General features: G+C 40.3%; 63 protein-coding genes, 1 pseudogene and 1 riboswitch (2 of these 65 running past the window's edge). Of the genes and pseudogenes, 16 read left to right on the forward strand and 48 right to left on the reverse strand.

Annotated elements, in window-relative coordinates; all coding sequences use genetic code 11:
- The 7 genes and pseudogenes from ACLNCS_RS02190 to ACLNCS_RS02220 all read right to left on the reverse strand — a co-directional run.
- Positions 1 to 1327: the 5' portion of an acetolactate synthase large subunit gene (locus ACLNCS_RS02190; RefSeq protein WP_424847025.1), read on the reverse strand. The gene continues 374 nt to the left of window position 1, outside the view; 1327 of the gene's 1701 nt are visible here — the first part of the coding sequence; the start codon lies at positions 1325 to 1327; its stop codon lies off the left edge, out of view.
- 205 nt (positions 1328 to 1532) lie between these two features.
- On the reverse strand, positions 1533 to 2222 hold the full coding sequence (gene rplA, locus ACLNCS_RS02195) for a 50S ribosomal protein L1 (RefSeq protein WP_254733615.1): 690 nt from the start codon (positions 2220 to 2222) through the stop codon (positions 1533 to 1535).
- 96 nt (positions 2223 to 2318) lie between these two features.
- On the reverse strand, positions 2319 to 2744 hold the full coding sequence (gene rplK, locus ACLNCS_RS02200) for a 50S ribosomal protein L11 (protein ID WP_001085808.1): 426 nt from the start codon (positions 2742 to 2744) through the stop codon (positions 2319 to 2321).
- A gap of 341 nt (positions 2745 to 3085) precedes the next feature.
- Positions 3086 to 3505, reverse strand: a pseudogene (locus ACLNCS_RS02205) (chromosome partitioning protein ParB).
- A 27-nt stretch (positions 3506 to 3532) separates the two neighbouring features.
- The gene (locus ACLNCS_RS02210; protein ID WP_414265146.1) at positions 3533 to 4183 is read right to left on the reverse strand and encodes a phosphatase PAP2 family protein; all 651 of its coding nucleotides are present in this window, start codon (positions 4181 to 4183) and stop codon (positions 3533 to 3535) included.
- Complete coding sequence (locus ACLNCS_RS02215) at positions 4173 to 4736, reverse strand: ECF transporter S component (RefSeq protein ID WP_070677069.1); 564 nt, start codon at positions 4734 to 4736, stop codon at positions 4173 to 4175. The genes ACLNCS_RS02210 and ACLNCS_RS02215 overlap by 11 nt, the downstream gene beginning before the upstream one ends.
- Positions 4737 to 4884: 148 nt before the next feature.
- Positions 4885 to 5119: riboswitch (FMN riboswitch) on the reverse strand.
- 53 nt (positions 5120 to 5172) lie between these two features.
- Entirely contained in the window at positions 5173 to 5676 is a 504-nt protein-coding gene (locus ACLNCS_RS02220; RefSeq protein ID WP_006147955.1) for a tRNA (cytidine(34)-2'-O)-methyltransferase, read from the reverse strand.
- 462 nt (positions 5677 to 6138) lie between these two features.
- On the opposite strand from ACLNCS_RS02220, the gene trkA reads away from it, so the two are divergent.
- The 4 genes from trkA to ACLNCS_RS02240 all read left to right on the forward strand — a co-directional run bounded on the left by trkA (position 6139) and on the right by ACLNCS_RS02240 (position 10487).
- Complete coding sequence (gene trkA / locus ACLNCS_RS02225) at positions 6139 to 7488, forward strand: Trk system potassium transporter TrkA (protein WP_004251938.1); 1350 nt, start codon at positions 6139 to 6141, stop codon at positions 7486 to 7488.
- A gap of 3 nt (positions 7489 to 7491) precedes the next feature.
- Positions 7492 to 8931 (forward strand): TrkH family potassium uptake protein, encoded by a 1440-nt coding sequence (locus tag ACLNCS_RS02230; protein ID WP_004251936.1) that lies wholly within the window; start codon positions 7492 to 7494, stop codon positions 8929 to 8931.
- A 164-nt stretch (positions 8932 to 9095) separates the two neighbouring features.
- Positions 9096 to 9722 (forward strand): hypothetical protein, encoded by a 627-nt coding sequence (locus ACLNCS_RS02235; protein WP_004251934.1) that lies wholly within the window; start codon positions 9096 to 9098, stop codon positions 9720 to 9722.
- A gap of 60 nt (positions 9723 to 9782) precedes the next feature.
- The gene (locus tag ACLNCS_RS02240) at positions 9783 to 10487 is read left to right on the forward strand and encodes a CPBP family intramembrane glutamic endopeptidase (RefSeq protein WP_004251933.1); all 705 of its coding nucleotides are present in this window, start codon (positions 9783 to 9785) and stop codon (positions 10485 to 10487) included.
- Between the two features lie 275 nt (positions 10488 to 10762).
- Here the strand turns inward: ACLNCS_RS02240 and ACLNCS_RS02245 are convergent, their stop codons facing one another.
- The 3 genes from ACLNCS_RS02245 to ACLNCS_RS02255 form a co-directional block, all read right to left on the reverse strand.
- Positions 10763 to 12307 (reverse strand): peptide chain release factor 3, encoded by a 1545-nt coding sequence (locus ACLNCS_RS02245; RefSeq protein WP_006147949.1) that lies wholly within the window; start codon positions 12305 to 12307, stop codon positions 10763 to 10765.
- 209 nt (positions 12308 to 12516) lie between these two features.
- Entirely contained in the window at positions 12517 to 13209 is a 693-nt protein-coding gene (locus ACLNCS_RS02250; RefSeq protein ID WP_424847031.1) for a TMEM164-related integral membrane acyltransferase, read from the reverse strand.
- A 34-nt stretch (positions 13210 to 13243) separates the two neighbouring features.
- Positions 13244 to 13918, reverse strand: coding sequence for a TMEM164-related integral membrane acyltransferase (locus ACLNCS_RS02255; protein WP_424847033.1), 675 nt, complete (start codon positions 13916 to 13918; stop codon positions 13244 to 13246).
- A 212-nt stretch (positions 13919 to 14130) separates the two neighbouring features.
- Between ACLNCS_RS02255 and gatC the strand changes: the two genes are divergently transcribed.
- From gatC to nusB, 9 genes are all read left to right on the forward strand, one after another.
- On the forward strand, positions 14131 to 14433 hold the full coding sequence (gene gatC / locus ACLNCS_RS02260; RefSeq protein ID WP_006147946.1) for an Asp-tRNA(Asn)/Glu-tRNA(Gln) amidotransferase subunit GatC: 303 nt from the start codon (positions 14131 to 14133) through the stop codon (positions 14431 to 14433).
- Entirely contained in the window at positions 14433 to 15899 is a 1467-nt protein-coding gene (gene gatA, locus ACLNCS_RS02265) for an Asp-tRNA(Asn)/Glu-tRNA(Gln) amidotransferase subunit GatA (RefSeq protein WP_006147945.1), read from the forward strand. The genes gatC and gatA overlap by 1 nt, the downstream gene beginning before the upstream one ends.
- The gene (gene gatB / locus ACLNCS_RS02270) at positions 15899 to 17344 is read left to right on the forward strand and encodes an Asp-tRNA(Asn)/Glu-tRNA(Gln) amidotransferase subunit GatB (RefSeq protein ID WP_004251921.1); all 1446 of its coding nucleotides are present in this window, start codon (positions 15899 to 15901) and stop codon (positions 17342 to 17344) included. Before gatA ends, gatB begins: the two co-directional genes overlap by 1 nt.
- 50 nt (positions 17345 to 17394) lie before the next feature.
- Entirely contained in the window at positions 17395 to 17787 is a 393-nt protein-coding gene (locus ACLNCS_RS02275; protein WP_004251919.1) for a hypothetical protein, read from the forward strand.
- A gap of 49 nt (positions 17788 to 17836) precedes the next feature.
- Positions 17837 to 18832, forward strand: a complete 996-nt coding sequence (locus ACLNCS_RS02280; RefSeq protein WP_424847036.1) for a zinc-ribbon domain-containing transport protein — start codon at positions 17837 to 17839, stop codon at positions 18830 to 18832.
- 9 nt (positions 18833 to 18841) lie between these two features.
- Positions 18842 to 20191, forward strand: coding sequence for an SPFH domain-containing protein (locus ACLNCS_RS02285; RefSeq protein WP_424847038.1), 1350 nt, complete (start codon positions 18842 to 18844; stop codon positions 20189 to 20191).
- 80 nt (positions 20192 to 20271) lie between these two features.
- Positions 20272 to 20832: an elongation factor P gene (gene efp, locus ACLNCS_RS02290; protein ID WP_004251910.1), complete on the forward strand. Its 561-nt coding sequence runs from the start codon at positions 20272 to 20274 to the stop codon at positions 20830 to 20832.
- 21 nt (positions 20833 to 20853) lie between these two features.
- On the forward strand, positions 20854 to 21243 hold the full coding sequence (locus ACLNCS_RS02295; RefSeq protein WP_004251907.1) for an Asp23/Gls24 family envelope stress response protein: 390 nt from the start codon (positions 20854 to 20856) through the stop codon (positions 21241 to 21243).
- The gene (nusB, locus tag ACLNCS_RS02300; RefSeq protein ID WP_004251901.1) at positions 21236 to 21658 is read left to right on the forward strand and encodes a transcription antitermination factor NusB; all 423 of its coding nucleotides are present in this window, start codon (positions 21236 to 21238) and stop codon (positions 21656 to 21658) included. Before ACLNCS_RS02295 ends, nusB begins: the two co-directional genes overlap by 8 nt.
- Before the next feature lie 53 nt (positions 21659 to 21711).
- Here the strand turns inward: nusB and ACLNCS_RS02305 are convergent, their stop codons facing one another.
- The 14 genes from ACLNCS_RS02305 to ACLNCS_RS02370 all read right to left on the reverse strand — a co-directional run bounded on the left by ACLNCS_RS02305 (position 21712) and on the right by ACLNCS_RS02370 (position 33133).
- Complete coding sequence (locus ACLNCS_RS02305; protein ID WP_004251898.1) at positions 21712 to 22437, reverse strand: CPBP family intramembrane glutamic endopeptidase; 726 nt, start codon at positions 22435 to 22437, stop codon at positions 21712 to 21714.
- A gap of 153 nt (positions 22438 to 22590) precedes the next feature.
- The gene (locus ACLNCS_RS02310; protein WP_004251895.1) at positions 22591 to 23358 is read right to left on the reverse strand and encodes an acetyl-CoA carboxylase carboxyl transferase subunit alpha; all 768 of its coding nucleotides are present in this window, start codon (positions 23356 to 23358) and stop codon (positions 22591 to 22593) included.
- A complete protein-coding gene (gene accD, locus ACLNCS_RS02315) occupies positions 23358 to 24221 on the reverse strand; it encodes an acetyl-CoA carboxylase, carboxyltransferase subunit beta (RefSeq protein WP_004251892.1) in 864 nt (287 codons plus the stop codon). The genes ACLNCS_RS02310 and accD overlap by 1 nt, the downstream gene beginning before the upstream one ends.
- Positions 24222 to 24253: 32 nt before the next feature.
- Positions 24254 to 25621, reverse strand: a complete 1368-nt coding sequence (gene accC, locus ACLNCS_RS02320; protein WP_004251889.1) for an acetyl-CoA carboxylase biotin carboxylase subunit — start codon at positions 25619 to 25621, stop codon at positions 24254 to 24256.
- A gap of 11 nt (positions 25622 to 25632) precedes the next feature.
- Positions 25633 to 26055, reverse strand: coding sequence for a 3-hydroxyacyl-ACP dehydratase FabZ (gene fabZ / locus ACLNCS_RS02325; protein ID WP_006147939.1), 423 nt, complete (start codon positions 26053 to 26055; stop codon positions 25633 to 25635).
- Positions 26052 to 26534: an acetyl-CoA carboxylase biotin carboxyl carrier protein gene (accB, locus tag ACLNCS_RS02330; RefSeq protein ID WP_006147938.1), complete on the reverse strand. Its 483-nt coding sequence runs from the start codon at positions 26532 to 26534 to the stop codon at positions 26052 to 26054. The genes fabZ and accB overlap by 4 nt, the downstream gene beginning before the upstream one ends.
- A 2-nt stretch (positions 26535 to 26536) precedes the next feature.
- Complete coding sequence (gene fabF, locus ACLNCS_RS02335; RefSeq protein WP_049494242.1) at positions 26537 to 27772, reverse strand: beta-ketoacyl-ACP synthase II; 1236 nt, start codon at positions 27770 to 27772, stop codon at positions 26537 to 26539.
- A 22-nt stretch (positions 27773 to 27794) separates the two neighbouring features.
- Entirely contained in the window at positions 27795 to 28529 is a 735-nt protein-coding gene (gene fabG / locus ACLNCS_RS02340) for a 3-oxoacyl-[acyl-carrier-protein] reductase (RefSeq protein WP_049494243.1), read from the reverse strand.
- Positions 28530 to 28560: 31 nt separating this feature from the next.
- Positions 28561 to 29481, reverse strand: coding sequence for an ACP S-malonyltransferase (gene fabD, locus ACLNCS_RS02345; protein ID WP_424847044.1), 921 nt, complete (start codon positions 29479 to 29481; stop codon positions 28561 to 28563).
- Positions 29474 to 30448 carry an enoyl-[acyl-carrier-protein] reductase FabK gene (gene fabK / locus ACLNCS_RS02350; protein WP_004251880.1) on the reverse strand — a complete coding sequence of 325 codons (975 nt, stop codon included), beginning with the start codon at positions 30446 to 30448 and terminating at the stop codon, positions 29474 to 29476. The genes fabD and fabK overlap by 8 nt, the downstream gene beginning before the upstream one ends.
- A gap of 116 nt (positions 30449 to 30564) precedes the next feature.
- On the reverse strand, positions 30565 to 30789 hold the full coding sequence (locus ACLNCS_RS02355) for an acyl carrier protein (protein WP_000257840.1): 225 nt from the start codon (positions 30787 to 30789) through the stop codon (positions 30565 to 30567).
- 58 nt (positions 30790 to 30847) lie between these two features.
- Entirely contained in the window at positions 30848 to 31822 is a 975-nt protein-coding gene (locus ACLNCS_RS02360) for a beta-ketoacyl-ACP synthase III (RefSeq protein ID WP_049494246.1), read from the reverse strand.
- On the reverse strand, positions 31822 to 32256 hold the full coding sequence (gene fabT, locus ACLNCS_RS02365) for a fatty acid biosynthesis transcriptional regulator FabT (RefSeq protein WP_004251873.1): 435 nt from the start codon (positions 32254 to 32256) through the stop codon (positions 31822 to 31824). Before fabT ends, ACLNCS_RS02360 begins: the two co-directional genes overlap by 1 nt.
- A gap of 91 nt (positions 32257 to 32347) precedes the next feature.
- A complete protein-coding gene (locus tag ACLNCS_RS02370) occupies positions 32348 to 33133 on the reverse strand; it encodes an enoyl-CoA hydratase (protein WP_004251871.1) in 786 nt (261 codons plus the stop codon).
- A 253-nt stretch (positions 33134 to 33386) separates the two neighbouring features.
- Between ACLNCS_RS02370 and ACLNCS_RS02375 the strand changes: the two genes are divergently transcribed.
- The 3 genes from ACLNCS_RS02375 to serS all read left to right on the forward strand — a co-directional run bounded on the left by ACLNCS_RS02375 (position 33387) and on the right by serS (position 36612).
- The gene (locus ACLNCS_RS02375; protein WP_004251870.1) at positions 33387 to 34751 is read left to right on the forward strand and encodes an aspartate kinase; all 1365 of its coding nucleotides are present in this window, start codon (positions 33387 to 33389) and stop codon (positions 34749 to 34751) included.
- 2 nt (positions 34752 to 34753) lie between these two features.
- Positions 34754 to 35125 carry a DUF956 family protein gene (locus ACLNCS_RS02380; RefSeq protein ID WP_424847048.1) on the forward strand — a complete coding sequence of 124 codons (372 nt, stop codon included), beginning with the start codon at positions 34754 to 34756 and terminating at the stop codon, positions 35123 to 35125.
- 212 nt (positions 35126 to 35337) lie between these two features.
- Positions 35338 to 36612 (forward strand): serine--tRNA ligase, encoded by a 1275-nt coding sequence (serS, locus tag ACLNCS_RS02385; protein WP_000884217.1) that lies wholly within the window; start codon positions 35338 to 35340, stop codon positions 36610 to 36612.
- Between the two features lie 92 nt (positions 36613 to 36704).
- Here the strand turns inward: serS and groL are convergent, their stop codons facing one another.
- From groL to rnpM, 24 genes are all read right to left on the reverse strand, one after another.
- Positions 36705 to 38324: a chaperonin GroEL gene (gene groL, locus ACLNCS_RS02390; RefSeq protein ID WP_049494251.1), complete on the reverse strand. Its 1620-nt coding sequence runs from the start codon at positions 38322 to 38324 to the stop codon at positions 36705 to 36707.
- Between the two features lie 15 nt (positions 38325 to 38339).
- A complete protein-coding gene (groES, locus tag ACLNCS_RS02395) occupies positions 38340 to 38624 on the reverse strand; it encodes a co-chaperone GroES (RefSeq protein ID WP_049494252.1) in 285 nt (94 codons plus the stop codon).
- Positions 38625 to 38760: 136 nt separating this feature from the next.
- The gene (locus ACLNCS_RS02400) at positions 38761 to 39054 is read right to left on the reverse strand and encodes a hypothetical protein (protein ID WP_000256768.1); all 294 of its coding nucleotides are present in this window, start codon (positions 39052 to 39054) and stop codon (positions 38761 to 38763) included.
- Between the two features lie 101 nt (positions 39055 to 39155).
- Positions 39156 to 40010: a PTS system mannose/fructose/sorbose family transporter subunit IID gene (locus tag ACLNCS_RS02405; protein ID WP_029689583.1), complete on the reverse strand. Its 855-nt coding sequence runs from the start codon at positions 40008 to 40010 to the stop codon at positions 39156 to 39158.
- Complete coding sequence (locus ACLNCS_RS02410) at positions 39994 to 40836, reverse strand: PTS mannose/fructose/sorbose/N-acetylgalactosamine transporter subunit IIC (protein WP_000156207.1); 843 nt, start codon at positions 40834 to 40836, stop codon at positions 39994 to 39996. Before ACLNCS_RS02410 ends, ACLNCS_RS02405 begins: the two co-directional genes overlap by 17 nt.
- Before the next feature lie 57 nt (positions 40837 to 40893).
- On the reverse strand, positions 40894 to 41388 hold the full coding sequence (locus ACLNCS_RS02415; protein WP_000261775.1) for a PTS system mannose/fructose/N-acetylgalactosamine-transporter subunit IIB: 495 nt from the start codon (positions 41386 to 41388) through the stop codon (positions 40894 to 40896).
- 14 nt (positions 41389 to 41402) lie between these two features.
- Entirely contained in the window at positions 41403 to 41840 is a 438-nt protein-coding gene (locus ACLNCS_RS02420; RefSeq protein ID WP_424847054.1) for a PTS sugar transporter subunit IIA, read from the reverse strand.
- A gap of 139 nt (positions 41841 to 41979) precedes the next feature.
- Positions 41980 to 43278: an ABC transporter substrate-binding protein gene (locus tag ACLNCS_RS02425; protein ID WP_006150426.1), complete on the reverse strand. Its 1299-nt coding sequence runs from the start codon at positions 43276 to 43278 to the stop codon at positions 41980 to 41982.
- Positions 43275 to 43958: a response regulator transcription factor gene (locus ACLNCS_RS02430; RefSeq protein ID WP_004251853.1), complete on the reverse strand. Its 684-nt coding sequence runs from the start codon at positions 43956 to 43958 to the stop codon at positions 43275 to 43277. Before ACLNCS_RS02430 ends, ACLNCS_RS02425 begins: the two co-directional genes overlap by 4 nt.
- 6 nt (positions 43959 to 43964) lie before the next feature.
- Complete coding sequence (locus ACLNCS_RS02435) at positions 43965 to 45281, reverse strand: sensor histidine kinase (protein WP_004251849.1); 1317 nt, start codon at positions 45279 to 45281, stop codon at positions 43965 to 43967.
- Positions 45281 to 46225, reverse strand: coding sequence for a substrate-binding domain-containing protein (locus ACLNCS_RS02440; RefSeq protein ID WP_398577643.1), 945 nt, complete (start codon positions 46223 to 46225; stop codon positions 45281 to 45283). The genes ACLNCS_RS02435 and ACLNCS_RS02440 overlap by 1 nt, the downstream gene beginning before the upstream one ends.
- Before the next feature lie 229 nt (positions 46226 to 46454).
- Positions 46455 to 46850, reverse strand: coding sequence for a single-stranded DNA-binding protein (locus tag ACLNCS_RS02445; protein ID WP_006144984.1), 396 nt, complete (start codon positions 46848 to 46850; stop codon positions 46455 to 46457).
- Between the two features lie 75 nt (positions 46851 to 46925).
- The gene (locus tag ACLNCS_RS02450; protein ID WP_070677048.1) at positions 46926 to 47687 is read right to left on the reverse strand and encodes an SDR family NAD(P)-dependent oxidoreductase; all 762 of its coding nucleotides are present in this window, start codon (positions 47685 to 47687) and stop codon (positions 46926 to 46928) included.
- Positions 47688 to 47728: 41 nt separating this feature from the next.
- Positions 47729 to 48355 (reverse strand): YtpR family tRNA-binding protein, encoded by a 627-nt coding sequence (gene ytpR, locus ACLNCS_RS02455; RefSeq protein ID WP_254733626.1) that lies wholly within the window; start codon positions 48353 to 48355, stop codon positions 47729 to 47731.
- Positions 48356 to 48364: 9 nt separating this feature from the next.
- The gene (locus tag ACLNCS_RS02460) at positions 48365 to 48682 is read right to left on the reverse strand and encodes a thioredoxin family protein (RefSeq protein WP_254724527.1); all 318 of its coding nucleotides are present in this window, start codon (positions 48680 to 48682) and stop codon (positions 48365 to 48367) included.
- Positions 48679 to 48969 (reverse strand): DUF4651 domain-containing protein, encoded by a 291-nt coding sequence (locus ACLNCS_RS02465; protein ID WP_024053819.1) that lies wholly within the window; start codon positions 48967 to 48969, stop codon positions 48679 to 48681. The genes ACLNCS_RS02460 and ACLNCS_RS02465 overlap by 4 nt, the downstream gene beginning before the upstream one ends.
- Before the next feature lie 235 nt (positions 48970 to 49204).
- Complete coding sequence (locus ACLNCS_RS02470; protein ID WP_070677046.1) at positions 49205 to 49459, reverse strand: DUF1912 family protein; 255 nt, start codon at positions 49457 to 49459, stop codon at positions 49205 to 49207.
- 9 nt (positions 49460 to 49468) lie between these two features.
- On the reverse strand, positions 49469 to 50803 hold the full coding sequence (locus tag ACLNCS_RS02475) for a DUF438 domain-containing protein (RefSeq protein WP_254733627.1): 1335 nt from the start codon (positions 50801 to 50803) through the stop codon (positions 49469 to 49471).
- Positions 50803 to 51036 (reverse strand): DUF1858 domain-containing protein, encoded by a 234-nt coding sequence (locus tag ACLNCS_RS02480; RefSeq protein ID WP_000368732.1) that lies wholly within the window; start codon positions 51034 to 51036, stop codon positions 50803 to 50805. The genes ACLNCS_RS02475 and ACLNCS_RS02480 overlap by 1 nt, the downstream gene beginning before the upstream one ends.
- A gap of 101 nt (positions 51037 to 51137) precedes the next feature.
- The gene (locus ACLNCS_RS02485) at positions 51138 to 51917 is read right to left on the reverse strand and encodes a hypothetical protein (protein ID WP_070677044.1); all 780 of its coding nucleotides are present in this window, start codon (positions 51915 to 51917) and stop codon (positions 51138 to 51140) included.
- A gap of 153 nt (positions 51918 to 52070) precedes the next feature.
- Positions 52071 to 52421, reverse strand: a complete 351-nt coding sequence (gene rbfA, locus ACLNCS_RS02490) for a 30S ribosome-binding factor RbfA (RefSeq protein ID WP_004251823.1) — start codon at positions 52419 to 52421, stop codon at positions 52071 to 52073.
- 250 nt (positions 52422 to 52671) lie between these two features.
- Entirely contained in the window at positions 52672 to 55440 is a 2769-nt protein-coding gene (infB, locus tag ACLNCS_RS02495; protein WP_070460204.1) for a translation initiation factor IF-2, read from the reverse strand.
- Positions 55441 to 55456: 16 nt separating this feature from the next.
- Complete coding sequence (locus ACLNCS_RS02500; RefSeq protein ID WP_004251819.1) at positions 55457 to 55756, reverse strand: YlxQ-related RNA-binding protein; 300 nt, start codon at positions 55754 to 55756, stop codon at positions 55457 to 55459.
- Positions 55749 to 55855, reverse strand: the end of a protein-coding gene (gene rnpM / locus ACLNCS_RS02505) for an RNase P modulator RnpM (protein ID WP_004251817.1). 187 nt of this gene lie beyond the right edge of the window; the window shows 107 of its 294 coding nt (coding positions 188–294); its start codon lies off the right edge, out of view; its stop codon occupies positions 55749 to 55751. The genes ACLNCS_RS02500 and rnpM overlap by 8 nt, the downstream gene beginning before the upstream one ends.

Here is a 55855-nt window from a genome sequence, read left to right on the forward strand (position 1 = left end):
CAAAGAGCACGATCTCCTTATCTGGATTAGCAATTTTTGCCCCAATGGCTGCAGGAACTCCAAATCCCATGGTTCCTAGTCCACCTGAAGTTACGAGTTGACGCTCGTTTTGGTATGGATAGTATTGAGCTGTCCACATTTGGTGTTGTCCGACGTCAGTTACGACAATGGCATCACCCTTAGTCAATTCACCAATTCGTTCAATAACTGCTTGTGGTTGGACAACACGTTCCTTCTTATCATAAGAACGAACACGATTCTTATCTTTGGTAACTTTTTCAATCCATTTTTCAGTATTGTTACGAACGATTGGCTCCGCTAGCAACTGCTGCAAGGCCTTTTTCGCATCACCAACAACTGGGATATCAACAGCGATAATCTTACCAATCTCTGCTGGATCGATATCAATATGCGCTACTTTGGCATTCTTCGCAAATGTCTTAGGATTACCAGTCAAACGGTCATCAAAACGACAACCAATCGAAATCATAAAATCAGCTTCTGTCATAGCAATATTAGCTGCAAAGGAACCATGCATCCCACCCATTCCTAAAAATAGCGGATGACTGGTTGCGATTGTTCCCTGTCCCAAAAGACTGGTCACAACCGGAATTTGATAACGTTCTGCAAATTCATTCAACTCTGTTGCAGCCTCTGCATAGCTAATCCCACCACCAGCTAACAAAACTGGCTTCTTAGCCTTAGAGAGTTGCTTCAAGATCTTCTTGATTTGCATCTCATTAGGTTCTAGAGTTGGTTGATAACTTGGTAAATCTATCTCTGATGAATAGACAAAGTCCGTTTCAAGAGCAGAAACATCTTTTGGCAAGTCAATAACAACTGGTCCTGGACGACCGGTAGTCGCAATGTGCACAGCCTCTGTAATCACACGTGGAATATCTGCCGTCTCTCGAACCTGGTAGTTGTACTTGGTAATTGGCATGGTAATACCAACAATATCTGCTTCTTGGAAAGCATCCTTACCGATTCCCGCTCTTGCCACCTGACCCGTGAAGACCAAAAGGGGAACACTGTCACTCATAGCATCTGCAATACCAGTAATGGCATTGGTAGCTCCTGGTCCACTTGTGACGACTGCGACACCAAGTTTCCCTGTTGACTTAGCATAACCTTCTGCTTCATGAAGACAACCTTGTTCATGTCGACCTAGAATATGGCGAATGCCTTTAAAATTATAAATAGCATCATATAAAGGCAATACCGCGCCGCCTGGATAACCAAAAATCGTATCGATTCCTAGGTCACGGAGCGTTTCCAAAACGAGTTCCGAACCTGACTTTGGTGAGTCTAAAATGATTTTCTCCATCGTTCCCCTTTCTCTTCTCAATAAAATGACTTGTTTCTATAATACCATTTTTTCAAAAATTTTCAAGACAAAAGAAACAATTTTCTGAATTTTCTATCTAGATACTTTACAATATCAAATAGATTAGAAAGTTTATACGTATTTTTACTTTTTATATAGAAAAAAGGTTGAGACAAAATGTCCCAACCTTTCGATTATTTACTGATTAAAGCGAGTTAACGTCAACCTTGATACCAACACCTTGAGTAGTTGTGATTGTCAAGCTTGTTACGTAAGTTCCTTTTGCTGTAGCTGGTTTAGATTTTTGGATTGTTTCGTTGAATGCTTTGAAGTTTTCAACTAACTTGTCAGCTTCAAATGAAACTTTACCGATGATAGCTTGTACGATACCTGCACGGTCAGCACGGTAAGTGATTTTACCACCTTTAGACTCTTCAACTGCTTTTGCAACATCCATTGTTACAGTACCAGTTTTAGGGTTTGGCATCAAGTTACGTGGTCCAAGGACACGTCCAAGACGTCCAACAAGAGCCATCATGTCAGGTGTAGCGATAACTACATCGAAGTCCAACCAACCGTCGTTGATTTTAGCAACAAGGTCGTCTTCACCAACGAAGTCTGCACCAGCAGCTTTAGCTTCTTCAGCTTTTGCACCACGTGCAAATACAAGAACGCGAGCTGTTTTACCAGTACCGTTTGGCAATACCATTGCTCCACGGATTTGTTGGTCAGCTTTTTTCACGTCGATATTCAAGTTGTATGCAACTTCTACAGTTGCGTCAAATTTTGCAAAGTTAGTTTCTTTTGCAAGAGCTACAGCTTCTTCTACGCTGTATGCTTTTGTGCTGTCGATCTTCTCAAGAGCAGCACGAAGTTGTTTGCTTTTTTTAGCCATTTTCTATTCTCCTTGTAAGTGGTTCAATCGATTTTCATCTCCCACGTCACTTCTCGAAATGATGAAGTCTTGCGGGTTATATAGGGAAGTTATTGATTAGTCAACAACAGTGAATCCCATAGAACGAGCAGTACCTTCGATCATACGCATTGCAGACTCAATGTTTGCAGCGTTCAAATCTGGCATCTTAGTTTCTGCAATTTCTTGTACTTGTGCACGAGTAACTGTAGCAACTTTAGTTTTGTTAGGTGTACCTGATCCTTTTTCAACACCTGCAGCTTTTTTCAAAAGAACAGCAGCTGGTGGTGTTTTAGTAACGAAAGTAAATGATTTATCTTCGTATACTGAGATAACAACTGGAATGATCATACCAGCTTGATCAGCTGTACGAGCGTTGAACTCTTTTGTGAATCCCATGATGTTGATACCAGCTTGACCAAGAGCAGGTCCAACCGGTGGAGCTGGTGTAGCTTTACCAGCAGGGATTTGCAATTTTACAAGTTTTTCGACTTTTTTAGCCATTTTTAAATCCTCCTTTGTGGTTTTGGCGGTAATTTAGAGATTTTTACCTCCCACAAGTATGTTTTACACACACCCTACTATTATACACTAATCTATCTCAAATGCAAGAGAAAAATCCTATTTTTAGAGAAATTTTATTACTGAATTTTGCTATCATTTCTTTCGTGAAAGAGTCCTGAACTACAAATAAAAAACCGCCCTGTTTTGAGCGATTATAAGAAATAATAAAGTTTAGCAGGAATCCAGTTTTAAGAGCAGGCTTTTCCCTTTTTCAGCACTTCCACTTTCTACAAATCCAAGGGTTCAAAACATTGTCTGGAGGCGTGATTGAAATCAAAGAACTATCTATTTGAATGATTTGTTTCACTTTAACTTCCTTTTCAATAAGAGAGTTACTGCTTGATTAAAACCATTACACCAGTTGTACCATTTTGCTTCATACTCATCTTCAGGCAAGATATGATTTTTTAAATCCAGAATAGAATAAATCTTTCTTTCCTCGCAAGCTTGCATATAGAGATGATATAGTTCATCACCACCATCTTTATCCCACTCAGCAAAATCGTATTTTGACCTGCTAACAAAGCTTGGTAAGCTCTGTGATGCCCATCTGTAATCAGCAAACAATCTCCAGATGCAAGAACACTAATTGGGTTTATATTTGGCCTCTCTACCGAGTGATAAAGCATCTGGATATAATGCAACTTCTTTTCTGATAAGTATAGTTGAGTCGGATGAAGATCTGTAATATTGACTTTCATTTTTATCTCCTCAAGAAGAGTTAATAACTACTTTTGCTTGCCTGTAAAGCGCCATTGAAAGCGAAGTTTGTCATAAAATGGGAATTCAATGAATAGAATTCCAAGACCCAGACAGAGACTGGCAAGAACATCTGATGGGTAATGAACTCCCAGATAGACTCTGGAAATGATTACGCTTACTAGATAGATTCCCAGTAAAATCTGGAGAATGAGCTTTACAGTCCTATCTTTCACTCTCTGTCCCACAATGATAATTAGAGAACCGATTAGGAGGGTTACTGCTAGCGAGTGACCACTAGGGAAAGAAAATCCTTTTTCTTCGACCAAGTGTAAAATTTCAGGTCGCGGACGTTGATAGAGGTGTTTTAAGGACACAATTAAAATTCCAGCCAAACTAAGATTGCCAGCTACTAAAAGGCTTTCTGACTTCCACTTTTTCAGATAAAAAATAACAGTCAATAGAATTGCCCAAGAAATAACGATTGGTAAGTCAATCAGACGAGTAATCCCTCGAAAGATAGTTGTCAATATAGCTGGTAAATCTCCACGGATTGCTGTCTGGATAGACGAATCAAATGGTATCAATTGTTCTGGATAAAACTTAACGACATAACCCAGAATTACAAATAGTAAAAGGGCAAAAGAGCCCTTTGTTAAATATGTTTGTTTATCTTTCATAGTATTTCAAAGTTGGTTTCAAGAGGACAAATAATAACCAGAATGAGATGGCAAAGATGACTCCTTCAATCAAATTAAATGGTAAGACCATTGCCAACAAGTAATTACTAAGTCCTAGAATATTCTCTATATCGAAGTTAGCAAATTTTGCGTACAAAGGTACAGCATAAACGTAGTTTAGAACTAACATGGCTAAAGTAAGACCAATCGTCCCTGCTAATGAAGCTAGGACAAAACGCATGGTTGTACGCTCTTTTTTCCAAATCAGACCAAAAGCAAGAACAAAGACTCCTAAGGCTACGATATTCATCGGCAAACCAATGTAGGTACTAACTCCTTGATTGTTCAAAAGGATTTTCAACAAGGACCGAAGGAATAGTACTCCTAAAGCCGCTGGTAAATCCAAGACTACCAAACCTACAAGAACTGGTAAGATACTGAACTCAACCCTTAAAAAGGGTGCTGCCGGTAGAAGCGGAAAGTCAAAGTACATCAACACAAATGAAAGTGCTGATAAAATTGCAATGGTCGAAAGTCGACGTGTGTTTGTCATAACAGGTTCCTCCAATTTTCTATAAAATCAGAAGAAGTTGGAAAGTTTCTCTCTATCTACTCTCTTAACTATCTCAAAAAACAACCTAAGCTTACAAAGAAACTGGTTTTATTTCTATTATAATGAAGCAGCATAGACAAAGCCATCCTTTCGTCTTCTCCCATCCAGACTATACTGTCGGTTGTGGAATCTCACCACATCAGCTTGCGCTCGCGGACTTCTTTTAGAGTAAGGAAATGGAGATTTTTCTTTTAGACTAGGCGACAAGCTGTAGGCATAACTTTTGGTTAGGCAAAGCTTGGCAACAAAGTATAAAAGGAAAAGAACAGTTCCGAGTAAAAGTCACCGCCGGTCGGGAATCTCACCCAGCCCTGAAGACCCTCTAATGATAACAAAAAAAGCTTGCAAGCGCAAGCATTTTATCTCTTCTCAGTATTTATTTCAACTTATCCGTTTCGTAAGTATGAACCAGTTCGAGACCCGCAAAATTTTGTTGACGAAGGGCCTCATAGACAATCATACATACTGTATTGGATACATTGAGACTACGGACATGTTCATCATTCATAGGAATTCTGAGAGCTTTTTCAGGATGTTCCCGCATAAATTCCTCAGGCAAACCTTTATCTTCACGTCCAAAAAGAAAATAATGGTTTCCTTCTATCGTGAAGTCAGCATCTGAATAGACCTTTTCTGCAAACTTGGAAATCAAGTAGAGTTGACCATCTATTTTTTTCATAAATTCATCTAAACAATCATAAAAATAGATTTCAAGTTTGTCCCAATAGTCTAGCCCGGCTCGCTTCATTTTACGATCATCAATCGGAAAGCCCATCGGTTTGATAATATGAAGGGGCGCATTCGTCGCCGCACAGGTTCGTGCAATATTTCCCGTATTTTGTGGAATTTGTGGTTCAAACAATACAATATGATTGGCCATGCCTTGCTTCCTCTCACTAGTGCAAAAAAATAGCCACACTGCCCGGAGTCAAGCTCAGCAAACAGCGTGGTTAAGGCATCGTTAACTTACCTCACAACAGGTTTGAAGTAAATCAGCGAAACTACTTTTTTAGTATAACACTTTCAGCCTGATTGTCAATAGAAATGACTTGATTTTTTCATTTTTTTTACAAGCATATTTACAAAAGTTAAAATTTCAACTTTCAGCAAGCAATATCATAGAATTTACATAGATTAAGAATTTTCGGAACAAGTTTTTTCATAAACATATGATGTTTAAAGCAAAATATGATGTTTAAAGCAAAATATGATGTTTAAAGCAAAATATTTATTCGAATTCCCCTAATCCCTTTATTAAAGAAGGAAACAGTCAGTTGTTGAGTGCATTTTTTTCTAAAAAAAGGTATGATAGAGACATATTGAAAAAGTAGGTTAACTAACTATGAAGATTATTCTTGTCGGAGGAGGAAAAGTAGGTTCTGCCCTCTGTCGTTCACTGGTTGCTGACAACCATGATGTTGTCTTAATTGAACAGAACGAAACTGTTCTAAAATACTTGACCAGCCGTTTTGATATTATGGGAATCGCAGGTAACGGAGCTGACTTTGCTATGTTAGAAGCAGCCAATGTTCAAGATTGTGATATTTTCATTGCCATGACTCAATACGACGAAGTCAATATGGTTTCGGCTGTTTTAGCCAAAAAAATGGGAGCAAAGGAAACCATTGTTCGTGTACGAAATCCTGAATATTCCAACCCTTACTTTAAAGAAAAAAATATTCTTGGATTTTCACTCATTGTAAACCCTGAACTCCTAGCAGCTCGTGCTATCGCTAATATTATAGACTTCCCCAATGCTCTTTCTGTTGAGCGTTTTGCAGGTGGATTAGTCAGCTTAATGGAATTCAAGGTACGAAATTTCAGTAATATTTGTCAGATGTCTATTGCTGATTTCCGTAAAAAGTTTGGCAATGTTATTGTCTGTGCTATCGAACGCGACCACAAACTCATGATTCCTAGTGGAGATATGATTTTAGAAGATAAAGACCGTATCTTTGTGACAGGACATCGTGTCGATATGATGCTCTTCCACAACTATATTAAGTCCAGAGTTGTTAAGAGTTTACTCATCATAGGAGCTGGGAAAATTGCTTACTATCTCTTAGGTATGTTAAAAGACAGTCGTATCGATACCAAGGTTATTGAGGTCAATCCTGAAAGAGCTGCCTTTTTCAGTCAAAAATATCCAAAACTCTATATTGTACAAGGGGACGGAACTGCAAAAGATATTCTCCTAGAAGAAAGTGCCCAACACTACGATGCGGTCGCAACCCTTACTGGAGTTGACGAAGAAAACATTATTACATCTATGTTCTTGGATAGTGTGGGTGTTCAGAAAAACATCACTAAGGTCAATCGAACTAGTCTCTTAGAGATTATCCATGCGCCTGAGTTTTCTAGTATCATCACACCAAAAACCATCGCTGTTGATACGATTATGCACTTTATCCATGGTCGTGCCAATGCCCAATATTCAGATCTTCAAGCGATGCACCACCTAGCAAATGGACAGGTTGAGACTCTTCAATTCCTTATCAAGGAAGCTAACAAGATGACTGGTAAACCTTTGTCTCAATTGAAACTCAAAAAAGATATTTTAATTGCTGCTATTATTCGCAATGGAAAAACAATCTTCCCCACAGGTGAAGATAGCCTTCAAGTCGGTGATAAGTTAGTTGTCATCACACTATTATCAAATATCACCAAGATCTATGATCTGTTAGAGAGGTAAGCTATGAATAGAAGTATGGTACGATTTCTTCTTGCAAAGCTACTCTTGATCGAGGCTGGTCTACTCTTAGTTCCAGTTAGCATTGCTCTTTATTATCGAGAATCGAGTCAAGTTTTTACAGCTCTTTTCTCTACCATCGGAATCCTTGTTGTTCTAGGTCTTCTGGGAATTATCAGTAAGCCTAAAAAACAGCGAATCTATGCAAAAGAAGGGGTCTTAATTGTAGCTCTCTGTTGGATTCTCTGGTCATTCTTTGGTGCCCTTCCATTTGTCTTTTCAGGACAAATTCCCAATATGATAGACGCCTTCTTTGAGATTAGTTCTGGCTTCACAACAACGGGAGCAACCATTTTAAATGATGTTTCTGTCTTAAGCCGTTCCCTTCTATTTTGGAGGAGTTTTACTCACCTTATCGGAGGGATGGGGGTGCTGGTTTTTGCCCTAGCTATCATGGACAATGCAAAAAACAGTCACTTAGAGGTTATGAAGGCAGAGGTTCCTGGACCAGTATTTGGTAAGGTTGTATCTAAGCTAAAAAATACAGCTCAAATTCTTTATATCCTCTACCTGGCTATGTTTGCCCTCTTTGTAATTATTTATTACCTTGCTGGGATGCCACTCTACGATAGTTTTGTCATCGCTATGGGAACTGCTGGGACTGGTGGTTTCACTGTTTACAATGATGGAATCGCCCACTATAATAGTTCTCTCATTACCTATCTGACGAGTGTTGGGGTCTTGATGTTTGGTGTCAACTTCAACCTCTACTACTATCTCATGCTTCGTCGAGTCAAGGAATTCTTTTTCGATGAGGAGCTTCGTGCTTATCTCTTGATTGTCGTCGTTTCTACCGGCTTAATTACTCTCAATACACTCCACCTTTATAGTGGCGTTTCACAAAGTTTTGAGATGGCCTTCTTCCAAGTTTCTAATATCATCACTACAACTGGTTTCGGTTACGGAAACATAACCAATTGGCCTTTGTTTTCTCAGTATATCCTACTGATGTTGATGGCGATTGGTGGTTCTGCTGGATCTACTGCTGGTGGTCTCAAAGTGATGCGTGGAGTTATTCTAGCTAAAATTGCTAAAAATCAATTTTTGTCTACTATATCCCCTCACCGTGTTTTAACTCTCCATGTTAACCAAACGGTCATTGATAAGGATACCCAGCACAAGATTCTCAAGTACTTTGTAGTTTACGTCATGATTCTACTCAGCTTAATATTCATTATCAGTTTAGATGCTGACAATTTAATGATTGTTACGAGTGCCGTTTTCAGTTGCTTTAACAACATCGGCCCAATTCTCGGAACAACTGCAAGTTTCTCAATTTTTAGTCCATTTTCAAAACTCCTCCTATCCTTTGCAATGATTGCAGGACGTCTTGAAATTTATCCAATCATATTACTCTTTATGAAGCGAACCTGGTCTAAGCGTTAGCAATGTTATTATCAAAAAGCACATCCCTCAAAAAATGAGGGATGTTTTTTTCTGTTGATAAGATTTTTAAAAGACAGTTGAGAGTCAAAAAATAACACTTGAGAAAATGATGATTTTTCATGAATCATTTTAGTTATAATTTTAAAAAAACGTAGGGGTTTTATATGGAAAAAATGAACAAATCAATCCAACTTCTTTTATTGATTTCCTTGGTATATTTAGGCTGCTGTAGTTGCTTAGTTTGGCCTGGTATTGCTTTAACACTCAAACAATCCTGCTTTTACTTTTTACTTCTCTTACTGTTTTTAGCAGGTATCTGTACATTTATCCACTATCTTTCAGGACATGATTATGTGAATAGTCAGCTACACAATCGTAGTCGATCCTTCTTTTTATTGTATAGCAGCATGGTTATCATTAACCTTGCTGGAGTATGTTTTATTTTGTTTGAAAGCATAAGCACTGACACTCTACTACAAAAAGAAATCGTTGACTTGTTACTCATCTCTTTCTTTTTCCTTTTCGGACTTGATATTGCTACCTTTCTGCCGTTAAACAAATGGAGAAAATTACCAACTCATAAAAAGACAGGCAGGCTAACAACCCTTATCTTTCTTAGTTTATTTTTTCTGCACAATCCTTTAACCATATTTTCTGTCAGTTTTTATATCCTTTTGGGAGTCAGCTTTCTAAACTTTTTATTTCCTAAAACCTTAAGACAAGATTTATCCTTCTATAGTCATTTAATTCGAAACATCTTACTTGTTTTATCTACGCTTATGTTCTGGTAGTTAATAGAATTCCTGTCAGAAGTATGCTATAATGAAATAAATTTTTTAGGAGATATATGAATGAATTTTTTTAAAGATTATCGTAAACGATTGATTTGGCTAGGAATCTTTCTTGTCGCTATGTGCCTATCGCAAGTTCCTATCGTGACTTTAATGTTACTTCAAAAAACGCAACTTGGATCTATCTGGTCATCTCTAATAGTGGGACTTGTCTCTACTGCTGTTGTTACACTCTTTTTATATGGTGCTCACAAAAGTAAGTTATTAAATCTAAAATCAAAACTCTTTACTATTAATGACGCCCCTCGAATTGCTCTTAGTTATGTAGCCATTGTCACAGGAAATCTGATTGGTGCGATTTGGTTACAACTTCTGAAGCAAACAACTACTTCGAATCAAGAGGCTATCAATAGCATCATGTCAGAAAGCTCTCTAATTTCCAGCATTTTCGTGGTTGCCCTAGTGGCACCTATTTGTGAGGAAGTTATCTGTCGAGGTATCATCCCTACTAAACTCTTCGAAGGATACGAGAAAATTGGATATATTTTAGGTTGGTTTCTCTTCACTATAGCCCATATCCCAAATAATCTTCCTTCTTTCTTGATCTATGGCTGGATGTCTGCAGTCTTAACTTGGACTGCTTATCGCACCAAACGTCTAGAGATGTCTATCTTACTGCACCTAGTGAATAATGGAGTCAGCATTCTATTGCTTATCCTCCTTACATTCCTTATCAAAGTTGTTGGTATAGATGCTTTTCAATAAATAGAAGTTCCACTACTAATATAATTTAAAATAAAAAGACTAGAAATATATCTAATTTCTAGTCTTTTTGTTTATTCTTTGAGTGATTCCAAACTAAGTTAATGAGGCAGGTAGCTAATCCACTTTTTAACTGTTACCGTTTATTAGATTACGACACAGAGTTTGGCAAATCGATTATATTTGCCAAACGTAGTTAGTAAGGCAGTTAGCTAGTTCGCCGAATAGCGACTAGCGTCCAACAATTAGGAACTTTAGTTCCAATTGTTGGTACTGAGTTACATTTTTTCTTCCAACTCCACATCTGGATACTTGTCCGCAAACCAGCGGAGGGCAAAGTCATTTTCGAAAAGGAAGACAGGTTGGTCAAAGCGGTCCTTTGCCAAGATGTTTCGACTTGAAGACATGCGTTCATCTAAATCTTCTGGTTTAATCCAACGAACTGTCTTTTTACCCATTGGAGTCATGACAACTTCAGCGTTATACTCGCCTTCCATACGGTGTTTAAAGACTTCGAACTGGAGTTGTCCAACAGCACCTAGCATATACTCACCTGTTTGGTAATTCTTATAAAGCTGGATGGCTCCTTCTTGTACCAACTGTTCCATTCCCTTGTGGAAGGATTTTTGTTTCATAACGTTCTTAGGCGAAACTTTCATGAAAATCTCAGGCGTGAAGGTTGGTAGTGGTTCAAACTCAAACTTGTTTTTGCCAACAGTAAGCGTATCTCCAACCTGGTAGGTCCCTGTATCATAAACTCCGATGATATCTCCTGCTACGGCATTGGTCACATTTTCACGACTTTCCGCCATAAATTGGGTGACATTAGAAAGTTTAGCTCCCTTACCAGTACGAGGGAGATTGACACTCATACCGCGCTCAAATTCACCCGATACAATTCGAACAAATGCGATGCGGTCACGGTGTCGAGGGTCCATGTTGGCTTGAATTTTAAAGACAAATCCTGAGAAGTCTTTGTCATAAGGATCAACAATTTCTCCGTCTGTTTTCTTGTGTCCATGAGGTTCTGGAGCAAACTTAAGGAAGGTTTCAAGGAAGGTCTGCACCCCAAAATTAGTCAAGGCCGAGCCAAAGAAGACTGGTGTCAAATCACCTGCAAGAATGGCTTCCTCTGAGAATTCATTTCCTGCTTCATTCAAGAGTTCGATATCCTCTTTCACTTGTTCGTAGAATGGGTTGCTGGCAAAGAGTTTATCGCCATCTTCTAGGCTGGCAAAACGTTCATCCCCTTTGTAGAGTTCCAAACGTTGGTTATAGAGATCATAGAGCCCCTCAAAGGCCTTCCCCATCCCGATTGGCCAGTTCATTGGATAACTTGCAATACCCAAGACTTCTTCCAATTCTTGCAAGAGATCTAGTGGTTCACGACCGTCACGGTCCAGCTTGTTCATAAAGGTAAAGACTGGAATCCCGCGGTGTTTGACAACCTCAAATAATTTTTTGGTTTGGGCCTCGATACCCTTGGCAGAGTCCACTACCATGACCGCAGCATCCACCGCCATCAAGGTACGATAGGTATCTTCTGAAAAGTCCTCGTGTCCTGGAGTGTCTAGGATGTTTACCCGTTTCCCATCGTAGTCAAACTGCATGACAGATGAGGTTACCGAAATCCCACGTTGTTTCTCGATATCCATCCAGTCTGACTTAGCAAAGTTTCCTGTTTTCTTCCCTTTTACAGTACCTGCCTCACGAATCTCTCCCCCAAAATAGAGCAATTGCTCAGTAATGGTTGTTTTCCCCGCGTCCGGGTGAGAGATGATGGCAAAGGTACGGCGTTTCTTAATTTCTTCTTGAATACTCATAAGTTCTCTTTCTTTCTACTTTTTTAATGATTTCAATTTATAATCACTCTTTATTACATCGGACCCTAACATTCCTTTCAACACTCCATTATATCGGATTTTAGAGAGTTTTTCAATTGCTTACACAAGAAAAAGCAGGTCAAGATACTAGACCTGCTTATAAGATTCTTTTATTCAATATTTATTTTGTATCGCTAGTTACAATCTCTTCAAAATTTAATTTTTTCTAGAGCAATTTTCTTTTCCCAACGTTTTTTAAACAAAATATCAAAGAGCACTAAGGCTGAAGAAAGAATGATTGAAACCAGAAGATACTTTATCCATATAGGGGCATCTGGGATAAAAGGCGTGGTATTCAAAAGCCCATAGTTTCCACCTGTCACTTGATTGACTCCAACTAGAAAAAGATTAAGAACAAAAGTATAGGCGATAATTCGATACTTTTTCAGCAAGGTCTTATCGTAGTGATTCATGAGATAGACCAGGGAATTGACCAAGAGGGCATAATGGCCAATCAGGAAAGAAAAGCTGGTAATATGCGGGAAATCATAGGGGTCAAAAACGGGATAACCCAAAGCAAACACTGCTCCGCTGGCTCCCATAAGGGCAAAATACTGCTTGGTTTTCCATTTATCTGGTAAGAATACAACCGCGAACATGGCCAAACGACAATGGTAAAGAGGCAGGCTGTTTGAAAACGGAATCCCAAATCCAATATACCAAGTATAGAGCGCTAGCAGTTGCGCTATTTGAATCCACTTAAACAATCGAACAAATTTGGGATTTTTGTAGTAAGTAAGAGAAGCATAAATAGACAAGGCAAGAAGGCCTATCATGACACCGTACCAAAAAATCGGAATAGGCGGTGGCGTCGTTTGGGTTCTTGTAATAAAATGATGCATAAATTCTCCTTAAGGTAACGAATTCAGTTGTATATTAACTATTCTTATGTTTATATTTAACGAGTTGATTGATAAGGATGAGAATACCTGTCATCAAACTGGTTACTATCAAATAGTTAAGCAAACTACCATGATCCCCAATCACAGGTGGCTTGCTCATAAAGCCATAGTTCCCTCCTGTCAAGAGGTTTGCAAGCAAGATAATGGCATTGACTCCAAAAGTCATCTGGCATATTTTCCAAATATCCCCTTTTTCAACTTTATAATATCTAACAAGATAAATCAAGCAGTTAGCTAAGAGGGCCCAATGTCCGAAAACATTGTTGACAGACGAAACATGAGGGAAAGGAAAAGGATAAAAGACTGGATAAACCAAAGCCATGATAGAACCAAAGACTCCAACCAGGGCAAAATATTGTTTAAAAAAGGTCTTATTAGGGGCAAAAAGAATCACCCACATAGCCATGCGACTATGGTAAAAAGGGAGAGCCTCAGATAGGGGCAGACGTGCAGCAATATACCAAGCGTTGATAATGAGCAACTGAATCAATTGTCCCCAATACCAAAAGTTTCTGTAACCTTTAGATGATGCGAAACGAATCGATAAAACAGCTATGATTACCAAAGAAGTAGGTAATAAAAAGTACCAGGCTCCCAAATGAGGAGGAACTGTCTTTTTACTGGTAAAAAGCAACTCCCAAAGCGTCATATGTCATCCTTAACGTGTTCTAGTTGAGTCAATGCTACATCCTTTTTACCAACTAAAAACGACTGTTATTCTTTCTTCTAATTTCAACCATTATATCGAAATAAAAAGTATTTTTCAATTTCTGTTTCTTTTTAGCTTGGCTTGCCTTATTTATAGGAAAATATGGTAAAATAGAACAGATAAAGAATCATCATTTCACGAAAGGATATCCGATGAAAATTACGCAAGAAGAGGTAACTCACGTTGCCAATCTTTCAAAATTAAAATTCTCAGAAGAAGAAACTGCAGAGTTTGCGACAACACTCTCAAAAATTGTTGATATGGTCGAATTGCTCAGTGAAGTCGACACTACTGGTGTCGCACCTACTACAACGATGGCTGACCGTAAAACTGTTCTCCGACCTGATGTGGCCGAAGAAGGAACAGATCGTGATCGCTTATTTAAAAATGTACCTGAAAAAGATAACTACTATATCAAGGTGCCAGCTATCCTAGATGATGGAGGAGACGCCTAATGACTTTTAACAATAAAACGATTGAAGAGTTGCACAATCTCCTTGTCTCTAAGGAAATTTCTGCAACAGAACTAACACAAGCAACTCTTGAAGATATCAAATCTCGTGAGACAGCACTCAATTCTTTTGTTACAATCGCTGAAGACCAAGCTCTTGCTCAAGCTAAAGCTATTGACGAAACTGGAATTGACGCTGACAATGTTCTTTCTGGGATTCCCCTAGCTGTTAAGGACAACATTTCTACAGATGGTCTCTTAACAACAGCAGCTTCAAAAATGCTCTATAACTACGAACCTATTTTTGATGCCACAGCTGTTGCCAATGCAAAATCTAAGGGCATGATCGTTGTTGGGAAAACCAACATGGACGAATTTGCCATGGGTGGATCAGGTGAGACTTCTTACTACGGTGCAACCAAAAATGCTTGGGACCACAGCAAGGTTCCTGGTGGATCATCAAGTGGTTCAGCTGCAGCTGTAGCTTCAGGGCAAGTCCGTTTATCACTTGGTTCTGATACTGGTGGTTCTATCCGCCAACCTGCTGCCTTTAACGGGATTGTTGGTCTCAAACCAACCTATGGAACAGTTTCACGTTTCGGTCTCATTGCTTTTGGTAGCTCATTAGACCAAATTGGACCTTTTGCACCAACTGTTAAGGAAAATGCTCTCTTGCTCAATGCGATTGCCTGCGAAGATGTCAAAGACTCTACTTCTGCCCCTATTCGCATTGCTGACTTTACTTCAAAAATCGGTCAAGACATCAAGGGAATGAAAATTGCTTTGCCTAAAGAGTATCTTGGCGAAGGGATTGACCCAGAAGTTAAGGAAGTCATTCTGAATGCTGCTAAGCACTTTGAAAAACTTGGTGCTATCGTCGAAGAAGTTAGCCTTCCCCACTCTAAATACGGTGTAGCGGTTTACTACATCATCGCTTCATCAGAAGCTTCATCAAACTTGCAACGCTTTGATGGTATCCGTTATGGCTACCGTGCAGAAGATGCAACTAATCTTGATGAAATCTATGTAAACAGCCGCAGCCAAGGTTTCGGTGAAGAAGTTAAACGTCGTATCATGCTAGGTACTTTCAGCCTTTCATCAGGTTACTATGATGCCTACTACAAGAAGGCTGGACAAGTTCGCACCCTTATCATCCAAGATTTCGAAAACGTCTTTGCGGATTACGACTTGATTTTGGGACCAACTGCTCCTAGCGTTGCCTACGACTTGGATTCACTCAACCACGATCCAGTTGCTATGTACTTAGCTGACCTCTTGACAATTCCTGTCAACTTAGCTGGTCTCCCAGGTATTTCTATTCCTGCTGGATTTGTTCAAGGTCTACCAGTAGGACTCCAATTGATTGGTCCTAAGTATTCAGAAGAAACTATCTACCAAGTTGCTGCTGCTTTTGAAGCAACAACAGACTACCACAAACAACAACCCGTGATTTTTGGAGGTGATAACTAATGAACTTTGAAACAGTCATTGGACTTGAAGTCCACGTAGAGCTCAACACCAATTCAAAAATCTTCTCACCTACTTCTGCCCACTTTGGGAATGACCAAAATGCCAACACTAACGTGATTGACTGGTCTTTCCCAGGCGTACTACCAGTTCTCAATAAAGGTGTTGTCGATGCTGGTATCAAGGCAGCTCTTGCCCTCAACATGGACATCCACAAGAAGATGCACTTTGACCGTAAGAACTACTTCTATCCAGATAATCCTAAAGCCTACCAAATTTCTCAGTTTGATGAACCAATCGGTTACAATGGATGGATTGAAGTGGAGCTAGAAGACGGTACAACTAAGAAAATCGGTATTGAACGTGCTCACTTGGAAGAAGACGCCGGTAAAAACACGCATGGTACAGATGGTTACTCTTATGTTGACCTCAACCGTCAAGGGGTGCCTTTGATTGAGATTGTATCTGAAGCAGACATGCGTTCACCAGAAGAAGCTTATGCTTATCTAACAGCCCTCAAAGAGGTTATCCAATACGCTGGCATTTCTGACGTTAAAATGGAAGAAGGTTCTATGCGTGTGGATGCCAACATCTCGCTTCGTCCTTATGGTCAAGAGAAATTCGGTACCAAGACTGAGTTAAAAAACCTCAATTCCTTCTCAAACGTTCGCAAGGGTCTTGAATATGAAGTCCAACGTCAAGCTGAAATCCTTCGCTCAGGTGGTCAAATCCGCCAAGAAACACGCCGTTATGATGAAGCCAACAAGGCAACTATCCTCATGCGTGTTAAGGAAGGGGCTGCAGACTACCGCTACTTCCCAGAGCCAGATCTACCACTCTTTGAAATCTCAGAAGAGTGGATTGATGAAATGCGCACTGAGTTGCCAGAGTTTCCAAAAGAGCGCCGTGCACGCTATGTCTCTCAACTCGGATTATCAGACTACGATGCTAGCCAGTTGACTGCCAACAAAGTCACTTCTGACTTCTTTGAGAAAGCAGTTTCACTTGGTGGTGATGCTAAGCAAGTCTCTAACTGGCTCCAAGGTGAAGTCGCTCAATTCTTGAACGCTGAAGGCAAGACACTGGAACAAATCGAATTGACACCAGAAAACTTGGTTGAAATGATTGCCATCATCGAAGACGGCACTATCTCATCTAAGATTGCAAAAAAAGTCTTTGTTCACCTAGCTAAAAATGGTGGAGGCGCTCGTGAATACGTGGAAAAAGCTGGTTTGGTTCAAATCTCAGATCCAGATATCTTGATTCCAATTATCCACCAAGTCTTTGCCGATAACGAAGCAGCTGTTGCTGACTTCAAGTCAGGAAAACGTAACGCCGACAAGGCCTTCACAGGATTCCTCATGAAAGCGACTAAAGGACAAGCCAACCCACAAGTAGCCCTCAAACTACTTGCCCAAGAATTGGCTAAGTTGAAAGAGAACGAGTAAATATACTTTCGCTAATAGACTTTTCTACTAAAAAATAGAAAGGAGAATAAATGAACAAATTTTTACGAGTACTATTTATTTTAGTTATCGTCGCCATGTTGGGTGCTTCTATTCTACAAATCTTTCTCCCATCATATATGGGAGAGCATTCTGGTTACGGTGTTTCTGCAGGATGGCAAAGAGAAATTGGAATTTGGAATCTAGCTGTCTTAATTATTATTCTTGCCGTTAATATTAAGTACGATTGGTTTTACCTGAGAATTGCCCTTCTTGCCCTCATTATTGGTGGTATAGGAATAGGAACAAATCATTTGTTAAATTTTATTGAATTTCATTCTCCTGTTAATGCGATTGGTGCTATCGAGAATTATATACTCGTATTTGGTTGGATTATAGGGTGGTTTATTGAAAATAAAACTATAAAACTCCAAAACTCTTTATAGACATAAATTTAGCAAAAACTATTTTTGTACTCACATAGTTAGGAGACATATGAAAAAGTTATATACTCTTATCGCTACTTGCTTGCTTCTTCTATTTGTGACACCCCTACAATCAATCGATGCAGGTGTTGGACATTCTCGAAGTGGTAGCTCTAGCCGCAGTAGCTCACGAAGTAGTAGTTCTAGTCGCAGTAGTTCACGAAGTAGTAGTTCTAGTCGTTCAAGTGGTAGTTCTTCTTCTAGAAGCAGCTATCGTTCTGGCGGTAGTTACTCAAGTTCAGGTGGATTTTTAGGTACCGGGATGACTATTCTTATCATGTTTGGTGTCGGGGCTTTCCTACTCTTCATGCTCATCAAGTACCTTAACGATCAGAACACTCCATCTGAAACACCGTATAGAAGACATACTACTAACTACGAACCAGAGCCAATTAGCCATCGTAGAGTTGAAAATAATAACCAAGCTATCGACCGACTCAGATACTACGATCCAAACTTTGATGCGGATGCTTTCACTACATGGGTTAGAGAAGTCTACATCCAGTTACAATCAGCTTGGACTAAAAAAGATTGGAATTTGGTGCGCTCACTTGAAAGTGCTAGCCTCTATACTCAACACAGTGCTCAACTGGAAGAACATATTCAGGCACAAACAACAAATGTCTTGGAACGAGTTTATGTTGATAATGTACGAATCAAAGATTTCAAGAGTAATCCAGATGGAAATGATACTTTAGTGGTTATCCTTTCATCTACTTTGAGAGACTATGTCATCGACGACAAGACTCGTAAGGTTATCGAAGGAGATCCTAAACAAGATCTATTTACAGTTTATCAAATGAACTTCATCCGCAAACATGGTAGCCAAACTGAAAACAATGTTCAAGATGAAGCTGTTAGCGACCACTGTCCAAACTGTGGTGCTCCACTTAAAATCTCAGCTATTAGCCAATGTGAATACTGCGGAGCTGAGCTCACACGTAGTCCAAATCAATGGGTTCTTGATACCTATGAAGTTGTGGATGAAGACGAACTTTATAATTAGGAGGAAATTATGGGATTTATCCGTGCTGCCCTTTCAGCTGGGCTAAATAGTTTTAATGATAGCAAATTCAAGGAAGCCGTTGTACTTCCAGACCAAGTCTCTGCAGACGTCATGGCCATCAAGGGACAATTGCTTACAAAAGATCCTGACGGTGGTTCAAGACAAAGCAATCAAAATACAGGACTATTAACAGACGGTTCTGTTGTCATTGTCCCTCAAGGATATGTTGCTGTTCTTGTCAATAATGGTACCTTCCTAGGGGATGTACTTGAAGCTGGAAGCCATGAATGGCGTGCAGGTGATAACGCTTGGCTTCTAGAAAAAGGTGGAATAAGAGGAACTTGGGAAAACTTCAAGCACCGCTTTTCATTCGCTGGTCAAGTCGTTACTCAACAAGAAATCATCTTTGTCCGTGTCCAACCGATTGCGGGTAATAAATTTGGTACACAAAACGCTGTAGAATACTTCAGTGAACGTTACCAACAATTGCTCAATATCCGTTTCTATGGTTTGTTTGATATCAAGATTTCTGACCCAGTACTTTTCTACGTTAGCTCGATCAGTCAACAAATTGACGAACATAAACCATTTACACTCCAAGATATTGCTCAAGGAACTCTTCGACAAAATATTTCTCCTAAAATTGCGATCGCAATTGCCAAATTTACTAATGAGTACCGAGTTGATATCTATAGCCTAAATGCTAATCAAGATACCTTCAATGAAATCGCTAAACAAGAAGTCAACAAGGTATGGACTGGTCTTTACGGTATTGAAGCAACCAATATCCTTCTTGAGGATTTGAGCTACGACCAAGAAAGCTTGGAACTTGTTCGTAAACTTGATAGCGAACTCGTTGCTATGAAATACAATACCATCGAAATTGAAGAACGTCGTGCTCGTAACGAAGCTCTTATTGCTGCAGCTAATAACGAAGGTAATGGCAATGGTATGAACATGTTTATGGGTATGAATCTCGGTCAAACTCTCGGTGGCCAACTCACCCAACAAGCTCAACCTGTTAACCCAAATCAAACTGTTCCCCCAGTACAACCCGCTGATCCAAACCAAGCATTTACTCCGGTACAAACTGCAAGTCCTGAGCAAGTTGCTAGCCCAGTAGAGACTGTTAGCCCTGAACAAACCGCTAACTCAGTAGAATCTACTAATCCAGAAATGACAACTCCTGCACAAGAATCTACAACTCAAGAAGCAACAATTTCTGCACAGGAATCTACTAGTCCTGAACAAACTACCAACTCTAAACAAACCGCTAATAAAAACTTCTACATCGAAGTCGATGGTAAGTACGTATTGGTAACCAAAGACGAAGAAGGAAACATCGTTCCTGTCAACTAATTTCACTTCCCTGATATTTGAGAAATCTTACGACTTATGATACAATAAAGAGTAAATTATTTTATTAAAGAGGTAAAAACATGATCGAAGCAAGTAAATTAAAGGCTGGTATGACCTTTGAAACAGCTGACGGAAAATTGATCCGCGTTTTGGAAGCTAGCCACCACAAACCAGGTAAAGGAAACACTATCATGCGTATGAAATTGCGTGATGTCCGTACTGGTTCAACATTTGAAACTAGCTACCGTCCAGAGGAAAAATTTGAACAAGCGATTATCGAAACTGTGCCAGCACAATACTTGTACAAAATGGACGATACAGCTTATTTCATGAACACTGAAACTTACGACCAATACGAAATTCCTGTTGTAAATGTTGAAAACGAATTGCTTTACATCCTTGAAAATTCTGAAGTTAAAATTCAATTTTATGGAACTGAAGTAATCGGTGTAACAGTACCTACAACTGTTGAATTGACAGTTGCTGAAACTCAACCATCTATTAAAGGTGCTACTGTTACCGGTTCTGGTAAACCAGCTACAATGGAAACTGGACTTGTCGTTAACGTTCCAGACTTCATCGAAGCAGGACAAAAACTCGTTATCAACACCGCAGAAGGAACTTACGTTTCTCGTGCCTAATCTCTAGAAAGAGGTCATTCTATGGGAATTGAAGAACAATTAGGCGAAATCGTTATCGCCCCACGTGTACTTGAAAAAATCATTGCAATCGCTACAGCTAAAGTTGATGGTGTCCACTCTTTTTCAAACAAATCAGTGTCTGACACCCTTTCAAAACTTTCACTCGGCCGTGGCGTCTATCTAAAAGAATCTGAAGAAGAACTAATAGCTGATATCTATCTCTATCTTGAGTATGGTGTCAAGGTTCCTAAGGTTGCAATGGCTATTCAAAAAGCTGTCAAAGATGCCGTTCGTAATATGGCTGATGTTGAACTCAATGCTGTGAATATTCACGTTGCTGGTATTGCACCAGATAAAACACCAAAACCAGCATTAAAAGATTTGTTTGATGAGGACTTCCTCAATGACTAGTCCATTATTAGAATCTAGACGCGAACTACGAAAATGTGCTTTCCAAGCACTGATGAGTCTTGAATATGGTTCTGATATTGAAACTGCTTGTCGCTTCGCTTATACTCATGATCGAGAAGACGACGAGGTAAAACTCCCTAGCTTCCTAATCGATCTTGTATCTGGTGTTCAAGCTCAAAAAGAGGAACTAGACAAACAAATCACTCAGCATTTAAAGTCTGGTTGGACGATTGAACGTTTAACCTTAGTTGAAAAGAATTTATTGCGTTTAGGAGTTTTCGAAATCACTTCCTTTGATACTCCTCAACTTGTAGCTGTGAATGAAGCTATTGAACTTGCAAAAAGCTTTTCAGATCAAAAATCAGCCCGTTTCATTAACGGACTGCTCAGTCAATTTGTAACTGAAGAAAATTAAATATAAAAAGTGTTTGATAGATATCAAACACTTTTTATTTGTCTCCTCAAATGCTATCTAAAAAAACGATTATAGATTAAATTAGAAAGCAACAACCAGATGAAATCTGCATGAATGAGAAAGTTAATAAAACTATGGCACAGGATGGTGATTTTTAGATTCTTTGTCCATCGGTAAACTAAAGCAAAGAAAAGACCGGAAAAACTATAAACCATCAAACTGATGGGGTCGCGATGGGACAATACCAAATGACTGAGCCCAAATATAAGAGCTGATAAGATGACATCCAAGTAGTATTTGGACTGGGGAAAGAAGGTGTTCATAAAATATCCCCTATGAACAATCTCCTCCAATATAGGCCCCAAAATGACAACGGAGATAAAAGAGAAGCAAGTCGTTAAAATAGTAGATTGCTCACTGAAGGATAGGACCGAAAGAAGGTCTTCAAAGATATAGTTGTTATTAATGAAGCGACTAAACTGTAAGTAAAAAGCACTTAACAACTGACGGACAAAATAAGTAGCCACTAGACTAACTACAAGGTAAAAGAATCTGGATTTTTTCGAGCCCCTTTTCTCAAAAATATAGAGCATTTTTTTCTTTTTAAGCCAATAGATAAATAGCCCTAAAAGAGCTAGTTGCTCTACTGCTACAATAATAGAATAGCCATCCATACCCCAGACAAACATCTTAGCCAGATAAAGACTACTGAAATCTAGTAGATAAATTGATAGGAATACCAGTAATGTATAGATTCCCAAATGCCCTAGTTTTTTCATACTCACTCCCAAAAATGTTTGTTGACTTATTTTTATAGCACACGCATCCCTTGTTATATTAACAGATATTTTTACAAGAGTCAATTTTTCATACTGAAATGTATTTTATAGAATCGAAAAAGCTAGAACTATATCTTAGTCCTAGCTTACTTTTTAATATTTTCTAAAGCGTTGGTAACGTTCCTCAATGAGCTGCTCTAGTGGCAGTTTACCAAGTTCATCAAGTTCTGCTCGGAGTTGTTCTTTGACTTGCTTGATCAGATCTTTACTTGATAGACCTACCTCAGAGATAACCTTATCAACAATTTTCATATCTAGCAATTCGAATGAAGTAATTTTCATCAACTCAGCAGCTTCCATAGCACGACTGCCATCCTTCCATAGAATAGACGCAAAGCCTTCAGGACTGAGAACTGCATAGATCGAGTTTTCTAACATCCAAACACGGTCAGCTACTGCAAGAGCTAAAGCCCCTCCTGAGCCACCTTCACCGATAATAATGGCAATAATTGGCACCTTAAGATCGCTCATCTCCATGAGGTTACGGGCAATAGCTTCACCTTGCCCACGCTCTTCTGCTCCGACACCAGGATAGGCACCAGCCGTGTTGATAAAAGTTACAACAGGACGGCCAAATTTTTCAGCCTGCTTCATCAAGCGAAGGGCTTTTCGATAACCTTCAGGATGAGGTTGTCCAAAGTTACGGTTAAGATTATCCTGTAAGCTTTTACCTTTTTGAATTCCAACAACAGTTACTGCTTGGTCTCCCAACCAACCGATACCACCAATAACAGCACCATCATCTCGGAAAGAGCGATCACCATGTAGCTCTACAAAGTCATCAAATATTCCTGTTGCGAAGTCCAAGGCAGTTAAGCGGGTTTGTTCACGTGCTTCTCTGACGATTTTTGCAATATTCATCAACAATCCCCCTTATGTAACCTTACTAATCGAGCAATCATATCTGGCAATTCTCTCCGTTTAACAATCGCATCCACAAATCCATGTTCTAACAAAAACTCTGCCTTCTGGAAATCCTCTGGCAAATCTTCCCTTACGGTATTTTCAATGACACGACGTCCAGCAAATCCTACTAAACTTTGAGGCTCTGCCAAGATAATATCCCCTTCCATAGCAAAGGAAGCTGTAACACCACCAGTTGTTGGATCAGTAAGGATTGTTAGGTAAAAGAGACCTGCATTGGAATGACGTTTGACTGCTGCAGAGATTTTAGCCATCTGCATCAAACTCATGATTCCTTCTTGCATACGTGCTCCACCAGATGCTGTAAACAAGACGACTGGTAATTTTTCAGCTGTCGCGTATTCAAACAAACGAGTGATTTTTTCACCAACTACTGTTCCCATAGACGCCATGATAAAGTTAGAATCCATGATTCCAAGAGCAACTTTTTCACCCTTAATCAAAGCAGTTCCTGTAACAACAGCCTCATCAAGACCTGTTTTTTCACGCATAGAGGCTAATTTTTTCTGGTAGCCTGGAAATTCCAATGGATCTTGTGTCTCAATTCCTGTAAACATCTCTAGGAAGCTTCCCATGTCAATGGTTAAAGCAAGACGCTCTTGAGCTGAAATACGGAAGGTATAGCCACAGTGAGGACAAATACGGTCACTCCCCAAATCCTTTTGGTAAATGGTATGTTTACAACCTGGACATTTTGAGAAGAGTTCGTCTGGAACCTCAGGCTTGGCTTGGGGCTTTTCTCTAAGTGAACGATTGGGATTAATTCGTATATATTTATCTTTTTTACTAAATAGAGCCATACATCCCCCTTTTCAGTCTCATACTTTTTATATTATTCTTTTTCTTGATATTGTGGTAAGAAAGTTTCCATCAAGAATGAAGTATCGTAGTCCCCTGCTATCACACGACGATCTGAAATCAAATCGAGTTGAAAATCAGCATTGGTGACGACCCCTTCAATTTCGAGTTCATAAAGAGCTCTTTGCATTTTCATGAGTGCATCAAAACGATTTTCACCATGAACAATAATTTTAGCAATCATACTATCATAGTATGGTGGAATGGTATACCCTGGATAAACTGCAGAGTCAACACGCAAGCCAACACCACCGCTTGGTAGATAAAGATTAGTGATCTTACCTGGACTCGGTGCAAAATTAAAGGCTGGGTTTTCTGCGTTGATACGGCACTCAATAGCATGTCCTTTTAGAACAATGTCTTCTTGCTTCAGAGTCAAAGGTTGACCTGACGCAATACGGATTTGTTCCTTGACAATATCCACACCAGAAACAAATTCGGTTACTGGATGTTCTACTTGGACACGAGTATTCATCTCCATAAAGTAGAATTTCCCAGTTGCTTCATCTAGTAGAAATTCGATGGTCCCAGCATTTTCATAACCAACAGATTCCGCTGCACGGACTGCTGCAGCACCAATTTCATTACGCAGTGTTTTCCCAATAGCAATCGAAGGACTTTCTTCTAAAACCTTTTGGTTATTCCGCTGAAGCGAACAGTCGCGCTCACCTAGGTGAATCACATGTCCCATCTGGTCAGCAAGAATCTGTACCTCAATGTGGCGAGCAGGATAAATCACACGCTCGAGGTACATAGCCCCATTTCCAAAGTTTGCTTTGGCTTCACTAGAGGCTGTTTCAAAGGCTGATACAAGGTCTTCTGCCTTTTCAACCTTACGAATTCCTTTACCACCACCTCCAGCTGAAGCTTTCAGCATAACTGGATAACCAATTTTTTCGGCAATAGCCAGAGCCTCTTCTGCAGTATGGACTTCTCCATCTGATCCTGGAATGACAGGCACATTAGCCTTAATCATTTGAGCACGGGCGTTAATTTTATCTCCCATGACATCCATTACTCGAGCTGATGGCCCGATAAATTTGATACCGACTTCTTCACACATAGTTGCAAATTTGGAATTTTCACTTAAAAAACCAAATCCAGGGTGAATAGCTTCAGCTTCAGTCAAGACCGCAGCTGATAGGATGGCATTGATGTTCAGATAAGATTCTGTAGCCTTCCCAGGGCCGATACAGATAGCCTCATCAGCCAAAAGCGTGTGGAGAGCTTCCTTGTCAGCAGTCGAATAAACAGCAACTGTAGCAATTCCTAACTCTCGTGCCGCACGAATAATACGAACAGCAATTTCACCACGATTGGCAATTAAAATCTTACGAAACATGGAAAACCTCCCTAGTTTCCAATAGCAAAGGTCAAAGTACCGCTTGCTGCAAGCCTACCATCTACTTCTGCCTTCGCTTCTACTACGGCGATTGTGCCACGACGTTTGACAAAAGTTGCTGTCATGACAAGCTGATCACCAGGAACAACTTGTTTCTTAAACTTAACCTTATCCATGCCAGCATAGAAGACAAGTTTCCCTTTGTTTTCAGGTTTAGACAATTCCAAAACACCTGCTGTCTGAGCCAAGGCTTCCATAATGAGGACTCCAGGCATAACTGGGTATTGAGGAAAATGACCATTGAAGAAAGGTTCGTTAATCGTTACATTTTTAATAGCAACAATTGTATCTTCACTAACTTCTAAGACACGATCTACTAAGAGCATGGGATAACGGTGTGGCAAAGCTTCTTTAATTCCTTGAATATCAATCATTTGATACGTACCAAGCCTTTCCCAAACTCAACCATTTCTTCATTTTCAACAAGAATTTCTGTTACAACACCGTCTTTAGGTGCTGGAATTTCATTCATAACTTTCATAGCTTCAATGATGACCAAGGTTTGGCCTTTTTTAACAGTATCACCGACTGAAACAAAATTAGGTTTGTCTGGTCCGGCAGCCAAGTAAGCAACACCGACAAGTGGACTTTCTACAAGGTCCCCCTCAGCTACAGATTCACTAGCACTTGATTCTGGAACTGCTTCTACAACTTGTGTTGTAGTTGGAGCTTGTGGTGCAACTGTAGGTACAGCTGCTGGAACTACAGGTTGAGGTGCTGGACTTGTTTCTGCCACAAGTTTCGCTTCATTCTTACTGAAGACCAACTCGTCCGTTCCATTTTTATAAGAAAATTCTTTCAAGCTTGACTGATCAAATTGTGCCATCAAGTCTTTGATTTCATTTAAATTCATTTTTACTTATTCTCCCAACGTTTGAAAGCAAGAACTGCATTATGCCCACCAAATCCAAAAGTATTTGAAATAGCATAAGGAATTTCATGTTCCAAGCCTTGTCCATAAATAACGTTTGCTTCAATGTAGTCTGACACTTCTGTTGTTCCAGCTGTCATTGGAACATAGTTGTTACGGATTGCTTCAATTGTTGCAATAGCCTCAACTGCACCTGCTGCACCGAGCAAGTGGCCTGTAAATGACTTGGTTGAAGATACAGGTACTTCCTTACCAAGAACCGCTACGATAGCACCACTTTCTCCCTTTTCATTAGCAGGAGTTGATGTACCGTGAGCATTGACATAAGCTACTTGGTCTGGTGTGATTTCAGCTTCATCCAAGGCAAGTTTGATAGCTTTAATAGCACCTTGGCCTTCTGGATGTGGTGAAGTCATATGGTAGGCATCACAAGTGTTCCCGTAACCAACGACTTCCGCTAGGATAGTTGCTCCGCGTTTTTCAGCATGTTCTAAGCTCTCAAGAACCAACATCCCTGAACCTTCACCCATGACAAATCCATTACGGTCTTTATCAAATGGAATAGAAGCACGTGTTGGATCCTCTGTTGTTGAAAGAGCTGTTAAGGCTTGGAAACCAGCGATTGCAAATGGAGTAATTGAAGACTCTGATCCACCAACTAACATGATATCTTGGAAACCAAATTTGATAGAACGGAAGGCATCTCCGATAGCATCATTTGATGAAGCGCAAGCTGTGTTGATAGATTTACAGATACCATTAGCACCAAAGCGCATAGCTACATTTCCTGCAGCCATATTTGGCAAGGCTTTTGGAAGTGTTAATGGTTTAACTCGTTTTGGTCCTTTGTCGTGAAGTCGGAGGACTTGGTCTTCGATTTCTCTGATTCCACCGATACCAGATGCAACGATGACACCAAAGCGGTCTTTATCAAGTGCTTCTACGTCAAGATTAGCATGGTCAACTGCTTCTTGAGCTGCATACAAGGCATATAAAGAATAATCATCGAAACGATTGGTATCTTTTTTTACAAAATATTTGTCAAAAGGAAAATCATTAATCTCTGCTGCATTATGAACGTCAAAAGTACTGTGATCAAACTTGGTGATTTCACCAATCCCAATCTTTCCATTCTTTAAACTGTTCCAAAATTCTTCTGGCGTATTCCCAATTGGAGATGTTAATCCATAACCTGTTACTACTACACGATTTAGTTTCATTTTCATACCTCTATTTTAACTCTTATTGCATGGTAAGTCCACCATCAATTGCAATGACTTGTCCCGTTAGATAATCTTGGCTTGCAAGAAAGGCTGTGACCTCTGCCACTTGCTCAGCTTGACCAAATTGTTTCATCGGAATTTGTGCCAGCATGGCATCTTTTACCTTATCAGATAGGACTGCAGTCATATCTGATTCGATCATTCCTGGTGCAATGGCATTGACACGTACATTACGGTTGGCTACCTCACGTGCTACTGATTTGGTAAATCCAATTAGACCAGCCTTAGAAGCAGCATAGTTTGCTTGACCGATATTTCCCATCAAACCAACGACACTGGACATATTGATAATGGCCCCTTCACGAGCTTTTATCATCTGCTTCAAGACTGCTTGCGTCATATTGAAGGCTCCCGTTAAATTGACTTTCAAGACCTTCTCAAAATCTTCTTCTGTCATCTTCAGCATGAGAGTGTCTTGAGTAATCCCGGCGTTATTCACTAGGACGTCAACTGAACCTAGTCCTTCAATGGCTTGGTCCACCATTCGTTTTGCATCCGTAAAATCAGAAACATCACCAGAAATAGCAAGGACCTTCACCCCGTAAGGTTTAAATTCGTTTAGAAGCTCCTCGGAGATTTCACCACGACTATTCAAGACAACATTGGCTCCCAAGCTGGCAAATTTATGAGCAATGGCAAGACCAATTCCTCGACTTGAGCCTGTAATAAAGACATTTTTCTGTTCTAGTTTCATTTTTCTCCTTTCAGAACTTCTACCATTTTATCTAATTTTCTAAGAGTGCTTGTAAACTTGCTTGATCTTCCACATTTGCAAGTTGAGCAGTTTTATCAATCTTTTTAACAAATCCTGACAAGACTTTCCCAGGACCAATTTCGATAAAACGAGTCACACCAGCTTCTTGCATGACTGAAATGCTTTCATAGAAACGAACAGGTTCCTTGACTTGACGAGTCAAGAGTTCTGCAATTCGTTCTTTTTCCATGACTTTTGCTTCTGTATTACCAACAAGTGGACAAGCAAAGTCGTTAAACTCAACATCTTCTAGGACTTGAGCTAATTTTTGACTAGCAGGTTCCAATAAAGCTGTATGGAAAGGTCCAGAAACATTTAGCGGAATTAAGCGTTTTGCTCCTGCTTCTTGCAAGAGTTCAACTGCACGATCCACAGCAACCACCTCACCACCAATAACAATTTGACTTGGGGTATTGTAGTTAGCTGGAGTCACAACGCCAAGTTGAGAAGCTTCTTGACAAGCTTGTTCAATAACTTCAACTGGAGTATTGAGTACGGCTACCATTTTACCAGATCCAGCAGGTGCCGCTTCTTCCATATAAGCACCACGTTTAGCAACTAGAGCCACCGCATCTTCAAAATCCAAGGCGCCACTAGCTACAAGGGCAGAATATTCACCAAGAGACAGACCTGCCACTATATCTGGTTGGTAACCTTTCTCCTTTAGTAGTCGGTAAATGGCAACGGATGTAGCCAAAATAGCTGGTTGTGTGTAACGAGTCTGATTTAGCTTCGTTTCATCGTTATCAATCAAGTCACGAAGATTATAACCTAAGATTTGGCTAGCTTGGTCGATTGTTTCCTTGACGATAGCATATTGGTCGTATAGTTCACGACCCATTCCAAGGTACTGGGCTCCTTGACCTGCAAATAGAAAGGCTGTTTTAGTCATTTCTTGTAACTCCTGCCCAACGAGCGGCTTCTTTTTGAATTTTCTCAGCTGCACCATAGTAGATATCTTTTAAGATTTCTTCAACAGTTTCTTCTTTAGAAACCAAACCTGCAATCTGGCCGGCCATAACTGAACCACCATCCACATCACCATGGACAACAGCTTTAGCTAGAGCTCCCGCCCCCATTTGCTCAAAGATTTCCAAATCTGGATTTTCTTGTTTGAAGGCATCTTTTTCAGCTTGTTCGAAATCACGAGTCAATTGATTTTTGATGGCACGAACTGCGTGTCCAAAGTGTTGTGCTGAAATCGTTGTATCAATATCACGAGCTTTTAAAATTTTAGCTTTATAGTTTGGATGGGCGTTTGATTCTTTAGCAACTACAAAACGAGTTCCTACTTGCACAGCTTCCGCACCAAGCATAAATCCAGCAGCAGCTCCCTCACCATCTGCAATACCACCAGCAGCGATAACAGGAATTGAAACAGCCGCTGCAACTTGACGAACCAAGGTCATGGTTGTTAATTTACCAATGTGTCCACCGGCTTCCATACCTTCACAAATGACAGCATCTGCACCGATTTTTTCCATACGTTTAGCCAAAGCTACGCTAGGAACTACAGGAATAACGGTGATTCCTGCTTCATGAAATCGCTCCATATATTTACTTGGGTTTCCTGCACCAGTTGTGACTACCTTAACCCCTTCTTCAATCACAAGGTCCACAATATCATCAACAAATGGAGACAAGAGCATGATATTGACACCAAAAGGCTTGTCTGTTAAAGATTTAATCTTATCGATGTTGGCTTTAACCACTTCTTTAGGTGCGTTTCCTCCACCAATGATACCGAGACCACCAGCTTTTGAAACAGCTCCAGCCAAATCGCCATCTGCTACCCAGGCCATTCCACCTTGGAAGATAGGATATTTAATATTTAATAATTCAGTGATACGTGTTTTCATATTGCCTCCATAAGTCTTGCTTACGTAATAGTTCGACTTTATTATAATTTGACGGTCAAACTATTACCTAAACAAGAGGGAGCGGGTCTCCCCTACTCCTTCTTTATTTATTCTAATTATTTAGTTTGCTCTTCAACGTAAGCAACCAAGTCGCCAACTGTTTTCAAGTTGTCTTCAGCTTCGATTTGGATATCAAAAGCGTCTTCGATTTCTGAGATTACTTGGAACAAGTCCAATGAATCTGCATCCAAATCATCAAAAGTAGATTCAAGTGTTACTTCTGATGCATCTTTTCCAAGTTCTTCAACGATAATTTCTTGTACTTTTTCAAATACTGCCATGATAGACTCCTTTAAAATAAATAGTTTTTTTATAACAATGTGATCACCACATGATTACCTAAATTGTAACAATAAGTGTGCCCCATGTCAAACCTCCACCGAAACCTGACAAGAGAATTTTTTGGCTACCATCCAAATGGATGAGCCCTTCTTCTACACACTCAGAAAGTAAAATCGGGATACTTGCCGCACTAGTATTTCCATACTTCATCATATTAGCAGGAAGCTTGTCACGATCGACACCGATTTTTCTAGCCATCTTATCTAAAATTCGAATATTAGCTTGATGAAGCAAGAGATAATCGAGTTCATCTGCTGATATTGGACTTTTTTCGATGGTCTGTTTAATAGATTTAGCCACGTCTCGAATTGCAAAGTCAAAAACTGCTCTCCCATCCATTTTCAAGAAAATATCTGGTTCTTCTTGAATCGAAAATGGTGAAATCAATCCTGTCTGTCCATAAGTGAGACACTCACCACGAGAACCATCGCTATTGAGACTTTCAGCTAAGAAATGTTTTTGGTCACTTGCCTCAAGTAGTACACCACCAGCTCCATCTCCGAACAAGACAGCTGTTGAACGGTCAGACCAATCCAAAGATTTTGACATGGTCTCACTACCGATAACAAGACCCTTTCGATATGTTCCTGAAGAAATGAACTTTTCTGCAGTCGATAGGGCAAAAACAAATCCACTACAAGCAGCTGTTAAATCATAGGCAAAAGCCTTATGAGCGCCAATCTTTGCCTGAACACGAGCTGCGGTTGAAGGCATCATCGAGTCAGGTGTCATCGTCGCTATAATGATGAAGTCTAGCTCTTCAGCAGAAATCCCTGCCTTCTCTATAAGTTGTCTTGCAACCTCTGTAGCCAAATCTCCTGTTGATTTCGTCTTAGAAATATGGCGTTCTTTAATCCCTGTCCGACTTGAGATCCATTCATCACTCGTATCCATGACCTGAGCCAAGTCTTCGTTAGTGATAATCTGCTCTGGAGCATAATGAGCGACCTGGCTTATTTTTGCAAAAGCCATTACTTCAAATCCTCCAAAAAGTGATAAAGATTAGTCAAGCCTTTTCCCATAACTTCAATCTCTTCAGGACTCATGCCCTCGATAATTCTTTCGACCATGGCCTTATGGAAACGTTTATGAAGACGGTGAACGAGACGACCTTTCTTTGTCAAATGCAGATGTACTACACGACGATCTTGATCTGAGCGGATACGTTCGATGTATCCTTTTCTCTCCAAATTATTTAAACTCGTTGTCACAGTCCCTAGAGTTACCATCAACTCTTTGGACACTTGACTTGGAGTCACTTCTGGATACTTACCGATAACATCAATCGTGTGCATTTCTTTGATAGAGATGTCTTTGAAACGACTACCTCGCAAACTTACTTCCTCGATCACTAGGACGTTGTTAAAAATTGATGTTAAATAGTCATTGACTTGTTGGTAGTCCATTTCTCTTCCCTCCTTTATCAAAAAAAGTTTAATAATCAAAACATTTGACAAAAAAAGTATATCAAACTTCAAAGAATAGTGCAAGTATTTTTTATTTCCCGATAAATTTTGGACGTCTTCTTTCAGAATGTGCACGAACACCTTCTTTAAAATCTTCCGTATAGGATAGTGATTTTTGTAGTTCCAATTCAAGTTGAGCATATTCATGCCATTGCTTGAACTCACTTTCCCAAACAAGTTTCTTAATCGCAGCATAGGAATTTGAAGAGCCACGTCTCAACTTCTTCAACAATTGTTCTCTAGTTTTTTCTAATTGTTCACTAGTACATAGACGATATAGAGCTCCTGCCTCCATTGCCTTTTCAGCGGTGAAAGCTTCTCCAGTCATAGCTAATTGAGTTGCTATAGTTGCACCGAGCGATCTTGTCAACAAGAATAAGCCACCTGCGTCAGGAGCCAATCCTACACCTACAAAAGCCTGGATAAATTTAGACTTGTCAGATGCGATACAGAAATCAACTGCCAAGGCCATATTGGCTGCAGCTCCAGCAACTGCTCCATCCACCTCCATGATAACAGGCTTAGGAATCTGTTTAATCTTATAAGAAATAGTATTGACCAATTCAGCAATTCGAGTTAAGGAATCAATATCATCCTCATCGACAGCACGTTTCATTTCAACTAAATCACCACCGACAGAAAACACCTTACCAGCAGCATTGATGAGAATAAATGAAACAGAATCGTCTTTTTCAGCTAATTCCAGTGCTTCTAAAATTTCTTCACACATAGGAATATGGAAACCATTTGCCACCTCGGGACGATTTAAAGTAATCACCGCTAAATCGTCTTGAATTTGAAAGATAATATGATTCATAGCCACTCCTTTAATTTAAAAAGCTGATTAAATTATTTTATCTTCAAAGTATATCTTTTTCTTTTTAGTTATACAAGTAAAAATTGTATAAAAGTGTATCAGCCGATTTTTAAAGAGTCTTTTCTATACTAAAAATAACTAAGTTAAGCTAATCAGGTCCAGACCTCTAATAAGATGTAGCCTTTCCTATTGTAGATTGAAAAAAGCCCTTCTTTCTGCTATAATCGTATAAAATACAAACTGAGGAGTTTTTATGAAGGTTGTAAAATTTGGGGGAAGTTCACTCGCCTCTGCAAGCCAATTGAAAAAGGTTTTAAACATTGTAAAAAGTGACCCTGAACGTCGTTTTGTAGTTGTATCTGCACCAGGAAAGCGCGATGCTAAAGATACCAAGGTTACGGATGCTTTGATTAAATATTATCGTGATTATGTAGCAGGAAATGATATCAGTGCTAGTCAAAATTGGATTATCGATCGTTACGCTGCAATGGTTAGCGAACTAGGACTTAAACCAGCTGTTTTAGAACGAATCTCTAAAAGCATCCGAACTCTCGCTACCCTTCCAATTGAAAACAATGAATTTCTTTACGATACCTTCCTTGCTGCAGGGGAAAATAACAACGCTAAACTCATTGCAGCTTACTTTAACCAAAATGGATTAGAATCTCGCTATGTTCATCCACGAGAGGCTGGTATTGTTGTTACAAGCGAACCTGGAAATGCTCGCATCATTCCTTCAAGTTATGATAAAATCGAAGAGCTCAATAATGGAACGGAAGTCCTGGTTATTCCGGGATTCTTCGGTGTGACTAAAGAGAATCAAATCTGTACCTTCTCACGTGGTGGATCAGATATTACTGGTTCAATTATCGCAGCTGGAGTTAAAGCTGACCTTTATGAGAACTTTACTGATGTTGACGGAATTTTTGCTGCCCACCCTGGTATCATTCACAAGCCACACTCAATCCCTGAATTGACTTACCGTGAAATGCGGGAATTGGCCTATGCAGGTTTCTCTGTACTACATGACGAAGCACTCCTTCCAGCCTACCGCGGAAAAATTCCTCTTGTTATCAAAAATACCAATAATCCTGACCATCCAGGTACTCGCATCGTTCTGAAACACAGTAGTGATGAATTCCCAGTAGTGGGGATTGCTGGTGATTCTGGTTTTGTCAGCATCAATATGTCTAAGTACCTCATGAACCGCGAAGTTGGTTTTGGTCGTAAAGTACTTCAAATTCTAGAAGACCTGAATATTGGTTGGGAACACATGCCTACAGGTATCGATGACCTTTCTATCATCCTTCGAGAGCGCGAGCTTACACCAATCAAAGAGGAAGAAATCCTCCGTCAATTAGTTCAAAAAGCTGAAGTTGACCATGCTGAAATCGAACATGACCTGTCTATCATAATGATAGTTGGCGAAAAAATGAAGCGCCATATCGGGGTAACTGCTACAGCCACTCGTGCCTTATCTGAAAACAATATCAACATTCAAATGATGTCACAAGGTTCTAGTGAAGTTTCTATCATGTTCGTTGTCCACAAAGACCAAGAAAAAGCGGCTCTTAAGGCTCTCTACCAAGCATTTTTCGGCGAAAGTAAGGAAGACTAAACATGGCACAATCTCTCAATAAAGTCGTTGACTTACAAACTACTGGAACTTCTTACCTCTCTATACAAGGAAAAGTTGGAAAATTTCTGGTAGGAGACCAAGCCTTGGAGTTTTACTCGGATCGCAATATTGAGGATTATATTCTAATCCCATGGTCTAGCGTTAATCAAATCGGAGCCAATGTTTCAGGCCGTAAGGTTAGTCGTCATTTTGAAGTTTTTACAGACCAAGGAAAATTCCTCTTTGCCTCAAAAGACTCCGGAAAAATTCTTAAAATTGCTCGGGAAAAAATCGGAAATGAAAAGGTTGTGAAGCTTCCGACCTTACTCCAAATCATCGGTCGTAAAATCAAAAATCTATTTGCAAAAAAATAGAAAGTTTAGTATAATCATAGAAACGGATAAGTAGGTTATCCTCTTCTTCCAGAAAGTCTGCGGATGCTGCGAGCAGATAGGAGAGATAGGTGAAATTCTACCGTTGTTTTAAATCAAATACAGAATCAAGTGCACACCTGTGAAGTTGGATGGAACCGTGGCTCTGCCACTCCAACGCTTTGTCAGGTGTGCTTTTTCATAAAGGAGTTTATATGCTAGATATCAAACGTATTCGTACAGACTTTGATGCTGTCGCAGAAAAATTGGCTACACGTGGTGTAGATGCTGCTATCTTGAACGAGATGAAAGAAATCGATGCTAAACGTCGTGACATCTTGGTTAAGGTTGAAACTCTCAAGGCTGAGCGTAACACTGTCTCTGCTGAAATCGCCCAAGCTAAACGCAACAAGGAAAATGCCGACGACAAGATTGCTGCCATGCAAACCCTATCTGCTGAAGTCAAAGCACTAGATGCGGAATTAGCGGAAATCGATGCTAAATTGACAGAATTTACCACTACTCTTCCAAACATCCCTGCTGATAGCGTTCCAATTGGTGCCGATGAAGATGATAACGTAGAAGTTCGCCGTTGGGGAACTCCTCGTGAGTTTGACTTTGAACCAAAAGCCCACTGGGATCTCGGAGAAGATCTTGGTATTCTTGACTGGGAACGTGGTGGAAAAGTCACTGGAGCTCGTTTCCTCTTCTATAAAGGCCTCGGAGCTCGCTTAGAACGTGCCATCTACAACTTTATGCTAGATGAGCATGGTAAGGAAGGTTATACTGAAGTCATCACCCCTTACATGGTTAACCATGATTCTATGTTTGGTACTGGTCAATATCCAAAATTCAAGGAAGATACTTTTGAATTGAAAGACACTAATTATGTCCTCATTCCTACAGCTGAAGTTCCTCTAACTAACTACTACCGTGATGAAATTCTTGACGGAAAAGACTTGCCAATCTACTTTACTGCTATGAGTCCATCATTCCGTTCTGAAGCTGGTTCTGCTGGTCGCGATACTCGCGGTTTGATTCGTTTGCACCAATTCCACAAAGTTGAAATGGTTAAATTTGCTAAACCTGAAGAATCATACGAAGAACTAGAAAAGATGACAGCTAACGCTGAAAACATCCTTCAAAAACTCAACTTGCCATACCGTGTAGTTGCTCTTTCTACAGGAGATATGGGCTTCTCAGCTGCTAAGACTTACGACTTGGAAGTTTGGATCCCAGCACAAAATACCTACCGTGAAATCTCAAGCTGTTCAAATACAGAAGATTTCCAAGCACGTCGTGCCCAAATCCGTTATCGTGACGAAGCAGATGGTAAGGTTAAACTTCTTCACACCTTGAACGGTTCTGGACTTGCAGTTGGACGTACCGTTGCGGCAATTCTTGAAAACTATCAAAATGAAGATGGTTCTGTCACTATTCCAGAAGTCCTTCGTCCATACATGGGTGGAGCTGAAGTTATCAAACCATAAAATAAACAAGAGGAAGCATAACTTCCTCTTTTACATTTCATGTAAAAAAACAGGTAGAAAATCTTTCATTCTACCTGTTATTTTTATATTCTCTAGTAACCACCCATCATTGATGGATCCATAGCTGGAGCAGGGGCTACTGGTTCTGGTTTGTTAGCTACAACTGCTTCGGTTGTCAAGATGAGACTTGCTACTGAAGCGGCATTTTGAAGGGCTGAACGACTTACCTTAACAGGATCGATAATTCCTGCTTCAATCATGTTAACCCATTCACCTGTTGCAGCGTTGAAGCCTGTTCCAAGCTCTGCATGCTTCAAACGATCGATAACGATTGAACCTTCATAGCCTGCGTTGTAGGCAATTTGGCGAACCGGCTCTTCTAAGGCACGAAGAACAATGCTACGTCCTGTTGCTTCATCACCTGTCAATTCTAAAGCTTCAACAGCTGGAATGACATTCACTAAGGCAGTACCACCACCTGCAACGATACCTTCTTCAACAGCTGCACGAGTCGCATTAAGAGCATCTTCGATACGGAGTTTCATTTCTTTCAACTCAGTTTCAGTTGCAGCACCAACCTTGATAACAGCTACTCCACCTGACAATTTAGCCAAGCGTTCTTGAAGTTTTTCACGGTCGAATTCTGAAGTTGTTGTTTCAATTTGAGACTTGATGACAGCGACACGGTTAGCAATTGCTTCAGGATTACCTGCGCCTTCTACAATAACAGTGCTATCTTTATCTACAGACACTTTAGCTGCTTGACCTAAAGCTTCGATGGTAGCATCTTTCAACTCAAGACCAAGGTCTTCGGTAATAACAGTTCCACCTGTCAAAATCGCAATATCTTCCAACATCGCTTTACGACGGTCACCGAAACCAGGAGCCTTAACAGCAACTACGTTGAAAGTTCCACGAATCTTGTTCAAGACAAGAGTTGGAAGAGCTTCACCGTCAACGTCATCTGCAATAATCAAGAGCGGACGGCTACTTTGAAGAATACTTTCTAGAAGTGGCAAAATTTCTTGGATGTTTGAGATTTTCTTATCAGTGATTAAAATGTATGGATTTTCAAGGTCTGCAACCATTTTTTCATTGTCAGTGACCATGTACTGTGATAGATAACCACGATCGAATTGCATTCCTTCTACAACTTCAAGCTCTGTTTCCATACCACGTGATTCTTCAATAGTGATAACTCCATCTTTACCAACTTTTTCCATGGCTTCAGAGATGTATTCACCCACTTTTTCAGAGCGAGAGGATACGGCAGCGACTTGTGCGATTGCTTCCTTGCTTGATACTGGAATGGCATTGTTCTTCAAGGCTTCTACAGCAGTTGCAACTGCTGCTTCAATCCCACGACGGATACCGATTGGGTTTGCTCCTGCTGTAACGTTCTTGATTCCTTCACGAACGATGGCTTGGGTCAAGACAGTTGCAGTGGTTGTCCCGTCACCAGCAATATCGTTGGTTTTAGAAGCTACTTCTGATACCAATTTGGCACCCATATTTTCAAAATGGTCTTCTAGTTCAATTTCTTTAGCGATTGTCACCCCGTCATTGGTAATCAATGGTGAACCAAATGATTTTTCAAGAACGACATTACGTCCTTTAGGGCCTAAGGTTACTTTAACTGTATCAGCTAGGATATCAACCCCACGGACCATTGCTGAACGTGCATCAGATGAAAATTTAATTTCTTTTGACATACTTACTTCCTCCTATTATTCTTCAACGATTGCTAAAATATTAGCTTCACCCACGATGATATATTTTTCATCACCATCTTTGACATCAATACCTACATGAGCTTCAACTAAAACTTGATCTCCAACTTTTACACTTGGAGCAACAAGTTCACCACTCAAGGTGCGAACACCTTGTCCAATAGCTACTACTTTAGCTGTTTTTGTTTTTTCTTGGGCTGATCCTGCAAGGACAAAGCCACCAACTGTTTGTTCTTTTTCTTCAATTTTCAAGACCACGCGGTCTCCTAATGGTTTCAACATCTGCTTTCCTCCATAAGATAATCATATTATTAGCACTCTTTGTATACGAGTGCTAAACCATAGTTCTATTGTATCACTTAGTCAGAAATAGTCAAGAAAAAAACACCTCAAAAATGAAAGAGATGTTCCTTTAATATTAATTGAGAATCGTCAACTTTTGATTGAAATCATCGATAACCTTTTGGAGATTGATCCGCCCGCGGTAGATACCATATCCAAAAACCACCATTCCTAATATTCCAATCAAGGCAAGTAAAATTCCGAAAATTAAGAGTGGGAGGAAGGTTTTATGAAAAAGATAAATCAATACCACACCAATACTAGCAGTGATAAAGAGCAAACTGAACCAACGACCCAAATTTTCAAGCATGTGGCGTTGATACTTAATTTCTGTTTCATATCCATTAACAAGTTCTTGTTTTGTAACCATGAAAATCCTCCTGATAAAAATTGAGAATGAAGTGTAAGAGAAGGAGATTAGTCTACTTCATTCTCAAAATTTTTACTAGTAAATATTGGGTTCTCTTGACCTTAGTAATTAAGATGTGGGTCAAAGATACCTAGAGCAACACCAATTAAGGCAACAACAACTAGAATTAACATGACTTTGTTTGGTGAAACTTTTTTCTTAGACATCAACCACCAGCAAATAGTGATGAAGGTTGCTGTCAAGAGACCTGGATAAACACCATCAATCTTTTCTTGAATTTTAAGGAAGGCTTCTCCATTAGCATTTTTGAATTCGAGTGCTGTTGTAACAGAGACCCAAGTCGCTGCTACGGCACCAATAACCATACCACCGACAACGCTGATTGCTTTACGAAGAGCTTGTCCTTTTGGTCCTACTAGGAATTCAACGGCTTTATCCCCTAATTGATATCCTTTGAAGAAGGCAAAGCGCATACCAAAGTAGACTAGGAAGTTCCATACGACGATGTAGAAGATAGCACCAGCGACGTTACCACCTTTAGAAAGACCAAGTGCAATCCCCAAAAGAACTGGAATCAAGGTACCAACGATCAAAGAGTCACCAATACCAGCGATTGGTCCCATCAAACCGGCACGCATCCCATTGATGGTTTCACCATCTACTGCATCTCCATTTGCACGTGCTTCTTCCAAACCAGCTGTAATCCCTACAACAAGAGATCCAAGTTGCGGTTCAGTATTGAAGAAAGCAGTATAGGTTTGCATAGCATCTTTTTGTTCTTCTTTTGTATCATACATTTCTTCTACGATTGGAAGCATAGAAGTCAAGTACCCAAAGGTTTGCATGTGTTCTTGAGAGAAACAAGTCAAATGACCATAATACCAATGATGAAATGCTTTTGCTAATGTTTTCTTTGAAATTTTCTTTCTATCAGCCATTTTAAATATCCTCCTCATCATCGTCTACGTAAACAGCCCCAGCTGGAACAGCTTTCATAGATTTGATTACTTCAAGTTCATAGTAGATTACTGCAAAGATCAATGAAACAACCGCACTCGCTACCAAGTTCAAGCCGAGAGATTTAGCCAAGGTAAATCCAACAAAGAATGGAATGAAGTCAGTTGCTTTTGTAACAATTTGTTTCAACAAGATAGCAATACCGACACATGGGAGAAGAGCTCCGACTGTAAAGAGAGCTTTCATCCAGAAACCATCCATAGGAAGGTAAAGTTTCATCAAATCAACCATGTTTTCACCATATTTAGTGATAATCATAGTTGGAAGGAAAGAGAAGAGGAAGTGAGAGATCCATGGGTAAACCCAGTCAACTGCGTAGAGTTTTTTGAAGTTTCCTTCTTCAACGGCTTTCCAACCAATGTGTTGCCAAAGCAAGTTCATGGTAGCTGTTCCGTAGAAAAGAACAGTACCGATTGTCCCAACGGCCGCACCGATTGGGGCTGCAGCTGCTGCAATTCCAGCTTCATCTGTGATGTGATTTGCATGCACAAACAAGATAGCAAGAGGAACACCGATATAAGAAATGGCACGAACATCCGCAGATACGGTTCCACCAGGTGTTACCAAGGCGATATAAACGACTTGAAGGGCAACCCCTACCATAATACCGGTTGTCACATCTCCAAGAATTAAACCTGAGATCAACCCACCAATCAAGGGACGACCGAGTGTATAGTTCCCGATACTGGAACCTCCCATACCAGGCATTGAAGACAAGCTGGCGAAAACTGCAAGCAAGATTGCTTGAATCCATGAAATTGTCATAACAAACGCTCCTTTTTGTTTGTAAATTTATTTACCTAATTAATAAAATTGTTAGGTTTAAAAGCCAAATTTAGATTTGAAATCATCCCAGTAACCAATCGAAACATCAGGCAACAACTGGAATTTCACCTTATAGCCTGCTGCTTGAATGGCTTGGAAGGCTTCTGCTTCTTCCTGTGTGATGGATTGGTTATTACCCAATTTCACTGCACCAGGACGATCATTTGCAGGGCCTACGATGATTTCTTTAACATCCCCTGGAACAAAACCTTGGTCCACCAAAATTTCCTTCATATCGATTGGATTTTTGGTGATCAAGAAGTAACGACTATCTGATTCTGTTACTTTTGCTGATTTTTCTTTAAATGCTTCTTTTGTCCATACAAAGGTTTTTTTGTCTGATGCGCCTTTGTAAGCTTGGATCAAAACCTTGTTTGATGCTGCTGCATCGTTTACGGCAATCAAACCATCACATGGTTTTTCTTTTGCCCAGCGTGTGACTGTTTGACCGTGAATCATGCGGTCATCAATCCGTACAAATGTTACTACCATAAGGTACCTCCCTATTAAATATCGTCATCATCTTCTTCAGCACTAGTGGCTGAAACTTCAAAAGGCTGTAGTGCAGTTCGTGCTTCTGATAAGATGGTGGCTGACAAATCGTCTCCATCCAACACATCCTTCATCACTACTGCTGTTAAAGCCATGGTAAGATTCATTCCACCAAGGATCAAAGCTTCATCTAGCTTCCCAACTTCTTCTAGGACAGTTGCTGCTGTGGTTAGTGGACTACCGCCTACAATATCTGCCAAGACCAGTACAGAATCATCTGCTGTCAATTCTGAAATGCTTTCTCTAAAATCAACTGCAAAATCATCGACCGACTTTCCTTCTTTGAGTCCAACTGCAATGACCTGGTTCATCTTATCACCAGCAAACATAGCTAGTGATGTTTTTAGGCCTTCTGCCAATCCTCCATGACTGACTAAAATGAGGTATTTCATTTTGCTACGCCTCCTTTATTTGACTCTATTGTAGATTATTTGAAAGCGTTTTTACATTGTCAAATGTCACATTATAAACATGACATTTAGCAATAAAAAAATGACATCTGTCACTTGACACGATGTCATCTTTTTTTCTTTAAAATCCTACCTGGAGACTACTTTCAATCTCCCTTTGAATTTGCGGCAGGCGGTTCTCAACATCTTGATTGCGCAAGGCATTGCCAATCAAGTAGTCCAGTTTTTCTAACACTTCTTTCGAGACATTCTTGGGACTACTTTCTACAGCTTGTTCCATGATTCGGTTCAAGGTCTGATTGGTTAAGGAATCTGCCCCAAAATCATCCACTTGCAGAAGGTCTTTACTAGAACGACTCTTGACTACATCAGGCATGACAGAAATCCCTTGAGATTCAGCAAAAAGAGTTTGTTGGATTTCTGGATCCTCTGTCAACACTTGCATCAACTCCCAAGCCAACTTTGAATGAGGAGTCCGAGCAGACATGGCAAAAGAAGTCGTCGTAACCAAGGTCGCCTTAGTGGTTTTTGACTTAGCAGGCATAGGAATACAGGTCCAGGTGAAGTTTGAATATTTGGAAACATGATAGGGATAAGGTTTATAAGTCCTATATTGAGCCAAAGTCATGGGGTAAAACGCTACTTTCCCCTGGTCAAAATCTTTGGAACTCACCTTATAATTTTTATTTAACTCTTCCAATTTTTGCAGAAAAGTCAAAGATTCTTTGACTTCTGGAGCCGTAAGTTTGAGCATCCCACCTTGAAAGAGACTACCCCCATTTGCTGCCAAAGCTTCTTTCCAGGTGTATTCTGTACTCCCAAACTGATCCAATTGACCATCTCCATTGGTATCTTTGGTTAGTTTTTTACAAATTGTATAGAACTCTTCCAAGCTCCAACCTTCTTTGGGAACCTCAATGCCTTCTTTATCCAGCAAATCTTTATTGACACACATCAAAATAGGATTACTTTCATATGGCAAGGCATAGGTTTGCCCCTGATAAACACCTGATTCAAATGCAACAGGATAAAAAGCAACTTGGTCTTCTTTATTCATATAGCCGTTTAACTTTTCTAAAACGCCACGTGCCGCCAATAAGGACAAATCTTTCTCAGAAACCATAAACACATCAGGGGTCTTTCCTGATACAATTTTTTCTGAGAGCCAGTTTGAATATTCCGACTGCGGAATTCCATTTTCATATTCCACACGGACATTAGGATGGGACTTTTCAAATTTTTGGATCGCAAGATCCAATGCATGAGAACGTTGACTGGTCGGTACATCCCAACTAGAGCCTGCATAAACTCCTATATGAAGGACGGTCGGTTGCTGTTTCCACCAATAAAAACCAGCACTCAAAGAGAGCATAAAAAGGAGACAAATCCCTAAACAAAGTTGCTTTCGCTTCAATTTCATTCCGTATTTCCTTTTGAAAAATCACGTCGGGTCACTCCTGTTTGGACTGACCAAATCGCTAATTGCGTTCGATCTCTTAGGTTTAATTTCGACAAAATCGTTGATAAGTAATTACGAACAGTTCCTTCTGATAAGAAGAGTTTAGCCGCAATCTCTTTATTTGACTCACCATAGCCAATCTCTTGGATAATGCGCCATTCCGTCGTGCTCAAATCCTTAACGTTATCCTCATCCACAGCAATAGAGAAATTTGATTTGGCCATTTGCGAGAAAATTTGAAAGACCTTGCTTGCGATATCAGGGTTGATCATTGCTCCTCCCTGATGCACCACCTTAATAGCTTCATAAAGCTCCTCTGTCGAGGCTCCTTTTAAGAGATACCCTGAAGCACCATACTTGAGCGCACTATAGATAAATTCATCATCGTCAAAGGTTGTTAAAATAATAATTTTGATATCCGGATAGTGCTCTTTTACTTCTTTTGTAGCCAAAACCCCATCCATGCCTGGCATCCGAATATCCATTAAGATTAAATCCGGATGCGAGTGTGGAATGCTAGACAAGACATGATTCCCATCTTCCACTGTGGCTACCACTTCAATATCTGAGTAGGCCGACAAAATAATTTTCAGAGATTCTCGAATCAAGGACTGGTCATCCGCCACCATTACTTTTATCATCATCTATTATCTCCCTTCTTTATATTTTGGTAAACTAACACGTGTGAAAAATCCATCGCGACTTTCAAATTGAAGCTGGCCTCCTAGAATTGAAATACGCTCCATCATCTGTTTGAGTCCGTAGCCATAGGTCAAGGTTTCAAACCCAACTCCATTATCCTGCAACTCAATCATGTAATCTTCTTCGTCCTCAAAAAAATGGAGGTCCATGTGGCTGGCATGACCGTGGCGAACCGCATTAGTCATAGACTCTTGTATCACACGAAAGATTGTATCTTCAATCATGACGTCCATATCGACATCGATCCATTCATAGTTGAGATCAACTTGCAAGTTTGAAAGAATTTGGTACTCGCGGATTGTCTTTTCTAAAGCATCTTTGAGAGTTCGCTCCTCAAGGGCTCCTGGACGAAGGCGATTGAGAGAGCCTCTCACATCCTGGATTCCTTCACGGACGACTTCTGATACGTTTTTTACCTGCTCTTTGGCACGACTTGGATTGATATCAATCAAGACCCCGACAGCATCTAAACCTGCTGAAATCCCTGTTAACGCGTGTCCCAAGGTATCGTGAATCTCCCGAGCAATCCGCTTGCGCTCCCGATCCTCTGCAATCTTCTCAGATAAGGCCATATAGTTGTTCAACTCGGTATTAACCTTGGACACCATGGCCAGCTCTTGTTCAACTTCATGGTTTTCCGCAAGGACATTCATGATATAAAATAAAAGTGAAATAATGAAGAGTACCATATTCAAGGCGTAGAGGGAATTCTTTAAGAAAAAGGCCAAAATACGGATAGATTCAGGATAAAAATGAATATAGGTATCAAGAGAAGGAATTGGGAAGAAAAGCGAAAAGACGTCTGAATTGGTTACAAGGAGCATCAAGAAGCTCACTAGGATAAAGGCAAACCAATACTTCCGATCTCTCTTGGTATTCAACTCTTTGGAGCCATAGAAGATATCTGCAAAAACCAAGAGAATGAGCCCGTTATAAGCTATGTTCTGAACCCACATCAACAGTAACATCAGGAGAATCTCTAGAAGATTCCTCTTATCAAAAATGGACCATCGACTTGTTTGAGGTCTATAACGACTCATTGAGATTAAGGCAATCCCAGCAAATAAGATTGCTGACAACCAAAAAGTCGTAGATGGAGCAAAAGGAATACGCTCTAGGCGCTCCAATAATAGAGAGGCTTGGCGTTGAGCAATGATATAGTTGGTTGCTTGAAGATAGATGATGCTGTTGAGCATAACAGCAATAAAATTCACGACCATAAGAATGGCCAAACTGTATCGAACACCTCTAAACTTTCTCATTACTGCCACCCATTCACATCAAACTGATCAATGTTTTCCTTTGTCATCATTTCAACTGGAATGATCACCTCTTTGGTATAGCTCTTCCCTTCAGAAATATCTTGGATAACTTCCATAACACGGTCTCCCATCTTCAAGGGAGATTGAGCAACGGTTCCCACTACATCATCCGTCGAGTGCAACAAGGATTTCATATCTGGTGAGCCATCGATTCCATAAATTGCAATGGACTGGCTATTTCCTTGCTCCTTAATTGCAGCTAAAGCTCCTATAGCCGAGCGGTCATTTAAGGCAACCAAGGTATCAATTTCAATCCCTGATTGTAAAAAATTCTGGACAGCCGGCATGGCGATCTCCGTTTGCCCCTTGGTTTCTAGTTCCGATACAATCTGATAAGAACTGTGCCCCTCTATAGTGTCTTTAAACCCCTGAATCCGCGTATCTGCTGAGACAGTCCCTTTATGCTCCAAAAGGAGGACTCGAGCGCTAGAAGAACGTTTCATGAGCTCTTTAGCAATCATTACTCCCGCTTGGTAGTTATCAGATACAATACTTGCATCGGGCTTAAAATTTTTCAATTGGGTATCGACTGCAATGATTTTAATTCCTTGTTTTCTAGCTTTTTCAAGAGCAGTTAAAATGGACTGGCTATCCCCCTTGACCGGATTGATCACAATCACATCAACTTTTTGAGCACAAAAATCATCAATCTGCTGGCTCTGCCTTTCTTCATCCAATTCTGGATCTCGGACGCAAACAAGAGCTCCTCTTTCATCGGAAATTCGACTAATTTCCGAATGAATACTTTTATAGAACTCATTGTTCATGGTCATATAGGTTACACCAATTTTAGTCTGATCCTTGATGCCACTTGTTTGACAACGGCCAAAAATCCAAAAGAGAATACAGACAACTGGAATCAGCAGTAATATACGCTTTATCATCCATTTCAACAATTCTTTTTTCTCTTTATTTTCCTTCAAATTTCATTCCTTTTCTGAAAATTTTGAATATATATTACTTTATTCTACTACTTTTTCAAAAAAAATGCTTGATTTTATTGTACAAGGACATTTATTTGACCTATTTTAAGAAGTAATTTCCGAACAATAAAACTAGAAACAATAGAAAAAGCCAGTCTATAAACGAACCAGCTTTTTTCTATAATTGATTCTAGAAAGGAAGCTCCTCCTCTTCCAAAACCAGATCTGCTAAGTCTTGACCAGCATTATTTTCACGCATAGCACGTTGAGCACGACTTTCCAAAAGTTGGAAGCCTGTAGCGAGAACTTCGGTCACATAGTTGGTCTGACCATTTTTCTCGAACTTACGGGTACGAAGCTCCCCATCGACAGAAATGAGACTGCCTTTAGTCGCGTAGCTAGCTAAGGTTTCAGCAAGTTTCCCCCAAACAACAATATTGATGAAGTCAGCTTCACGTTCCCCATTTTGGTCCTTGAAACGACGATTAATAGCAATAGTCGCACGAGCCACTGACTTGTCATTGTTGGTTTTGTGCAATTCTGGTGTAGACGTTAAACGTCCAATCATAATAACTTTATTATACATTTTTCATCCTCCTACTTATCTATTCGAAGGAAAAGAAAAAAAGTTACAAGATTTGTAACTTTTTTAAAAATAATATTAATCTCTATGAATCATAAATCCAGTTGCTTGTTGATTGGCCATGATGGTCATATCTGTGATTTGTACTCGTCGTGGTTGACTGGTCACATAAACTACAGTATCTGCGATATCTTGCGCCTGTAAGGCTTCAAGTCCCTGATAGACCGTCGCCGCCCGTGCCTCATCTCCATGGAAACGAACTTTTGAAAAATCAGTTTCTACAATTCCTGGCTGAATAGTGGTCACCTTGATATCTGTCGCAATGGTGTCAATCCGAAGCCCGTCTGAAAAGGTTTTGACTGCAGCCTTGGTTGCTGAATAGACTGCTGCACCAGCATATGCGTAAATCCCTGCAGTAGAACCCATATTGATAATATGCCCTTGATTAGTTGCTACCATGGAAGGCAAGAGACAGCGTGTAACCGCCATTAAACCCTTGACATTGGTATCCAGCATGGTCAATATATCCAACTCTTCATAATCCTGATAAGGAGCCAAGCCTAGAGCCAGTCCAGCATTATTGACCAAGATATCAACCTGACCAACAGTTTCTAAAATTTCTGAACAAACAGTTTTTACCATGCACATATCTGTAACATCTAACGGAAAGGTCCAGATTTTTTGATTTGGAAAGGCTTCTGTAAACTCGTTTTTTAGAACCTCGAGTCTTTCTGTTCGACGCCCTGTGAGTACAACATTCTCACCTTTTTCTAGATAGGCACGCGCAATTGCTTCACCAATACCTGATGTTGCACCTGTAATGACTACATTTTTTGCCATCTTATTTCCCTCAAGCAAAGATTATAAACCACTTTTAGTGATTAAGCAGTCCAGTGTGTAGCTGGGTCAAAGGGTGTTCCAACTACCTGGTCGTCTGATAATTCAATGACACCACGTTTTTGGGGAGCATTTGACAAGGCAAGTTCACGAGGACTACACATCATACCAAAACTCTTTTCCCCACGAAGTTCCCCTGGGAAAATGAGATTGCCTTTTGGCATCATGGTTCCAGGAAGAGCAACAATGGTTTTCAAACCAACACGTGCATTGGGAGCACCAGCAACGATTTGTACTGTTTTGTCATTCCCAACAGCAACTTGGCAGATATTGAGGTGGTCACTATCTGGATGCGCAACCATTTCTACAATCTCTCCAACCACAAATTTGGGTTCCTTGTCGTTGATGATTTCTTCAGCAAATCCTTCTTCTTGCAATTCTTGGTTCAAACGTGCTACTTGGTCGTCAGTTAAAAAGACTTGACCGCGCTCAGCGATCTCAAACATGCTAGAAACTTCAAAAATGTTCCATGCGACAGTTTCACCAGTTTCTTTTAGGAAAACACGCGCTACATTACCTTTACGCTCAACATCTAGCTTGGCATCTCCACTGTTTTTCACGATGACCATAAGGACATCGCCGACATGTTCTTTATTATATGTAAAAATCATTCTTTTCTCCTATTTCAAACTTGCTAAAAAGTCATTGATTTGCCCCTTGGTTTTACGGTCACGATTGACAAAACGTCCAATCTCCTTGTCCTTGTCTAAAACAACAAGACTTGGAATCCCGTATACATCCCAAAGTTTAGCAAGTTCCATGTACTCATCTCGGTCTACCCGTATAAAAGTGAACTCCGGATTTGCCTCTTCAATCTCTGGCAAGGCAGGATAGATATAACGGCAATCGCCACACCAATCCGCAACAAAAAGGAAGACCTTCTTGCCATCCTGCTCTACTAGATTTGCTAATTCTTCTATACTTTTAGGAGAAATCATAAGACTTCCTCCTCGTAGATGAGATCTTCATCTTCATAGACAAAGGTATAGTGACGACCATCTTCAAAAATGACACCACCAACAAGACGTTCTAAGCTACTTTCGTATACTTGAACATAGAGAGTCCCAATCTCACCCATTTCTGAGAAATAGTCACGCACAATAGCAGTTAACTCTTCCTGTGTCTTCATGAGTTTATGATCATCAGCTACTTTCTTAGCACCAAAGGCAAGCGCTCCAAGCCCTGCCACGACTAAACCTGTTTTAATAATATTTTTCGTTTTCATGCTAACATTGTAACACAAAAAGGCTCAAGGAACAATGAAAAAGAGAGTGGGACAGAAATCGGTAAATCGTTAGAATTCGATTTCGTCGTCCCACCTCCGCACAGTTGAGTAGGGCTGTAAAAGCTGATGAAATTAGCGTAGTAGAGCCCACTCAACCACTGCGTCTTGCTCGACAATCCAAAGACAATTGAGAGGCTAGGACTTTTGTCCCAGCCTCCTTTCTAATTTCTAAACATTAATAATTTCTCTCGCCAAACAAACCTTCTGGTAAATCATGGAATCCCTTGCCTGCCTTGAAGTTTTCAAATTTACCTAGTAAGAACTGGTAGGCATCCAAGCGACTCTCGTAGCGAATCATGGCATCTTTAGCGCGCTCATCTTGATCTTCTTCATAGACCTTTTGACTTTCCTTAAGAGCCATTTCGTTGATCATAATCTGGGTATTAACCCAGGCTTCAAATTCCTTCATAAATTCTTGCTCGTAACTCATTTTTTCTCCTTATTCTAATCCACGGAAAAAGTCTGTATCAATCTCACGGTAGGGTTGGATGTCCTGAACATATTCCAAGACTCCTTGAAACTCTCCTGCTTGATCGTGGACAGCTGCGTAAGTGACATGGACAAACTTCCCACGTGATTCTGACTTGAACCACATCTCGTACTTGTCTTTTTTCCCTTCACGAAGACCTTGCATAATCGCTTTGACCTTCTCCAAATATTTTGGTGGATGGCATAGTTCGACATTTCGTCCAACCTGAGACGGTGTCCGCTTGAAAATCATTTCATCCGCTGGAGTATTGTCATTATAATACTGGAAGATATCATCCTTATTAACAAAGGTAATCTCCATAGGTAGATGGTTGAGGATTAGATTTGCCTGTTCAACTGAGAGATAGCCATTGCCAAAAGCCTGCTGGCTATTGCGATCTAGCACCGATTCCTTTTCCTTTGGTGTAAAGGTGATAGTAAACTGACCTTCTGGTGTATCAATCACTTGCTGAACTTGTCCATCTACAGTTTCTGGCTGAGTTGGTTCTTCTACACTTTTTTCCTCAACAAAAGGTTGACGTTCAGGAACCCATTTCTCAGACGGACGGATAATAGCATATCCATAGGCATCACTTTCCTCAGCAATCTGAATCCAGTCATCCTGGGTAAAGGATTCAAGCAGAATCATGAGAAGGATTGATTCTTCCTTAAAAATCATACTTTCAAACTCTGTCGCAAAAGCTTCAAAAGCTTCCTTCACAGCGGAAATTGGCACTTCTGGGAGCGACTTAGTTGCCACTAAGGCTGTTTGAAAGAGATCCCTAATCTGATCATCCACTCCCCACATGACTTTGGGAGGTGAATCATGCCCATAACGTTCCATGATGGGAAAAAAGAGCTCTTCCTTGCGCTGGTAGTGGATATCAAATTGACCAACAAGCCCCATCTGACGTACCAAGCCTTTGCGCATCTCAACCAACATTTCCTCATCGTCCACAGATTCATAAGTCGAGAGCAATCTACGGACCCGAATCAAGGCAGCACGGAGAGCTAGATTTTCATCCTTAAAGACACGCACAGGATGACCAGGATGTTCGGTATCTTCAACTTCTACGCCCTTAACAGCATTTTTAAAGAGATTGGCATGCACATCGCAGAGTTCCATGACATCTTCAAAGGTTACGCCTGAGTCAGAGTTCATCAACTCGTGCTCCATGAGGGAAATCTCGATAGCAGATACACCAGTAAAGGTCGCATCAAAGCGTTCCTGAACGGACTCTGGAGAGGCTCCATTATGCAATTCTAATAAAATATCCCGCAGGATATGAATACGTTCATCTGTCATTAGTCTAACCCGATCACTTCGTAACCATTTGCTTCAAGCGTACGCACAATCTTATCCATAGGAGTCCCTTCAAGCTTGGAACCTTGTTTGAGCGAAACTTTTCGCCCTACAGTATTACGCATCAAGGGATTTGCAAGTGGTTTGAAACCAAGCTCAACCAAAATATCTAAAACTTCTGGATGTTTATCCACCACTTCCGCAACGGGAATAGATACGTCAATAATATTATCCATCACAACCTCCATTCTGTTTTCACACTAGATTTTCTTTTTTTATTATATCACAAGGGCTAGGATAAAAAAACTAGCAGTACAAGCCTACTAGTTTCTTCCCATTACTCTACTTCGATGATTTCTGCTTCTTTTCGAATCGTTTCTACATCTCTTTGATACTGAGCTTCACTATAATTGACTAGTTTGGATAATTCTCTTTGCAAACTTTTACCCATAGGTTTCATAGTCGTATAGGTTAAACCACCTGAAACGACACCTCCTAGGATTGGGATAAATTTGCCCATTCCTTTTGCAAAGCCTCCCTTTGTCAGATTCACCCCAAAAATTTTCAAAACTTTTTCTAAAATGGGATACCACAAAGTCTTAGCCAAAGCCTTCTGGGGAACTGTCTTCATGACATGTTTAGCAACTGATACTCCCCCAGCTCGAAGGAGGGCTCCAGCACTATTGACCCCAAGCATGACCCCGAGATAGAGCAAGAGCGTATTTTTGGCTTCTTCACTCAATTCATTTCGTGAAGCCCAAAGATCATCATAGCCATAAATATATCCCAATTCTTGCGCTAGTTTTAAGGAGAAAGCATAAAACTGAGCAACATCAGTTGGAATGGTGATTGCAAGGGCTAGACCACCAGGAATACCTGCAAGAACAGAAGTTCCACTCGCCAATAGAACATTATCCTTAATACAAGAATCGGCAACTTTATCTAAAATATCCTGGGATAACAAGGCTGTTGGTCCCTCTTCTAGTAATCGAGGAATATCTTTTGGGTCTAATAGTTTGGAAAATTTATCTACTAAAAATTTTGAACGATCAACTTTAACAACAGGGAGTTTCACGACTTGTTGCAATACTTGCATAGCTAAATCTTGTTTAGACATCTAGTTTCTTCTCTTTTTCTTTCAATTTGAACTATATCATATCATATTTGCTCCATAAAAGAAATTTTAAGAACTTATTTTTTCTTTCTGATTAGCCTTTAAGTCTAGAATACCCTCCTTCTTCTAAACAAAAAAGAGGGTTACCCCTCTTTCTTATTTTTTATCCAGATTGCGTAACATTTCGTCAATCTTGTTTCCATACTCGATGGATTCGTCTTTGACGAAGGTCAAGTCTGGAATTTTATACAATTTCAAATTGTGACCAAGCTCACGTTTGATAGTTCCGGTTGCTTTTTCAAGGCCAATTTGGGCCTTTTGATTATCTGAAGCAAGATTACTCAAAATGGTGTAGTAAACCTTAGCTACAGACAAGTCACCTAGCATCTGAACATCTGTGATGGTCACTCCTTGGACACGAGGATCACGGACTTTCTTTTGCAAAATCTCATTGACTTCGCGTTTGATTTCCATGCCTACACGATCCGTACGGAAATGATTTCCCATGCTATTCCTTCCTCTCTATTGAATCAAAAGCTAGGCCAGCAGACCTAGCTATTTTTAAACTTATTGATTTTCAATTCAAATTGAAACGAAGTTCAATTTGAAATCATCTGCTTCTTTCGCCGTGGTGAAAGTGATTGGGCTGATCATTTAGTTCAATCACTGGGGATTTTTGAGACTCTAGGCTCAAAAATAAGCAATGAAACCATCGGTTTGCTTGCGTCCCACATCACCTAAGGAAGGAGCAAGAATCTTAGCGTTTGATTTCTTCCATGACATATGCTTCAATCACATCATCCATCTTGATATCATTGTAGCCATCAATCATGAGACCACCTTCACGGCCGTTTGTAACTTCTTTGACGTCATCTTTATAGTGTTTCAAGCTTGCAAGTTCACCATCGTAAATAACGACACCGTCACGAATAACGCGGACTTTAGAGTCACGGGTAACTTTACCGCTAGTAACCATAAATCCACCGATTGTTCCGACTTTAGACACTTTGAAGGTTTCACGGATAATTGCTTCACCGATAACTTTTTCTTCAAATTCTGGATCAAGCATACCTTTCATGGCTTCTTCCATCTCTTCGATAACCTTGTAGATAATGCTGTGGAGACGGATTTCTACATCATCTGCTTCTGCTTGTTGGCGGGCTTGTGGTGTAGGACGTACGTTGAAACCAACGATAAAGGCATTTGAAGCTTCAGCAAGAGTCACGTCAGATTCGTTGATAGCACCAACTGCTGAGTGGACGATGGTAACTTTTACACCTTCCACGTCAATCTTTTGTAGTGAGGCAGAAAGGGCTTCAACTGAACCTTGTACGTCGGCTTTGATGATGACGTTAACAGACTTAAGTTCACCAGCTTTAAGAGTGTCAAAGAGGTTTTCTAGGCTGACACGTTGAGTTGCTTGACGTTGTTTCATTAGAGCACGTTTGGCACGTTCTTCACCAGCTGCACGAGCAGATTTTTCATCTTCGTAAACAGCAAAGTGGTCACCTGCCATCGGTGCTTCGTTTAGACCTGTAATGGATACTGGTGTTGATGGTCCTGCAACCTTAACACGACGTCCAAGGTCATTGGTCATGGCACGGACACGTCCGAAAGTATTACCAACAACGATTGGGTCTTGAACGTTCAAGGTACCTTGTTGAACAAGGAGAGTTGCAACCGCACCTTTACCCTTATCCAAACGAGCTTCGATAACAGTACCGATGGCACGAACGGTTGGGTCTGCTTTGAGCTCTTGAATTTCAGCTACAAGAAGAACCGTTTCCAAGAGTTCATCGATATTCTGGTTGAACTTAGCTGAGATTTCTACAAACTCAGAATCTCCACCCCAAGCTGTTGACATAACACCGTGTTCAGCCAATTCGCCGATAACGCGTTCTGGGTTTGCACCTGGCTTATCAATCTTGTTAATAGCAACGATGATTGGAACATTAGCTGCTTTTGAGTGGTTGATGGCTTCGATAGTTTGAGGCATAACCCCGTCATCTGCCGCTACGACCAAGATCGTAATATCGGTAACAGAGGCACCACGTGCACGCATAGAAGTAAAGGCCGCGTGTCCTGGTGTATCAAGGAAGGTAATCTTCTTACCATTTTCCTCAATCTGGTAGGCACCAATATGCTGAGTGATCCCACCTGCTTCTCCTGTAGCGACACGAGAATTACGTAGGGTATCCAAAAGGGTTGTTTTACCATGGTCAACGTGTCCCATGATAGTTACAACTGGTGGACGTTCAACCAACTTGTCTTCATTTAGATATCCATCTTCTACGAAGAAACGTTCGATATCCGCATTGTCCACTTCTACCTTTTGTTTAGCTTCAATTCCATAATCAACCATGAGGAGTTCGATTGTTTCTCCATCCAAAGATTGGTTTTGAGTGGCCATAACGCCCATCATAAATAGTTTCTTAACAATCTCAGCTGGTTCACGTTTGATACGTTTTGCGATTTCCGCAACAGTCATACCATCTGTATATTCAAATTCTGTTGGCAATTCATGGAATTTACGCTCTGTAATAGGTTTTGGAGCCTGATTACGGTTATTTTGTTTATTGCCTTTTTTATTTTTCTTATTGTTATTCCAGTTACTATTTCTTTGATTTCTCACTTGATTCTGACTACTTCGATTCTTTTGTTGTTTTCTAGGACCATCTTCCTCGTGATCGTAATCATCACGATCTTTGTCTGGTCGAGCTTGCTTTTTACGACGTGTATCCACTACAGCCTCTTTGGCTACAGGAGCTACTTCAACTACAGGCTGAGTTTGTTCAGCTAGTTTAGCAGCTTCCTCAAAGATTTCCTCTGGCTCCTTACGTTTATTAGCTTGAGCCAAGGCTTCTTTGGCAACTTGAGACTGCTTGAAGCGTTCCTCGCTTGAGCGTGCGTATTCTGCATTTTGCTCAGCCTTCAGAGCTGCTGCTCGGGCTTTAAAGTCAATACGAGGACCAGCTTGGTTGGGACGATTATCAGCTTGTTGGCGATAATCATTGCCACGATTTCCTTGGCCTTGTGGTTTCTTCCCTTGGTCGTTAAAACGACGATTGTCACGGTTCCCTTGACCAGGTTTCCCACCATTACGGTTATCGTTCTTTTGACGGTTACCGTTTTGTTGTTGATCGCGGTTGTTACCCTTGTTTTGCTTGCGTCTTTCCGCTTGCTCTTTGGCACGCGCTTCACGTTCCGCCTTAAAGTTTCGACTCTGCGGTCTTGCAGCTACAACTTTTTCTTCCTTAGAAGCTGCAGGTGTAGCTGGTTTGCTTTCTTCCTTAGCGACAACTGGTTTAGCTGATGCAGGCTTTTCAACTTTCTTTTCTACACTTGCTTTTGCCTCTGCCTTAGGAGCAGCAGGCTTAAAGCTAGCTATAATTTTTTCAGCAGCATCTGCTTCAACGCTTGACGAGTGGCTCTTTACTTCCAAGCCCAACTCTTTTGCACGCGCGACAACTTCCTTACTTTCTTTTCCAAGTTCTTTTGCGATTTCGTACAATCTTTTCTTAGACAAATCATGTCCTCCTCTTCTATTCCATAAGAGACCTCATTTTCTTTGTAAATCCAGCATCTGTTACAGCCAGAACCTTTCTCGATTTTCCGACTGCTATGCTTAATTCCAGTGTTGAAAACACGGTAATAACTTCTACTTGATAATAGTGGCTTTTATCCTGAATCTTCTTGGTTAGATTTGGGCTAGCATCATGAGCTAGAAATACCAATTTAACTTTCCGGTCTTGAATGGCTTTGACAACCATTTCCTCACCCGAGATGATTTTCCCCGCTCGCTGAGCCAATCCCAAGAGATTACTTACTTTTTGCTTATTCAAGTCCTAACTCTCTTCTTTTTACTTTGTGATCAACATAGGCGATCAACTCGTCATAAAAGCTTTCTTCAACTTCCATATTAAAGCTACGGTTAAAGACTT

This window comes from Streptococcus sp. CL9.43, assembly GCF_049737935.1.
In the GTDB taxonomy this organism is placed as follows: Bacteria; Bacillota; Bacilli; order Lactobacillales; family Streptococcaceae; genus Streptococcus; species Streptococcus infantis_I.

Excerpts from the sequence above, each read along its gene's own strand:
- nusB (WP_004251901.1), top strand. The coding sequence starts at position 21,236 with ATGACTAGTCCATTATTAGAATCTAGACGCGAACTACGAAAATGTGCT.
- rplK (WP_001085808.1), bottom strand. The coding sequence starts at position 2,744 with ATGGCTAAAAAAGTCGAAAAACTTGTAAAATTGCAAATCCCTGCTGGT.
- fabZ (WP_006147939.1), bottom strand. The coding sequence starts at position 26,055 with ATGATTGATATTCAAGGAATTAAAGAAGCTTTGCCACACCGTTATCCC.
- ACLNCS_RS02275 (WP_004251919.1), top strand. The coding sequence starts at position 17,395 with ATGAACAAATTTTTACGAGTACTATTTATTTTAGTTATCGTCGCCATG.
- ACLNCS_RS02415 (WP_000261775.1), bottom strand. The coding sequence starts at position 41,388 with ATGGTAGTAACATTTGTACGGATTGATGACCGCATGATTCACGGTCAA.
- ACLNCS_RS02355 (WP_000257840.1), bottom strand. The coding sequence starts at position 30,789 with ATGGCAGTATTTGAAAAAGTACAAGAAATTATCGTTGAAGAACTTGGA.
- trkA (WP_004251938.1), top strand. The coding sequence starts at position 6,139 with ATGAAGATTATTCTTGTCGGAGGAGGAAAAGTAGGTTCTGCCCTCTGT.
- rplA (WP_254733615.1), bottom strand. The coding sequence starts at position 2,222 with ATGGCTAAAAAAAGCAAACAACTTCGTGCTGCTCTTGAGAAGATCGAC.
- fabT (WP_004251873.1), bottom strand. The coding sequence starts at position 32,256 with ATGGACTACCAACAAGTCAATGACTATTTAACATCAATTTTTAACAAC.
- rbfA (WP_004251823.1), bottom strand. The coding sequence starts at position 52,421 with ATGGGAAATCATTTCCGTACGGATCGTGTAGGCATGGAAATCAAACGC.
- ACLNCS_RS02255 (WP_424847033.1), bottom strand. The coding sequence starts at position 13,918 with ATGACGCTTTGGGAGTTGCTTTTTACCAGTAAAAAGACAGTTCCTCCT.
- ACLNCS_RS02380 (WP_424847048.1), top strand. The coding sequence starts at position 34,754 with ATGGCACAATCTCTCAATAAAGTCGTTGACTTACAAACTACTGGAACT.
- ACLNCS_RS02245 (WP_006147949.1), bottom strand. The coding sequence starts at position 12,307 with ATGAGTATTCAAGAAGAAATTAAGAAACGCCGTACCTTTGCCATCATC.
- ACLNCS_RS02360 (WP_049494246.1), bottom strand. The coding sequence starts at position 31,822 with ATGGCTTTTGCAAAAATAAGCCAGGTCGCTCATTATGCTCCAGAGCAG.
- fabK (WP_004251880.1), bottom strand. The coding sequence starts at position 30,448 with ATGAAAACACGTATCACTGAATTATTAAATATTAAATATCCTATCTTC.
- ACLNCS_RS02295 (WP_004251907.1), top strand. The coding sequence starts at position 20,854 with ATGGGAATTGAAGAACAATTAGGCGAAATCGTTATCGCCCCACGTGTA.
- gatC (WP_006147946.1), top strand. The coding sequence starts at position 14,131 with ATGAAAATTACGCAAGAAGAGGTAACTCACGTTGCCAATCTTTCAAAA.
- ACLNCS_RS02280 (WP_424847036.1), top strand. The coding sequence starts at position 17,837 with ATGAAAAAGTTATATACTCTTATCGCTACTTGCTTGCTTCTTCTATTT.
- ACLNCS_RS02310 (WP_004251895.1), bottom strand. The coding sequence starts at position 23,358 with ATGAATATTGCAAAAATCGTCAGAGAAGCACGTGAACAAACCCGCTTA.
- ACLNCS_RS02375 (WP_004251870.1), top strand. The coding sequence starts at position 33,387 with ATGAAGGTTGTAAAATTTGGGGGAAGTTCACTCGCCTCTGCAAGCCAA.
- ACLNCS_RS02250 (WP_424847031.1), bottom strand. The coding sequence starts at position 13,209 with ATGCATCATTTTATTACAAGAACCCAAACGACGCCACCGCCTATTCCG.
- ACLNCS_RS02485 (WP_070677044.1), bottom strand. The coding sequence starts at position 51,917 with ATGTCTAAACAAGATTTAGCTATGCAAGTATTGCAACAAGTCGTGAAA.
- ACLNCS_RS02440 (WP_398577643.1), bottom strand. The coding sequence starts at position 46,225 with ATGATAAAGCGTATATTACTGCTGATTCCAGTTGTCTGTATTCTCTTT.
- ACLNCS_RS02465 (WP_024053819.1), bottom strand. The coding sequence starts at position 48,969 with ATGAAAACGAAAAATATTATTAAAACAGGTTTAGTCGTGGCAGGGCTT.
- accC (WP_004251889.1), bottom strand. The coding sequence starts at position 25,621 with ATGTTTCGTAAGATTTTAATTGCCAATCGTGGTGAAATTGCTGTTCGT.
- fabF (WP_049494242.1), bottom strand. The coding sequence starts at position 27,772 with ATGAAACTAAATCGTGTAGTAGTAACAGGTTATGGATTAACATCTCCA.
- fabD (WP_424847044.1), bottom strand. The coding sequence starts at position 29,481 with ATGACTAAAACAGCCTTTCTATTTGCAGGTCAAGGAGCCCAGTACCTT.
- ACLNCS_RS02450 (WP_070677048.1), bottom strand. The coding sequence starts at position 47,687 with ATGGCAAAAAATGTAGTCATTACAGGTGCAACATCAGGTATTGGTGAA.
- ACLNCS_RS02425 (WP_006150426.1), bottom strand. The coding sequence starts at position 43,278 with ATGAAATTGAAGCGAAAGCAACTTTGTTTAGGGATTTGTCTCCTTTTT.
- ACLNCS_RS02460 (WP_254724527.1), bottom strand. The coding sequence starts at position 48,682 with ATGATTTCTCCTAAAAGTATAGAAGAATTAGCAAATCTAGTAGAGCAG.
- ACLNCS_RS02370 (WP_004251871.1), bottom strand. The coding sequence starts at position 33,133 with ATGAATCATATTATCTTTCAAATTCAAGACGATTTAGCGGTGATTACT.
- ACLNCS_RS02430 (WP_004251853.1), bottom strand. The coding sequence starts at position 43,958 with ATGATAAAAGTAATGGTGGCGGATGACCAGTCCTTGATTCGAGAATCT.
- ACLNCS_RS02405 (WP_029689583.1), bottom strand. The coding sequence starts at position 40,010 with ATGAGGAGGATATTTAAAATGGCTGATAGAAAGAAAATTTCAAAGAAA.
- groL (WP_049494251.1), bottom strand. The coding sequence starts at position 38,324 with ATGTCAAAAGAAATTAAATTTTCATCTGATGCACGTTCAGCAATGGTC.
- efp (WP_004251910.1), top strand. The coding sequence starts at position 20,272 with ATGATCGAAGCAAGTAAATTAAAGGCTGGTATGACCTTTGAAACAGCT.
- ACLNCS_RS02285 (WP_424847038.1), top strand. The coding sequence starts at position 18,842 with ATGGGATTTATCCGTGCTGCCCTTTCAGCTGGGCTAAATAGTTTTAAT.
- ACLNCS_RS02240 (WP_004251933.1), top strand. The coding sequence starts at position 9,783 with ATGAATTTTTTTAAAGATTATCGTAAACGATTGATTTGGCTAGGAATC.
- ACLNCS_RS02305 (WP_004251898.1), bottom strand. The coding sequence starts at position 22,437 with ATGAAAAAACTAGGGCATTTGGGAATCTATACATTACTGGTATTCCTA.
- ACLNCS_RS02210 (WP_414265146.1), bottom strand. The coding sequence starts at position 4,183 with ATGAAAGATAAACAAACATATTTAACAAAGGGCTCTTTTGCCCTTTTA.
- ACLNCS_RS02445 (WP_006144984.1), bottom strand. The coding sequence starts at position 46,850 with ATGTATAATAAAGTTATTATGATTGGACGTTTAACGTCTACACCAGAA.
- serS (WP_000884217.1), top strand. The coding sequence starts at position 35,338 with ATGCTAGATATCAAACGTATTCGTACAGACTTTGATGCTGTCGCAGAA.
- fabG (WP_049494243.1), bottom strand. The coding sequence starts at position 28,529 with ATGAAACTAGAACAGAAAAATGTCTTTATTACAGGCTCAAGTCGAGGA.
- ACLNCS_RS02410 (WP_000156207.1), bottom strand. The coding sequence starts at position 40,836 with ATGACAATTTCATGGATTCAAGCAATCTTGCTTGCAGTTTTCGCCAGC.
- ACLNCS_RS02220 (WP_006147955.1), bottom strand. The coding sequence starts at position 5,676 with ATGGCCAATCATATTGTATTGTTTGAACCACAAATTCCACAAAATACG.
- ACLNCS_RS02400 (WP_000256768.1), bottom strand. The coding sequence starts at position 39,054 with ATGGTTACAAAACAAGAACTTGTTAATGGATATGAAACAGAAATTAAG.
- ACLNCS_RS02420 (WP_424847054.1), bottom strand. The coding sequence starts at position 41,840 with ATGAAATACCTCATTTTAGTCAGTCATGGAGGATTGGCAGAAGGCCTA.
- accD (WP_004251892.1), bottom strand. The coding sequence starts at position 24,221 with ATGGCTCTATTTAGTAAAAAAGATAAATATATACGAATTAATCCCAAT.
- accB (WP_006147938.1), bottom strand. The coding sequence starts at position 26,534 with ATGAATTTAAATGAAATCAAAGACTTGATGGCACAATTTGATCAGTCA.
- gatA (WP_006147945.1), top strand. The coding sequence starts at position 14,433 with ATGACTTTTAACAATAAAACGATTGAAGAGTTGCACAATCTCCTTGTC.
- ACLNCS_RS02435 (WP_004251849.1), bottom strand. The coding sequence starts at position 45,281 with ATGAGAAAGTTTAGAGGTGTTCGATACAGTTTGGCCATTCTTATGGTC.
- ACLNCS_RS02480 (WP_000368732.1), bottom strand. The coding sequence starts at position 51,036 with ATGGATAATATTATTGACGTATCTATTCCCGTTGCGGAAGTGGTGGAT.
- ACLNCS_RS02230 (WP_004251936.1), top strand. The coding sequence starts at position 7,492 with ATGAATAGAAGTATGGTACGATTTCTTCTTGCAAAGCTACTCTTGATC.
- ACLNCS_RS02470 (WP_070677046.1), bottom strand. The coding sequence starts at position 49,459 with ATGAGTTACGAGCAAGAATTTATGAAGGAATTTGAAGCCTGGGTTAAT.
- gatB (WP_004251921.1), top strand. The coding sequence starts at position 15,899 with ATGAACTTTGAAACAGTCATTGGACTTGAAGTCCACGTAGAGCTCAAC.
- ACLNCS_RS02215 (WP_070677069.1), bottom strand. The coding sequence starts at position 4,736 with ATGACAAACACACGTCGACTTTCGACCATTGCAATTTTATCAGCACTT.
- ACLNCS_RS02475 (WP_254733627.1), bottom strand. The coding sequence starts at position 50,803 with ATGACAGATGAACGTATTCATATCCTGCGGGATATTTTATTAGAATTG.
- ytpR (WP_254733626.1), bottom strand. The coding sequence starts at position 48,355 with ATGATTTTTACATATAATAAAGAACATGTCGGCGATGTCCTTATGGTC.
- ACLNCS_RS02235 (WP_004251934.1), top strand. The coding sequence starts at position 9,096 with ATGGAAAAAATGAACAAATCAATCCAACTTCTTTTATTGATTTCCTTG.
- groES (WP_049494252.1), bottom strand. The coding sequence starts at position 38,624 with ATGTTGAAACCATTAGGAGACCGCGTGGTCTTGAAAATTGAAGAAAAA.